Raw genomic sequence first — 57671 nt, forward strand, 5'->3', positions numbered from 1 at the left:
CGAGGGGGCCGATCTTTCGGCTCCCCTCCTCAAGGGCCGTGCAAGAGTCCGCGACGGCCCCGGAGACTTGAACGGCCTGCCTTGACAGATTCGACCCAGGGACGGGATATGAATCAGCAGGATCAGAGCCGGGGGGTTCCCCCCGTCGTCCATCGTCGTTTCACTCAACGCATTCCCGCGATTTCCGGAACCAACTGGGTTTCCGTCTACCGGGCGATGGTCACGGCCCGTCGAGTCGATGAGGCCGAGACCGACCTGACGGCTCGGGGTCTGGCCTTCTTTTCCTGCCCGTGTACTGGCCATGAAAGTCTGGCGGTTCTGGCACCTCTGCTGACCTCTGATGATTATTTGCATCTGCACTATCGCGATAAAGCACTGATTCTCGGTCGAGGGGTTCCTGCCTCGACCTTGCTGCATAACGTCATCGCCAGCGGGGCATCCCCTTCAGCGGGCCGGCAGATGACACCGTTTCTGGGTGATCCGGGCCTGCATTTGCTCTGCCAGAATGTCCCGGTCGGAAACCATGCCCTGCAATCCGTTGGCGTCGCCGCAGCGGTCAAGGACCGCGCCGGCCGGCCGATTGTCGTATGTTCGATGGGGGACGGCGCCTCTCAGCAAGGAGAGGTTCTGGAGGCGATCGCCGAGGCTGTTCGTCGATCGTTACCGGTGATGTTCCTGATTGAAGACAACGGGCTTTCCATCTCGACCCGAACCGAGGGCCGGACCTTTTTCTCTCTGCCAGATTGCTATGCCGATCCCGAGGTCTTCTACGGTTTGCCAATCCATCGGATCAACGGACGAGATCCGGTGGAACTGTCCATGAAACTCGATCCGATCGTCGAGACGATGAGGTCCGATGGCCTTCCTACCCTCGCGGTCATCTCGCTCGATCGGCTCTCCAGTCATACGAACGCGGACGATGACCGCGTCTACCGCACTGAGGACGAGAGAGACCGAGCAAAACGACTTGGCGATCCCCTGGCAATCCTGCGTCAACGGATGATTGAGTCGGACGTGCCGCCTGACGTTCTCGATCGGATCGACGCGGAGGTGGATCGTGAGATCCGAGACGCCGTTGACGAGGCCCTGCAAGCCGCAGACCCAACGCCGTCGTTTGTCGCCAAGGCCGAGTTGCCTCCGAGGTTGACTGATCCCGCCTCCGAGTACCGGGGTGGGGCGGATGGACCGCGTCTGACGATGATCGAGGCGATGCGGGAGGTCCTCCGTCACCGCCTTGAAACCGATCCACGCGTCACGCTCTGCGGCCAGGACATCGAAGATCCCAAGGGAGACGTGTTCGGGGTCACGCGAGGCTTGAGCACGGCCTTCCCGGGTCGGGTGATCAATGCGGCGCTGGCCGAATCGACCATTGTTGGGAACGCGATTGGTCGGGCGATGGTGGGCGAACGCCCGGTGGCCTTTCTGCAATTCGCAGACTTCTTGCCGGTGGCCTTCAACCAGATTCACTCGGAACTCGGTAGCCTTTGGTGGCGAAGCGCGGGCACCTTTTCATGCCCTGTGATTCTGATGGTTGCCTGCGGTGGGTATCGGCCTGGCCTCGGGCCGTTTCATGCTCAGACAATGGAGGCGTTGGCCGCACACGTGCCGGGTGTGGACGTGGTCATGCCTTCGAGCGCAGGGGATGCCGCGGGTCTACTGAATGCAGCCTTTGAATCCGATCGACCGACCATCGTGTTCTATCCGAAGATCGGTCTGAACGACCGCGATCGGACCACTTCGGCCGATGTCACGGCGCAACGGGTTCCGCTGGGTCGAGCTCGGTTCTGTCGAACCGGGGATGCCTTGACGTTGGTGACCTGGGGAGCAACCGTCCCACTTGCAGAAAAAGTTGCTGATACATTTCTGGATCAAACCGGGTTCAGCAGTGATGTGATCGACCTTCGGTCTCTCTCTCCCTGGGACCGCGACGCCGTGCGAGCATCGGCCCGACGTACGAGGCGCGTGATCGTGATCCACGAGGATAATCAGACCTGCGGGTTTGGTGCCGAAGTGGTCGCCGATGTGGCCGAGCATGCCGGGACAGCAGTTCAATTCAAACGAGTCACACGACCAGACACCTACATTCCTTGCAATTTCTCGGCCCAGCTTGACGTTCTTCCCTCGTATCGTCGCACTCTGGAAGCAGCGGCCGAGGTACTCGGCTTGGAACTCTGTTGGGAATCGGGTGAGACGCGTAGCAATACGACGGTGATCGAAGCTCGGGGGCCGAGCCCGGCGGATGAGGCGATCACCGTCCTGTCATGGAAGGTGAAGAACGGCGACGTTGTTTCCAGTGGGACGGTGATCGCGGAACTGGTTGCGGACAAGGCGGTGTTCGACTTCGTCGCTCCGAGTCGTGGCCGGATTCTCAAGCTGCATGCCTCGGAAGGTGAGCGCCTGCGGGTTGGGGCACCATTGCTCGAACTGGAACCCCTGGATCGGCAGACTCAGGCAGCCACCCGCCGATTGACTCGTGAAGAACACGGGCGCCCGATTCTTCGACAGTCGCGACAACCATCTCCAAAGCGAACCCGCGAAAAGCATTCTGACACATCTCTTCGTGTTGTTCTTCCCACGGTCGAGGTTGGCTCTCGGATCGTAACGAATGAGGAATTGCTGGAGCGGTTTCCTGGTCGATCGACCGACGACATTCAGAAACGGACGGGGATCTCCTCGCGGCATCGGCTCGCGGAGGGGGAAACGGTTCTCACGCTCGCGGTCTCAGCCGCGCAACGCGCACTTGACTCGGCGGGAATCTCGGCAAGCAATCTTGACCTGCTGATTTGTTGTACGGGCACACCCGGCGTGATGACTCCGTCTCTGGCGTGCCGGGTGCTTCACGGCCTCGGAGCATCTTCGGGAACGAGTCCCGAGCTGCCCGCCTTTGACCTGTCCGCGGCCTGCTCAGGGTATCTCTATGGGTTAGCCACCGCGTACGATTTCACGCGATCGCATCCTGATGGCCGCGTGCTACTGGTTACTGCCGAAGCACTTTCTCCCCTGGCTGACGAGAATGATTTTGACACGTCGATTCTTTTTGGAGACGCTGCAACCGCGACCCTGATCGGTGGTCCGGAGGCTAAGTTGCCGGAAGGCTCGATCCTCGGCAGACTGCATCGGCCAGTGCTTTCCGCTCGGGGAGAACCGGGAACCATTCTTCGGGTACCCTCTTTGGGAAATGGTCATATCGCGATGGATGGGCTCAAGGTGTATGCGGAAGCGGTGCGCAGGATGATCACGCTCCTTGAAGCCTGTTGTGCGCGAGAGGGATTGACCGTGGGAGACCTCGACCTGCTGGTCCCCCATCAGGCGAATGCCAGAATCATCCAGGACATTCGCATGCGATTGAAGCTCCCGACGGATCGAGTGCTCATCGAATTGGGAACCTTCGGAAATACGTCGTCTTCAAGCATTCCGCTGGCCATCGCAACCGCACAGGACCGAGCGAGAGCCGCCCGGACCATCGGTCTGACGGCGTTCGGAGGGGGATTTACCTTCGGCGCGGCCCTGATCCGATCAGGTGAATAACTCCCGGCCGAGTCGGGAGAGAGAGCCGGGAATGAATCGTCCCGCTTTGTGGACTCAGCCACGAGCGGGACAGTCGCTCAGACGAAGGGCATCCTGATTACGCTTGAACTAGATCCCAGTAGAAATCCATCGTCCAGCGAGCGACACTTTCCCAGCTAAAGAAGTGTTCAACACGTTCCCGGCTACGTATCCCCATGTGCTGAAGCTGTTCGGGATCGCTCAGTAATTGATCGATGGCCGAGGCGAGGTCCCTCGCAAACTGAGCGGGATCGTTGGGTTCGTGCGCCTGGTGGTCGTCAGCGCCTCCGCGCGGTTCGAAGGGAACCAGGAGCCCGGTCTTTTCCGGAACCACAACTTCCTTGATCCCGCCAACGGCCGAGGCAACGACCGGCGTTCCACAGGCCATTGCTTCAAGGTTGATGATTCCAAACGGCTCATAAACGGACGGACAAACAAATAACGCCGCCTGAGAATAGAGGGCGATAATGTCCTCTTTGGGCAAGACCTTGGGAATCCAGAGGATCGGGTTGCGTGCTTCCCGACGGGCACACTCCACATGCTCGGTCATTTCCCGACCGATTTCTTCGGTGTCAGGAGCCCCTGCGCAGAGTACGACCTGAACGTCGGACTGGATATGTTTGATTGCGTCGACGAGGTGGATGATTCCTTTTTGTCTCGTGATCCGACCCACAAAGAGGACGAACGGCCGGGAACGATCGATCTCGTAACGATCCAGGACCTCAGGATCATGAGTCGGCGTGTATTGATGCAGATCAATCCCGTTGTGGATCACTCGGATCTTGTCGCTGGAGACCCCGTAGAGTTCCTGAACGTCGTCTCGCATGGAATCGGAAACGGCGATCACGCCATCGGCATTCTGGTAGGCGGTGCGCTCGACCCAGGTGCTTGCATCGTAGGCCGTGCCAAGCTGTTCGCGTTTCCAGGGGCGATGGGGTTCGAGCGAGTGGGTCGTGAGGACGAGTTTCGCCCCGGCAAGTTGCTTGACCAGGCAGCCGGCCAGATGCGTGTACCAGGTATGGCAATGAACCACATCAACATCTTCCAAGAGACCAGCCATCATCAGGTTGCGGAGCATCGTCTCCTTGAATTTCTTGTGCCGGGGGTCATGGTAGGGAAGCTGATAGGTCGGCTCGATTCCTCGGACCGAGAAATTCGGCTCCTGAATCGACTGATCCCCGAAGCAGAGCACCTGGATGGAATGATGGCCGGGTTCGACCCGGTTCAGCGCACCGGTCAGATACTCGACATGCACTCCGGCTCCGCCGTAGATGTGGGGAGGATATTCGTTGGTCAGGATCGCGATACGCATGGAACACCCCTCGAACTCGGAACGCGACGATTCCGCCGCATCCCCTTGACGATACGCGGACCATGCGCAGGATGCCACGCCCCAGAAGGGTCGCGGGGGCATGGTCGCGCGGATCGGGGAATCGGAAGTTCTGCGGCAGGGCGTGTTCAGGGACGCGGAACCTGGCTCGGAGACTGGAGATAGCGGAGCAAGTCGGCAACTTCCTGCTCCTGGAGCGAGTCCAACAAACCCTCGGGCATGAGCGAGAGTTCGGAGGTCCGTTCCTCCTCGATCTCGTCTTTGGGGACGATGATCCGATCGGTCGGGGTCTGGATGGTGACGGTGCGGTCGGTCTGTTCGGCGATCAGACCGTTGATGATGCGACCGTCGGCGAGGGCGAAGATGGTCATCCGGTAGTCGGCGTCGAGCGTGGCGTTGGGGTCGACCAGGTTCTCCAGCAGGTAAGCCAGTTCGCCGCGCTGGGCTCCGGTGAGTTCGGGCCCCACCTTGCTTCCTTCGTCGAAGAGGATGTGGCATTGAGCACACGACTTCGAAAACAGGAGGCGTCCGCTGGCCGGATCGGCCGCGGCAAGGCGCTCGGGTGTCATGGTTGCTTGCAGGGCCTGAATGCGTCCCTGGGCCGCCTCGGAAATCGGGCGATACTCGGGCCAGAGGGCGGAGAGTCGATCGGTGATCTTCTGGTCATCGAGTGTCCGGAGTTGCCGAACGAGAAACACCGAGACGTCGCCACGATCAATCCGCCCAGCCTCCACCGCATCAAGCAGAAGCGTCGCCGACTGGGGGCGGGAGGCGAGGGAACTGATCGCCTCTTGTCTGGCTTCTCCCGGGAGTCGAGCGTACCGATCGAGCACCAGCTGGACGGCAGCGGGATCGTTCAGGGTGGAGAGCCCTCGTACCGCATCGCGGGCCAGGTCGCGATGGGAGAGGAATCCCCCGAGAAGCTCAAGCAAATTCTCGGCTCGGCTGCGGACCAGATTTTCGATGGCGTCTCGACGTGCCGAGAGGTCCGCCTCGGAATTCAAGGCGATCTCGCGGAGTTCTTCGAGAGCGCGACCATCACCGAAGACGACCGATAACGTGAGCACCAGGCGGCGAAGCTCGGGATCCTCGCTTCGTCCAGCTCCCTCGACGACGGCAATCCAGCCGGGAGGGGGCTCCACTCGACGAAGCCCCTGGAGCGCGTCGCTCACTCCTGAGAGGATTGCGAGCTGGACTGCTCGATCGTTCGATTCGGCCGCTCTCTGAAGGATAGGACCGACCAGACCTGGCTGATCACCGGCAGCAACCATCAGTCGTCTCGCAATGAAGCGAGAGAGCGATCCGAAGGGGTGATCCGCGGCCAGCTCGGCGGAACGATCCGGGTCTGAGGGAACCGCCGGCTCGATCCCGTACCAAAGCATCTGGGGAAGGACCGGATCGTCGGCGTATTCGGAACGATCGGCAATTGCCAGGGCAATGGGCCAGCGTCGATCGTTCGGCATCTTCTGCAAACTGGAGGCAAGGAAGGTGAGAACAAGGCCCGACTTCTCCCGATCGGCGAGTTGGGTGAGGGCCTCGATCGCGGCCTCGGACGGAGGGCCTGCATCGACCAGAAATCGAACGGCCCAGGTTCGAACGTGTTCGCTCGGGTCGTGAAGCAAGTCGATCAGCCAGCTTTCATCCGTGGCTCCGATGCCGAACAGCGTCCAGAGCGCTCGGAGGCGAAGAACCTCATCCTCTTGGTTCTGGAACAGGGAATGAAGCGCGTCACGGGCCTCGGACAGATCGGCACCCAGGACGGCCCGCTCCTGCAACAGTCGGCGAGCCTGCCGGGAGTACCAGACGTTCGGATGCCGAAGCAGCTCGACCAGGCCAAGGGCATCGAGGGAAGCCAGATCGGAGACCGAGGGAGGCGAGGGATCGCCGAAGGTGATCTTGTAAATCCGTCCCGAGGACCGATGAACCCCGTCGTTATCGTGGCACTCGCCGATATCGGACCAGTCTGCGACGAAGACGCCACCATCGGGCCCCGAAAGAAGCTCGATCCCCCGGAACCAGGGGTCAGGCCAGGCGATCGGGTCGGGGAGGTGTTTGGCGGTGTAGGTGGCTCCGGATCGTTCGGGTCGGTCACGGTTGATGCGTCGGCCGTGGAAGTTCAGGGCATACACGTCTCCTCGGTAGGCTTCGGGCCAGTTGTCTCCTTGATAGATCATCAAACCGACGTGGGCGTGGCCTCCACCGGCCTGATCGGTCGTCGCGGAAACCCCCTCGCGGATGTCGCTCCAGGCTTCCCGCGTGTCCCAGTGAACATGGTCGGCGGTCTGGCCGAGCAGGCCGTACAGGTGAGGGCGATCATGTTCGCCGTACATCCGTTGATAAAAGGCCCCCGGAATCACATGCCAGAGGTGGGGGATAACCGTGTTGATCAGAAAAAGCTGCCCATGTTCATCCCAGTCCATTCCCCAGGGGTTGGTTGTTCCCCGAGCGACCACTTCGAAGACATGTCGAGTCGGATGAAAACGCCAGACGGCGCAATTGAGCCGCACTCGATCCGCTTCAGGCGTGCCAGGTCGCCCGACCAGCGAGGTCGCCTGGATACCGTGCCTCCCATACAGCCAGCCATCGGGCCCCCAGCGCAAACCATTGACGAGGTTATGGCGAATCGCATCGGCCTCCCATCCATCGAGCATCACCACGGGGGGACCATCGGGGCGATCGTCGCCATCACGATCAGGGAGAAATAGAAGGTAGGGAGCGCACAGCACCCAGACACCACCAAACCCGACCTCGACACTCGAAACCCGAACCCCCTCGTCCCAGAAGACCGACCGACGATCGAAGCGACCGTCGGAGTCGGTATCTTCCAGAATCAGAATGCGATCCCGCAGATTGGTGTCAAAGTTGAGTTGATGTTCGGCGTAGGTGTAATTCTCCGCGACCCAAAGTCGCCCTTTGGAATCGGTTGCCAGGGCGATCGGCTGCCGTACGTCGGGTTCCGAGGCAAACAGGGTGGCCTGAAAGCCTTCCGGGAGCGAGAGCGACTTGAGGGCCTCTGACGCGAGGGTCAAGCCACCCTGAGGATCCTGGCTGTCGTACGGCCGGGGGAATTCTTGCCCGCGGGCAATCGTCGCAAGCCCCAGGATCGCAAGAGCGATCGCGTGCTGACGCAAGTGGCACATGATCCGCAATGCCTCGGCAACCACCGAGGATCACGAATGACATGGTCGAGGAACGATCCGAACAGGACCGCAGATCGACCGAAAGCCAATCGAGGACCTCGGCTGGAGAGAGTTTGGAAGGAATTCGAGCCGCGAGGTTCGCGGCATCTCTCCGGTGTAACCGAAGCTCAGGGGGTGCTTCAAGTCGCAGCCCCTCGACTCGCCCATTCCTCCGAAGTGGGCCGGCCATCAACGATCGGGACGGCACGACCGTGCGTGACCAGCCCCCTCGCGGACACGATCACCGGCGGCAGGGTCGGCTTCGAGCATGGTCGAAAGATTCGGGACCAGTTGCTTCGCCTCGGACAGGGTCAGATCGGGAGCGCAGAGGCGATCCAGCATGGAACGCAAGGCCTCGATCCGATCCGCTGACTTTCCGGGACTTCCCATGACCATGCGACCTTGCGATCGACCTCCAAAACGAGCTTATCCATACAAAACGGGTGTGAGACCCGTGTGCGATTTCCAGAAGCATCGAAAACCAGATGCCAAATGACCTCACAGGGTTCAGAGTTTGACAGAACATGACAAGAAATTCAACCCCTTCTCGTTGTGATTTCTTGCCTTAGGTCGTATCACAGATTTTCCAACCATTGAGTTCCACGGTCGCGAAACAGACGATGCACCACCAGAGGACGAGTGAATTTCACCCGAATGCCTGTCAATCGTGCAATCCCTGGTGCGCATTCAGGCATGGTTTACACGCCGATTCAGGCAAACTTAAGACCAGTCGTCGAATCCGTTTCCCTTGACTGGCTTCAGATCGAAGGCTCCCCGAGCGAAGTAGGCTCGGACATCGTCGCGATTCAAGATGAAGATGACGAACATCGCGTAGATCAGGCGAACCCAGGCCCCGCCGTCGATGCCGGCCGTGAAGGCGAGATCCAGCAGGTCGATCACGACGGTCATCCAGGCCCAGGCCAGGTGGAGCGATCGACCCGAGCGTCGTCCTCTCCAGGTTTTCCAGGCAGCGAGAAAGAGCAGGATGCTGAGCAACGACTGCACCAGCAACATCAGGACGAACAGCACGACGACGAGCGATCCGAGAACCCCCACGACCGGACCCAGCAACCAACCGACCGCTCCGGCCAGAATCGCGATCACAGCGATCACGAGAATCCAGACGACGTTCAGAAACGAGAGAAGGAAGCTGAAGAAGGAAAGGGGACCGAGAATTCCCGGCCGGTGTGTGTGGGAGGAGGACATGACGGGGCGCCTCCGGGCTTTGCGGAAGATCGAATGGGGCGGATCAATCAAGGGCTCTCGGCCGTCGGCGATTCCTCGGTCAGACTGGCGGGAATTCCGGTGGTGATGTCGGGGTACTGAAGGGTCCAGTTCAATTCGGATTTGATCCGGCGGTTGGAGACGCGTTTGCTGGCATTGCCACGAATCGGGCCGTCGTCCGAGGGCTCAGTGAAGGTCGGAGGGGGCCCGCCGAGCGCCTCGGCCAGACATTCGTAAAACTCGCGACGGAGAATTGGACGATCGTCACTGACCAGATACCGCGGACCAGGCCTGGGATTTCGAAGTGCAAGAACGGCGGCCGAAGCGGCGTCGTCAATGTGAACCAGGTTCAGGTACGATTCGGGATCGGCGGCAATCGGCTGTCCCAATCGAAGGGCCTCGCGGCGCATCAGGCGCCCGGGACCATAAAGGCCGGAGTAGCGGAGGATCGTGACCGGGTACATCGAAACCTTGGCAAAGTCAGCGAGCAGGTGCTCGGCGTGCAGGCAGGCTCGCCCCGATTCGGTTTGCGGGTCGGCAGGGGTGTCCTCATCGACCCAGTCGCCACCAAGATCCCCGTAGACTCCGGTCGAGCTGGCATAAATCAAGCGTTTGGCCCGCGACGCAAGCCGACCGATCGTGTGTCGCAGCCCATCCACGTAGACTCGTTGGATGGGAACCTGGGAGGAACGATCATAGCCGACACAGTAGAAAGCACGTTCGACCGCCGGCAGATCATCGAGCGACTCGGGATTGAGCACATCGGCGAGGATCGGTTCCATCCCTTCCCTGGCCAGCAATTCCGCTCGGTTTCGGGAACGGGTGGTCGCAAACACGCGATGACCCGCCGCCATCATTCGACGAGCAACACGCATCCCCAGATAGCCACAACCGATGATCAGGGTACTCACGAATCATTGTCCTCATCGGGGTCGAACGCGGGATCGTCGAGCGGAGCAGGGGGAGATTCCGTTTCCGGACAGCCGGCGTCGAGAAACGCCTGGAGCAACACCTGAGCCGCGATCATATCACGCAGCGATCGCCGACGGCTTGCCTTCACCCCGGCGGATCGCAATAACTCCTCGGCCTCGACGGTGGAATAGCGTTCGTCCACGAACACAACAGGGGTTTGGGTCTGCTCCGAGAGCCAGTGTCCCCAACGTCTCGCCTGCTCGGCCGAGTCTCCCTCGGCTCCATGCCCCAGGAGTGGCAGGCCGACCACGAGCCGATCAATGTTGAATTCTTCGACCAGGGATCGAAAATAGGTCGCATCGAGTCGATCATTGCGTCGCTGATACACGTCGACCGGCGAGGCCACGCGCCGATCCGGGTCGCAGACAGCAATCCCGACGCGACGAAGTCCGTAATCAAGACCAAGAATCCGTTTCATTCCCAAGATATTACGCAACCCGTCACGATCAAGGAAACGGGTCTGCGCGACCCTGGGGATCGGGCGGGTTGTTTCTTCCTCCTCCGGGCGGTCGAACGATGCCTTTCGGTCGGCCACTCCCCGCTGAGCAAACGAGAATCGTCATGGAAAGCGTCGGAACATGGACGGATGAGGCGGATCGAAGCCCCAGCAGCGGCGTTTCGTCAGGAGTCGTCACCCTGGCCTGGGACGATTCGGTCGGGCCTCAGCCGCTCAGCTTCGGGACCGAAGCCGAGCCGATCGTCCTCGACTGGTTCGGAAGAGGAGACCCCGATCTCCTGGTCACTGCCAGGGTTGGGCCCCTGGGGAGGCAATCGCGAGTCTACCAACCGCGTTCTTCCTCCGGAGAGTTGCCTCCTCGATTTGACGAAGGAACCGAGCTGCCCGCGCTCGATGGGTTGCGACTTCCCTGTGCGATTCCGAACGGTCGGGAGAGCCGATTCGACCTGATCGCGCTCGGGAGCGAGGGACTCGTCTGGCTGAAGAACAGCGGAAGCCCCCATGAGCCTCGCTTTGGTGATCGCGTCGTCCTCGATTTGCCGACCGACCTTGGCCTCGGCGACGCTCGGATTGCCCAGATGCTCCCGATCGACTGGGACGGTGATGGGAACGTTGATCTCGTGCTTGGGATCGACGATCTCGACGGCTACTGGCCCGATCGGAACGTCCCGTCCACGCAGCAGGTTGGGCTAGACGAATCCGGCTCGCACCCCGGCTTCGACCAATCGGGACGCTGGCGCGGTCGCTCCCCGATTGGCAAGCTGTACTGGTGCCGGAATCTCGGGGAGTCTGATGGCACTCCTCGTTTTGCTCACCCCGAACTGATCGACCCGAATGGCCCACTCGCCGAGGTCGGGCCTCGGCCGGCCTGTGTACTGGTCGCCTGGGGGCGTTCCAGTGCCGTCGAGGTCGCAGCGCTCAACGCGGAAGGCACGCTCCGATTCTTCCGCAATTTCGGGGGGCAACTTCCTCCGGTTTTGATGGAGCCGAGGCCCCTGACGCTTGAGGATGGGCAACCGCTCCAGTTCCCGGAGGATCGCACGGTCGTCTCGGTGGCCGACATTGACCGTGATCGGCGTGACGAGTTGATCTTCGGGACCTCGTCGGGCCACGTCTTCGCGGTACATCCCGGCTCGAAACGCGACACAGGCAGAATCCTTGGCCCCGTGGTTCAGGAAGGGCAAACGCTTCGATTGCCGGGCGGCGCGGTGGTAACCGTTGGGGATCTCGACGGTGACGGAGGGTTGGATCTGGTCTCGGGCGATGCCTCCGGTCGATTGCACTGGCTGATGGACCTCGGCGGCCCGGGTGATCATCGCTACGGGCCTTTGGAACCGATCGAGGCCGGCGGTGTTCCCTTTCAGGTCGGTCCCGGGACCGATGGCCGCTTGCTTGGCCCAATCGAACCGGCCCTGGGGTCGTCCAGTCCCGTTCTCGTCGACTGGAAGAACAACGGAAGGCCCGACCTGATCGTCACCAGCCGGGGAGGCGACGTTCTCTTTCTTCGGAACAACGGCCATGCCACCCAGCCCCGGTTCGATGTGGCCGAGCCGATCCGTTGCGAACGTTGTCCGTTGATCTTGCCGTCTCGGGTCCAGCCCGCTGCCATCGACTGGTGCGGGACCGGATTGCCCGACCTGATCGCACCTGACTTCCAAGGCTTTCTCTCGGTCTGGAGACGGGTTGGAACCCTGGACGTGGCACCGCCGGAACCGCTGGTTGACCGCTTTGGACGCCTGATTCGGGTCGATGGCGCCTTTGGGCTGGGGGGCCGTTGCAGCCTCTGGGCCGGCCCCTGGACGGAATCCGGACGACCGGACCTGTTTCTCGGCCTTCCCCTTGATGCACGTTTTGTCGTCCCGGGAATCACGGGTATTTCTTACCAAACCCTCGATGAGGTCTCGAATCTGCTGGTCCTTGAGAACCAAGGGGACGGTGTCGTGATCCCTCGACCCGTCCATCTGGCCGATGGCCGTCCGTTGATCGTCGGCGACGATGGCATCAGTCCCAGCGGAGTCGACTGGTCCGGCCGAGGATCACTCGACCTGTTGATCGGGTCCAGTGGTGGGTCGGCGCAGGTCTTTCCCAGGGAGTTGCTTCGCTGGTGAGCGATTTCCTGGCGCAGAATGTCCTGCCGAGGAATTGACACGGAGGTGAATCACCATGCCTCGCCCCGACGACGATCGCGAGATCGCCGATGCCGCGTTTCTCTTTGACAACCCCGCAAAGTCCTCTGGATCGAAGGATCGGTCGGAGGACGATTCCGAGGCGCCCCGGACCGAGGGTCCGGAGCCCAATCTGGGAAGCTACGCGCTGGCTGACCACCCGTCCTCGGAGCGTGCCGCACGGCAACCGGCTTCGATTCCTCCCGGGGGGTCTCCGGGGATCGAACGATCCGACGCGGGAGTTCGCCGCCCTCAGGAACTCACCCCCTCGCCGGTCTTGCAACCCTGGACTCGTCTGGCAGAGTGGGGGCCGACCCTTGGTCGAATTGCCTTGGCCCTGCTGGCCCTGATGATTGTCGTCTACTCGACTTTCTCGGTCGAGCACCTGATGCGATCGCTGGCGGTGGTTGGGATTGGCCTCGGGGTCATCCTTCTTCTGAGCTACCCGATTGCAATTACCCTGGAACGACCGGTTCGGATGACCCCCGAGCACGCCTTGCGCGACTACTACGGAGCGCTGGCCCACCACTTGCCGCATCGTCGCAGAATGTGGCTTCTGCTCAGCTCGGCGGGGCGTTCGGCTCCGGAATTCGACTCGTATGCGAGCTTCCACGCCTACTGGAAGGACCAGGTTCGGAACCTGAAACGCAACAAGGCGGGCAGCTTCACTCCGTTGCATGTTCGAATCGACGAGTTCAAATCGGACAAGAGCGCGGGCCAGGACGCGGTCAAGGCCTCCTACCGGCTGTCCTTCTTCGTCAGAGGGCGAGAGGACGAGAGCCCGCTGTATACGAGCCAGGTCGAAACGACCCTGTCGCGCGGCCCGGATCGGATGTGGTATCTCGACGAGGGACGGCTGCCGCCTCGGTAAACTGATTTTTGCCTAGACGGGTCATTCGGGGGGCCGTCAGATCGTCATCCCGGCCCTCCACCATCGCCAGCGAAACGCCAGGTAGGTCATGGCATTCAGGAGCAGGACGATGATCGGGGTCACGGCGAGGAAGGCCACCCAGATGGGCACCCGAGTGTCGTCAACAAACGGCACGGCCACCGAGGTTGAGCCCAGGAACGACGGTGTGTAAGGCTTTCCGTCATCGGTCGAGGGAATGGGGATGCTGAACGACGCGGCGAAGGGACTGGTAATCGTCAGCGAGGAAAGCCGCTGCTCCGAAAGTTGTGTGTACCCCTGGAGGTACCAGACCAGCCCCACCGGGCCGATGAACAGGACGAGCAACATGAGGTAGGTCATGACCATCGCCACCGAGGTTCGACGGCTCAGGGCCGAGCAAAGCAGGCCGACCGAGGTGGTGGTCAGGCAGGTCGCCGCGATCAAGGACAGAAAGATGAAGAGGGTCCACCAGCGGTCGCGGAGTTCCGGGATTAAGATATAGGCAAGCAAGATTTGTTCGGTCAGCAAGAACGTCAAGACGGTCGAAACCCGCGCTGAGGCGAGCAGCTTCGCAATGACGATGGTTCCTGGCCGCAGCAGGGTCGTCAGGAGAAGCCCGAGCGTTTTCCGTTCTCGCTCCTGCGTGATGCTCCCCGACGAGAAGACCGGCCCGACGAGCATGTTGAACACCAGCACATAGCCGACGTAGAACCCCGTCAGTTCGGGCCTGAGAAAGAGCAAGTAGGCCATCAAGGGGATCGACAGGAACATGCTGACCTGAATCACCAGGCGAAGCATCAAGGTTCCCTGGCTGAAGATTTCGCTTCGCAGCTCCTTGTCAAGCACAGGGTTGGTGCCGTCGGGCATCAGGTCGGTGCGCTTGGCGGGAGCAAAGAGCATGTCGGGGAACATTTCCCGATCGATCACCACCCCGACGGCGTATTTCATCTCCTCCTCTTCATCGACGACCTCCTTCCCTTCGCTCCCCACGTCGGGCGGATAGAGCAAGCGCCGGTTGATGAGAAGACCGACGATCACCCAGATCGCAATGCACCAGGGAGGGAGCACGGCGATCGAAACCGCGTCTCGCAGCACGACGTTGTCGGTCTGCGTCACCGTCACGGTGATCAACGCCAGCGGGAGAATCACCAGATAGCTGACCACCAGGGCAGAACTGGTGCGTCCGAAGAAGCTGGAACACGCAACGCTGATCAATCCGAAGGTGCCAGCCGCCAGGATGAGGATGAGGTACGCCCGGGTGATCTCAGACAACAAGATCCCGCCCAGTAGGAAACAAAGAATCATCAAGGGAAGGCTTGAGATAATCAGCAAAATCAGATACATCGACGAACTGAGCAGTTTTCCCACCAGGATCGTCGAGGGTTCCAGGGGGCTGGCGAGCAGCATTTCGTACGTTTTTCGTTCCTTCTCTCCGGAGATGCTTCCCGAGGCAAAGGTCGGTGCCACCAGCGCCACGAGAAAGAACTGCCCGAGGAAAAAGAGATTGAACAAGCGTTGCGAAACCCCTGGCCCGACCTGATTGGTCGCTTCCGAGCCCGCCGGCCAGGCAAAATAGACCACGACCCCGAGGAAGGAAACATATGCCAGTTGCAACAGGAATGACCGCGACGAGCGAAGGTTGACGAGCAGCTCTCGGGTCAGAACGGGATTCTCTCGAAAGATCATGATCCGGTCGTCGGCCCCGGGGCCGCCTCAGTTGACGATGCCCTTGGTGACCGTCATGAAGACCTCGTCGAGCGTCATCTCGACTTCGGAGAAGGACTGGACGCCCACCCCGGCCGAGATCAGATGGTGGAGCAAGCGAGCCATCTCGGTCTCGCCGCCGTCGACCTCGGCGGTCAGGGTATGATCATAGCTGGTGATGTCGTGCACCTTCTCGTCAGCCCGCAAGATCGCCTCGGCATGGGAAAGATCGGGGTCGGTGACCCGAATTTCGAGGCGACGATGGGTGCGAAGCTGCCGCTGGATCTCCTGAACGCTCCCAGCCGCGAGAAGCTTGCCGCGCTCGATAATGCCGATTGAGGTGACGAAGTCGGCCAGCTCGGGCAAAATGTGGCTGGAGACGAGAATCGTCTTGCCCATCGACCGAAGTTCCGTCAAGAGGGCCTTCATCTCGGCTCGTGCACGGGGGTCGAGACCCGAGGCTGGTTCATCAAGGATCAAGACGGGAGGGTCGTGGACCAGAGTCTTGGCCAGGCAGAGGCGCTGCTTCATCCCCTTGGAGAGGCCGTTGACGTAGTCGTCGCGCTTGTGGGTCAGGTCGAGCAGCTCAAGGACCTCGGCGATGATCTTCTTCCGGGAGGTCCGGGGGATCATGTACGCCACGGCGAAGAAGTCGAGGAATTCCCAGACTTTCATGCCGTCATAGACTCCGAAGTCGTCGGGCATGAAGCCGATCACCTTGCGAACGGCCATCGGGTCTTCGGTCACCGAGTGCCCGGCGATGAACCCTTCACCGGAACTGGGGCGGAGCAGGGTGGCCAGGAATCGAATCGTCGTGCTCTTCCCCGCGCCGTTGGGGCCGATGAAGCCGAAAATCTCCCCCTCACCAATGGAGAAACTCAAATCATCGACGGCCACGAACTCGCCGTAGCGTTTGGTGAAATTCCGCACCTCGATCATGGCCGGTCTGACTCCGAGGGAGCTCGATTGAGTTGCATCTGGTCGGGACGAACGGAGGTGTACCAGGATTGGTCAGGAGATGGCGGAGGGCCGTAGCGAAGATGAGCCACCACGAGGGTCAGACCTCGATGGCGGTCGACGCTCGGCTCAAGGGTCTGGCCCGCCATCAGTGCCTCGGTCCAGGCAACCAGTCGAAGCGCTCCGGCATCCTCGGGACGGTCCCAGTTGTAGGCGCAAAGCTCGTCAAGAAATTCCTGCACGTCAATCCAATCGGGCCGCCCCTCGGCGGAATTGTCCGGGAGTTGCGGGACCTCGGAGAACGACGGAGCGTCCTCGGGAAGGAGGACCGTCTCTCCGGAGGGGATTGTTCCGATCGGCGTGTAGCGGTTCTGTCTGCCGCCGGCGCCTCCGACCTCGACGAGAACCGCATCGCGGAGATTCAGCTCCGTCGGGTTTCCGATCATCACCGTTCCCTCCGTGGAATCTTGCAAGAACAGGCCGGCGCGAAGATCGAGCATTTGCTCGGATCGCACCATGGCAAGACTGCGGGGTTCAACCCTGAAGTCGAGAAGTGCCGGCTCGGGTGAGGATTGCCAGGTTGAGGCGATCGTCTGCTCTCCTCGAATTCCCAGGTTGGCGTTCAGTGGTAGGGCTAGGGCAGACGGTTCCCCCGGATAGGAGAGCGAAAACGTTTCTCGGCCCGTGGAGTAGAGGACCGTGAAGCGACTCAGGTGAGCACGTGGATACCCTGGCTGGAGTTCCAGCACATGGACTTCATCGCAAGCTCGGTCGTAACCGGTATCGATGGCAGCGGCTCGCTCAACCGCCAGTGCAAAACCGAAGGCCAGCAAGGGGACGATGACCCAGGCCAGTTCCCGTCTCCTCAAAACATACCGGCAGAGGAGCCAATTCAAAGGGACCAAAGCCACCAGATAGGCCAGGATCACTCGCAGAACGAACGGAGCCCCGGGCACCTCAATGCCCGATGCGGTCACCAGCCCTTGCCTGGCGAGACTGGGTAATTTCGCCGTGTCGAGCCACGCCGCGACCGGATCGCCGGGAAGGGCCGCATCCATCGGATCATCGAGGCCAAGTCCTCCGGGAGTGAACGGTTCGGGGCGGGAAAAGGCCGATCTCCGGGGTCGGGTGGCCTCCGGTTCGAGGTCTCGACCGAGCAAGCGATACCAGCTCAGTTCGGGGCCAGGAAGCACGAACAGGGCGTTGGGATCGGCCGGATTCCAGCGGTCTTCCGGGCGTCGAAACACGACGCGACGGACAAACGTGTCATAGCCGTTCCAGCGCAGCAGGGGGGCTTCCTTGGGGTCGAATGCGAGGCAGAGAATGCGTCCTCGGCCCACTCGGCGTTCGATCCCGAAGCGGCGTCCCTGGTCGTCGGTTATCCACTTCACATCCTCGTGCAGAGGAGACAACCCAGAAAGGAAGAAGGGGCGATCGGGAGCGAGATCGATCGGTTCGCTCGGCCCATAGCGCGAGTTCGCCGTAACGCCTCGCACGGGAGGGCGCATCCCTGGCAGGGTCCAATCTCCCTGGGGATCGTCCAGTCGCTCGATTCTCCAGACCGGGGGGGGATAACCACGTGCCAGGGCTTGCAAATCCTCCTCGGACAGCGTTGTTGAGTCGGCCGAAGGTTCCGCCGGAAGGTAAGGGGAGAGAAAACTTTCGGAATCGGACAGCAAGGCGAGGGTGGACGTGGCCCCACCGGAGATGATGAGCTGCCCTCCCCAGTGCAACCAGTCGATCAAGGCCCGCTGCTGCCCGACATCCAGCTCGTTCGGATCGAACCCATCCCAGAGGACGTGGCTAATGGTGGTCCAGGTCAGGGGATGCGTCGGGAGATTGGGTTTGCCGGTCTCCTGGGGAATCACCAGCCGGTAGTAACTGCTTCGCTCGACCTGTTGTTGATCGCCGAGGTCCGTTGTCGCCGGAACAAGCGCCTGAAAGCGTTTCCAGATGTCGAAGGCCGCCGGGTCGTTGGAGAGGACGACGCAGAGCATCTGGTGCGGCATCATCGGCAGGAGTTGCGCCTGTGTCGAGTCATCCGGTCGAATCGCTCCGGGACGAACCAATTCGATGTCGAGTGTTCGGGACTCCTGAGGGAAGAATGCCGGCCAGCTTAATCGCATCGGCTCCCCTTCGGGCAATCGGGCCTCTCGCCGGAACGCGACCGAGCGGGGCATGTTGCGGAGAGGAATCTGAGCGGTTCTCAGCTGGCCCTGGTAATCGGCGAGGTTGGCCTGAAATTCCTGGGAGAGCGTGGCCCAGTGATTGGGTTTGAAGTAGGTCAGGACATCAAAGGGCGCCACCTGAGTGCGGTAGAACTCGAAGGGCGGGCGTTGATCCTTCCGGGCCGGATCGGCTCGGGTTTCAGGATCGGTCAGTTCTCGGAACCGCCGGACGGATTCGCTTTCGATCGGCTCAAGCTCGTCTTCAAGACCCAGGTCTTGCGCTCTGGCAACCGAGGAGGTCATCGCCAGAACCACAAGAAGGGCCAGAGCCATCATCCCTCGTCCGATTTGCGAGATCGTCGGAATCACGATCACATCCTTCCGAGGTGGTGGGGGCGGGATCGTCGGAATGGGAAGCGACGATCATGATGCCCCTTCACTGTACTCACGCGGCACACCATCTGAAAGAGGCCGAAGACCACCTTGAACCGAAGGAATTGAGAGAACCCTTCGAGTTCCGTGTCGGCTTCCCTGAGACGCCAAAGAATTCGGTCGAAAGACTATCGTCGGCCCCGATGCAGACGGTATCGTCGGGCTGATCCTGGTTCGCAGCATGATGGATCGTCGGCAGGACCGACCGACGCAAGCCGGGCGACCCGGCGTTCCCTTCCTGATTCACCCGAACTGCGCTGATTCCAGTTCTCGGAGCGGCGGCAACCGAGGAGACTTGACACGATGATCGACATCCACCGGAGAGGATTTCTGGAGCGTGCCGGAGTGGTTGCGGGGGCCATCGGGTTGGGAAGCAGCCCGTTCTCCCGCATCGCGGCGGCACCGATCGACGAGGCAGGAGATTCCCCGGCCGAGTTGGATCGACACCGCTACCCGATTGGCGTCTCCACCTACTCGTTCTGGCAGTTCCGGGGCGAACGGCTTGGCATCCTGGAGTGCGTCGACCGCGCCGCGGACATGGGATTCGACGGGGTCGAGATTCTGCTGGTTCAGATGCGAGACACCTCGAACGCGGCGTTGCAGGCGATCAAGAGTCGGGCTCATTCCCTCGGCCTCGCGTTGATGGGCTTTTCCACCCACCAGGGATTTGTCAGCCCCGACGCCGAATTCCGTCAGTCCGAGGTCACCAAAACGCTGGGGCAGATTGAACTGGCCTACCGCCTCGGCATCCCGACAATGCGGATCAACACCGGGCGCTGGGGCACCAGCGGCAGCTTCGATGAGCTGATGGCCAACAAGGGAATCGAACCGACCCTGCCCGGCTACACCGACGACCAGGCCTTCGAATGGGTCATCGCCGCGATCGAAGCACTCCTGCCAAAGGCCGCCGAGTGTGGTGTCGTCCTGGGCCTGGAAAATCACTGGGGACTCGGGCGAACGGCCGAGGGAGTCCTCCGCATCGTCGAGGCCATCGACTCGCCCTGGCTTCAAATGACCCTCGACACCGGCAACTTCCTGGAGCGTTCCTACGAGCAGATGGAAGCGATGACCTCCAGCAAAGTCCCGATTTCGCTCGTTCAGGCGAAGACCTATTTCGGCGGGGGTCGGTGGTACGAGCTTGACCTCGACTACGCCCGGATCGCCTCCATCCTTCGAAACTCCGGCTACCGAGGGTGGATCTCCCTCGAATTCGAAGGGAACGAGGATGCCGAGGTCGGGGTTCCTGAGAGCCTCGCCCTGCTGAGAAAGCACTTCTCCTGAGCCGATTGGCTCGGACAGCTTACAGGGTCTCGCCAAACCCCGCCTCACCAAGGCCCTCGACGAGGGCCTTGAGGCGGTCGAGCTGATCCTTGCGTGCCACAAGCGTCGCGCCGCCCGATTGCACGATCACGAGATCCTCGACCCCCAGCGTGGCGATGAGCCGTCCCTCGTCTGCCACCACAATACAGCCGGACGTTTCAACGGCGTTCACCGGGCCCTGGATCGTATTGCCTCGGTCATCGGGGGGAACCAGGGCCGTGAGGGCTCGCCAGTCGCCGACATCGTTCCAGCGGTAGGGAACTTCCAGGACCCGGACGTTCTCAGCGTGTTCCATAACCGCCTTGTCGATCGGGATTTTCTCCATCCCCGGATATTCACGATCGAGGACCTCTTGAAACGTCGGGGTCCCGAGGGTCGCGGCCACCCGACCGATTGCCTCGGCCAGGCCGGGGCGATGACGGGCCAGGGCGTCAAGCACAGCTTGGGCTCGCCAGACGAAGATCCCGGCATTCCAGACGAACCGACCGGTGCTGAGGAATTGCTCGGCCGTGGCGCGATCCGGTTTCTCGCGGAACCGCTCAACCCGGTAGAGGGGAATGCCTTCGGGGCGTCCGAGTTCCTCGGCCCGTTCGATGTAGCCGTAGCCGGTCTCCGGTCGATCGGGAGCGATGCCAAAGGTGACGAACGCGGTCGGATCGTCGTTCACGACCGAGGCCGCCGCCCGAACGGTTGCCTGAAAGGCGTCGGCCGGTTCGATGACGTGGTCGGCCGGCATGACGATCATGGTCGCCTCGGGATCCCGGCCGGCCACCAGCGAGGCGGCCAGCCCCACGCAGGCTGCGGTATCACGCGGGCAAGGTTCACCGACGACCTGATCGGCTGGCAGGTCCGGAAGCTGCTCGCGAGTCGCCGCCGCCTGATCGGCTCCGGTGATGATCCAGAGACGATCCGAAGGGACGAGCGGGAGAATCCGCTCGACGGTCTGCTGGATCATCGTGGCATCACCGTGAAGGCGCAGCAACTGCTTCGGACGATTGCGGCGGCTCTTGGGCCAGAAGCGGGTGCCACTACCACCGGCCATGATCACAGCATGAAGCACGAAACCGAACCTCCTGACCGACGTTTCGCCTGACGGCGTCGGGTCGGGCATTCCTCGTCAAGTGGGAACATGCGCACGCGCAGGACAGATCAGTATGACCAACACTCGGAGCCGATGCACTTAATGCTCGACTCCGATCAACCCTCTGAGCATCCTCTCGTCAGGGGCCAAGATGGAGCGGGCGATCGACGACCAGACCAGGCTCGATCTTCTGCTTCAGTTCGGCGGCATCGAGCGCAAACAAGGGACTGATCTCGATGCCAAATGGCACTGAGCCGTCTCCGCGGCGCAGGACTTTGGCTCCGGCCTGTTCCAGCCAGTCGCCGAACAGATCGCTGAGCCGCTGCCGGACGGTCGCGGGAGAGTCGGGCCCGGTGGCATTCTTCAAGGGCTCGAACTCGATCGCCCGCTCGGTCTCGACAATCGACCAGCGATCGGCCAGGGGGAGCGCGTCGAAGATAAACGTCTCGAATTTGACCGCGTTCGGCGCCTCAGGCTCGACGCGCTGACCGGATTCCGAAAGGTACGGCACCTTCTTCAAGGCCCGATGGACCGGGAGCTGGCCTCCCCCAGAAACAAGGCGTTCGAGGAACGCGCGATCGAAGCAGTGAATCGCGATGCTCCCGGCCCAGAGCTGGAGGCCGCCGTCGGGCTCTCGACGCTCGGCCAGCTCGGTCGGTAGGTCGGAGTATTCGATAACCTGGGCGTGACCGTCGACCTGAACGACCACGCCAACCTTTTCCTCGGGCCGTTGCTTCTCGACAACCTTGAAGGAAATGTCGGCCTCGGCCATGAGATGAAGCCCCAGGTAGGCCGGATCGCAAATCTGGACGAGTGGGTTATCGACCTGGAAGTAAAAGAGCGTCTGGACGCCTCGATCGCGCATTTCCTCCAGACAACTCGGCCGATCGGAATGGTTTCGAGCCGCCAGGGCGGTGATTGTTCCACCGTGGCCATCGGGGCTCAGCGCGAGGGAATCCATTTCGGCCAGCAAGAGCTTGCCGGTGGCGGCATCGACCGCAGGCAACTGCCCCTGAACGAAGAACCGCACGTGATCGAGCCCGAACTGATCGTGATTGGCGAAGAACTCGGTGGTCGCCTCGTGGTTCTCGGGGCTGGTCATGATGTAAAGCGGAATCGGCTTGCCGAAGCGTTTGGCCAGCGCCACCAGCTTTTCGGCGTGAAGCTGAAACAGACTGGCTCCCGAGACGGGGCCGATGGGGTAAGTGCCTTTCGGGGCATCAAACCCGAGCCGGGTTCCCTGGCCACCCGCAACGAGTACGGCCGCGACCTCTCCGGCCGCCAGCGCTGCCTCGCCTCGATCGGCCGCTCGGCGGCGGATCACGCGCTCGGAATCGGTCTGAGGAACCCGTCGAACATCGACTGGTTCGACCTGTTGCGGGTCGATCGCCAGGGTTTCATCCTTTGAGGCGTTGCGCACCAGGCGATCAATCAGAAGGGCCAATCGCGGCAGGTCGAGCCGCTGCAGTTGGCCGATCAGACGATTCCGACCCTCGGGATCGAGTTCATCCCAGAATCGAAGCACATGATCCTGACCGAATGAGGCCAGGAGGTCGACCATCGCTGGGTCGGCGGGCATCGGAAGTCGGCTCCTCATCACACCAAGGGGAGGCGGCCAGCTCGGCCACGAGCAGGATTCTGGCTCCGGCGCCACCAATCGGCCAGGGCTACGCCTCGAAGCCCCCTCAAAAGGGGATCGCGAGGCCATCGTAGGCCAACCGGACCCCGGGGGGCAAGCGTTCCTCGGCCGCCCCATGATCATACGAATGAGAGAGATGAGTTAAATAGGCTTGCCGGGGACGAAACCGTTCGATGACGGCCAGCGCCTCGTCGAGCGAAAAGTGAGTCGGATGCGGTTCGGGCCGGAGGGCGTCAAGGATCAGGGTGTCGAGCCCCTCCAGCTTCGGGGCGCTCTCCTCGGGAATCTCGGAAACATCCGTGCAATAGGCGAGCCCGCCGATCCGAAAGCCGAGGACCCGAAATCGGCCGTGATGCAGGCGGATCGGAACGACCTGCTCGCCGAGCGCCCAGAACGGTTCGTCGGACCCGATCCGGGAGAACTCGACTTGCGGGACGCCCCCACGGGGAATCCGCAAGGCCCGTTCGTCAAACGCATAGGAGAAGGCCCGGCGGATGGCCTCCTCGACCTCTTGCTCACAGTAGATCGGGACCGGGCCACCGATCATCTTTGGAAACAATCGAGCGTCATCGAGGCCGAACAGGTGATCGGCGTGGGCATGAGTGTAGAGGATCGCGTGGGCTCGGTGGATTCCCTCTCTCAGCAATTGCAGGCGAAGCTCCGGGGGAGTATCAATCAAGAGATCGCCTGCCGGCAGACGCAGCAGGACGCTTGGTCGAGTCCGGACGTTCCGGGGATCGTCCGACCGACAGACCGGGCAATCGCATCCGAGCACCGGAACTCCAGTCGATGTGCCGCTGCCGAGGACAATCAACCGGCGAGAGGCTCCGGCTGCCTCCTGCGATACGGAATCCTCCACGAGACTGCGACGCTCCTCTTTGGGTGCGGGCGGTTCGGTCCGATAACCAATAGGCATGCCCGATTCTACCGCCAGAACCCTTGCGCCGCGAGTCCGGCGTTCTGTCACGTCCTATAGTGATGGAGAGACCTGGTCAAGCCTCGCTTGACCAGGATTCAGCATTTCAATAAAATCTTTTCATCATTGAAGTTAGAGCGGCACACCCTTTTCCGCGGGAGGCGGTCAACAGTCATGGAGGCGACGGTTCTTCTTAGCGATTTGTGGGACAAAACCACCAACGCCCTGAATGCCTTCAGCGAAGGAGTTTCCCACGGCCTGGTCCGGGTTTTTGGAAACTCCAACGAGCGTCAGATTCGACGCCTGCAACCGATCGTCTCCCAGATTAACGACTTGGAGCCAACCGTCGAGCGTCTTTCCGACGACGCGTTGAAGCAGAAGTCGACCGAATTCCGGAAGCGGCTTGCCTCGGGAGCGACACTCGACGACCTGCTGCCTGAAGCCTTCGCTGTTTGCCGCGAAGGGGGACGGCGGTTCCTCAAAATGCGTCATTACGACGTACAGCTCCTCGGCGGCATGGTCCTGCACGAGGGCAAAATCGCCGAGATGGTCACCGGCGAGGGGAAAACCCTCGTGGCCACCCTGGCGGCGTACCTCAATGCCCTGGAGGGCAAAGGGGTGCATGTCATCACGGTCAACGATTACCTCGCCCGCCGAGACGCCGAGTGGATGAGCCCACTGTACAACGGCCTCGGATTGACGGTCGGGGCGATCCAGTCGCAGATGGACCCTCGCCAAAGACAGAAGATCTACGGCTGCGACATCACCTACGGTACGAACAATGAGTTCGGTTTCGATTACCTGCGCGACAACATGAAACCGTCTCGGGAGTCGCAGGCCCAGGGGCCGCTGCACTACGCGATCATCGACGAGGTGGACTCGATCCTCATCGACGAAGCCCGAACCCCCTTGATCATCTCCGGCCCGGCCTTCGACGATGTGAAGAAGTACGCCGAAGCCGACCGAATCGCCCGGCAGCTTCGCGAGGGGGAACACTTCGAGGTCAAGGAAAAGGAACGCACCGCCCACCTGAACGAGGACGGGATCCGAGAGGCCGAACGTCTGGCCGGGGTCGAAAGCTTCTTCACTCCCGGAAACATGGAGTGGCCCCACCTGATCGACAACGCTCTCAAAGCGCACCACCTCTACAAGCGCGACCGAGAGTACGTCGTCAGCGACAAGGGCGAGATCATCATCGTTGACGAGTTCACCGGCCGCTTGATGGTCGGCCGACAGTGGTCCGACGGCCTGCACCAGGCGGTCGAGGCCAAGGAACGGGTCAAGATCAAGGAAGAGAATCAGACCCTCGCCACGATCACGCTCCAGAACTTCTTCAAACTCTACACCAAGCTCTCGGGCATGACCGGCACGGCCATGACCGAAGCGAACGAGTTTTGGAAGGTCTACAAGCTCGACGTTGTGGCCATCCCGACCAACCGGGGTCTGCAGCGTGTCAACGAGCCCGACGTGATCTTCCGGACCGAGAAGGAGAAGTTCCAGGCCATCATCGATGAGATTCGAGAGGTCCACCCGACCGGCCGCCCGATCCTTGTCGGCACGACCTCGATCGAGAAGTCGGAGTTGCTCGCTGAGATGCTCAAGCGTTACGGCATCTCCCACAAGGTGCTCAACGCCAAGTACCACGAGCAGGAGGCCGAGATCGTCGCCCAGGCCGGCCGCAAGGGTCGGGTCACGATTGCGACCAACATGGCCGGTCGAGGCACCGACATTATTCTCGGTGGTAATCCCGAGTTCATGGCCTGGGCCGACCTGAGCCGCCTGAAAGACGAGGACGGACGCCCGCTTTACCCAACTCGGCTCGAAGTTCCGCCAGAGGTCTGGAAGCAAACCGTTGATCAGTACGAACCGGAGATGAAGGCCGAGGGGCGCGAGGTCGCCGAACTGGGCGGCCTGCACATCATCGGCACCGAGCGCCACGAATCGCGACGAATTGACAACCAGCTCCGCGGCCGATCCGGTCGCCAGGGAGATCCGGGCAGCTCTCGCTTCTTCCTCTCGCTCCAGGACGACCTGATGCGGAAGTTCGCCGGAGAATGGGTCTCCGGTGTCCTCGAACGGCTCGGCATGCAAGAGGGAGAGGCGATCGAGAGCAGGCTCGTCTCCCGACGAATCGAAGGAGCCCAGAAGAAGGTCGAGGAACGGAACTTCGACGCCCGCAAGAACCTTCTCGAATACGACGAGGTCATGGACACCCAGCGCAAGGGGGTCTACTCGTTCCGTCAGCGATTGCTCGATGGCGCCCCGACGAAGGACGAGATCCTGACGATGATCGATCGTCAGATCGACGCCGCGGTCGCCCAGTTCCTCGACCCCGACTATGGCCTGGCCAGCTTTGCCGCCTGGGTCGGCCAGCGGTTGGGCGTCGAATTCGAGGCCCGAGACTTCCGGGGCGACCCGTTCGAGGAGGCCGTTGAGCGGGCCCGAGACCGCGCTGAGGGTCAGGCCGCCGACGCCATCGATGAGGCGATCGAGGAGAATCTTCCCTCCGAGGCCGAATCGTCCGAATGGAACTGGCTGGCTCTGACGAGCTGGGCCAATGCTCGTTACAGCTTGAATCTGAAGGATCGCGACTTGCGGCGGTTCGCTCGAACGGTGGACGGCGAAGCCGAGATCGACCGCATTGGCCTGGCCGATTTCATTCGAGAACAGGCTGTCGAAACGATCCGCAACACCGACCTGGAGCCGGCCCGCGAGTTCGTGAGCCGAGACTGGGGCATCCGGTCGCTGGCCGGATGGGTGCATCGCAAGTTCGGCCTCACGACCGATCCGGCCGAGTGGTCCGGCAAATCGGCCGAGGAAGTTGCCTCTGATCTGAAGCATCAGGGACGCGAGCTGTACGCTCGAAAGGAAGCGGAATTCCCGGTTCGGGTCGGGATGAGCCGATTCCTTGTCGAACCAAAACCGGGCCAACCGGCCAAGTACGACCGGGAAGGTCTGGCCGCCTGGGCGTCGGAACGGTTCGGCACTCCGGTTGACGTCGAAGCACTGAAACCCTTGCTCCGTCCCGAGATGGAAACACTGCTCGTCCAGGTTGCCCACGATCATTACACCGGGGCACACCTCTACGATGAGCTCCAGACGAAGCTCGATGCCGCCTTTGAAGACAACGGCGACACCGACCCGGCCGCCCTGGCCGAACTGTCGAACTGGGCCCGGCAGGAGCTTGGAGTCGAAACCACCGTCGAGGAACTGACCGAGCTTGGTCCTCAAGGGGCTCGCTCGAAGCTCATCGGTGCCCTCGACGCTCGCCATCGGCCCGAGATGCGCGAGATGGAGAAAGTCCTCCTGCTCCAGATTCTCGATCAGAGCTGGATGGAACACCTCCGGACCATGGACCACCTCCGCAGCTCGGTCGGCCTCCGAGGCTACGCTCAGGTCGATCCGAAGGTTGAGTACAAGCGCGAAGGCAAGCGTATCTACGACGAGATGTGGCAAAGCGTCTCGGATAAGATCACCGACCTGGTCTTCCGCATGGAACAGGTCGATCCGGACTTCCTCTCCTATCTCGGAGCCCGCTGGCAACTCGATCGAGCTCGATCGATCAAGGAAGACGCCCCCTCGACCACCTCGGGCGGAGAACCCGTTGGGGCCGTCTCCGCCGATGGGCGAACCATGAGGGCCCAGCAAGAGGCGGCCATCGCCGCCAGCCAGCGACAAGGGGAGACTACCAAGGTCGAACCCGTTCGCAAGGTCGGCAAAAAGGTTGGCCGGAATGACCCCTGCCCATGCGGGTCAGGTAAAAAATTCAAGGCATGCTGCATGAAAAAAGGGGGGGATGGCGCCCCTTTCTGACCGATCTTTCTCCAGTCCGGTGATCGTTCCTTGACGGCTCACCGGACTCTAACCTCCTGTGAGATCAAGAATTCGGTTCGCTCACGCGAGAGCGAATCCGATCGAGACACGTCACAAGATTTGCGACCAAGTCCGACTGGCATCCTGCTTGCTTGAAGAATTCGACGAATCGGTCACGCGGGAATTCAGGGATGTTCCCGCGTCCGGGTCTGTTTCGACCGCGATGAGTTGATCGCCCGGTTCGGGCGAGGCGGGTCAGGAAAGGATGCCTCGATGCCCTATCTGCTTGATGCGGCTTACTTCGTCTTGCTCACGATCTGTTCGCCGGTCTTGCTGCTCCGAGCCTGGCGCACCGGGAAGTACCGAGACGGTCACGCCCAGAAGCTTTGGGGACGCGTTCCGAGAAGGCTGGGCAACGCTCCTTGCCTCTGGTTCCATGCCGTGAGCGTCGGAGAAGTGCTCCTGCTCCGTCCCCTGATCGCCGATCTGCACCGTCGGCGACCGGAATGGGAGGTGGTGATCTCGACCACCACCTCGACCGGCCTTGAGGTCGCTCGCCGGACTTTTCCTGATCTGGTGACCTTCTACGCCCCTCTGGATTTCTCCTGGGCAGTGAGTCGGGCACTCAGCCGCGTCCGGCCGTCGGCCCTCGTGCTGGTCGAAACGGAACTCTGGCCCAACCTGATCCGAGCGGCCTCGAACCAGGGAACACGCGTTGCCGTCATCAACGGCCGGATCAGTCGTCGAAGTCATCCCCGCTACCGTCGGTTCCGAGCCTTGCTCGCCCCAACCCTTCGTCGGCTCGACGTCGTCGGCGCCCAATCGGAGGAGTCGGCCGCGCGATTCCGCGACATCGGAATGCTCGCGGATCGAGTCACGGTTACCGGCTCCATTAAGTACGACGGGCTGGAAGCCAACCGAGACGCGCCCAAGGTTCGTTCGCTTCGGCGATCGCTCGGCCTGGAGGGCGCGGCCGGGCCGATTTTCGTGGCCGGAAGCACCATGGAAGGTGAGGAAGCCGTTGCACTTCACGCCTATCAGACAGTCCGGGTCGATCATCCGGAGCTAAGGCTGGTGATCGTCCCTCGGCATCCGGAACGGGGGGCTGACCTCGCTCGCTGGATCGAGAGCCAGGGGCATTCGGTCTGGCGACGGAGTGTCGAACACGAGCCGCCGCCGGCGCCGAGCCCGGGAGACCTGCCCCCGGTTCTCCTCATCGACACCGTCGGCGAGTTGTCGAGCCTCTGGGGGATGGCCGACCTGGCATTTGTCGGCGGCAGCCTTTTTCCGGGCCGGGGAGGGCAAAACATGATGGAACCCTCGGCCTTTGGCGCTTCGGTGCTGTTTGGTCCCCACACGAGTAACTTTCGCGAAGCGGTCGAAGGATTACTTGATCGCCAGGCGGCCCGGGTCGTCCGCGATGCCGACGAACTCACCGAGGCGCTTCGATCCGATCTGGCGGCCCCAGAATCGGCCCAGGCTCGGGGTCAAGGCGCCCGCGGCTTCGTGCTTGCCCAGCGGGGAGCGACCGGGAGAACCCTGGCGCTGCTGGATCGTCTCGTCGGTCGTCCCCAACAGAACACTCACCTGCATGGGCCTCTGCTGCGCATGGGGTCCGAATCGGCCTCCTCGGCCGCATGATTCACTGGAAAACGCCTTGATCGCCAGCGAAGCTTCCGTCAGACTGGCGTCGCGTCGGGGGAATTGCGCACTCGAACCCAGCCGCATCTCTACTCGCGGCTCGGAATCGGATCTCTCAATCGGATTCACCCGATGAGGGGTGATCTCCCAGCGAATTCCAGGGCAACAGCGGTTGTTCGACTCCCGACTGACCGTATCCCTTACGGATTCTTATCCGAAGCATTCAGGAGTATGCCATGAGCAGCGGCGAAGGAGCGGGACCGGAAAAAGAAGGCCAAGCTGCACCGCAAGGCCAGGCCCAGGGCGCGACCACCGAAGTGTTTGTCGACGATACGAACACGGTGCCGTCGTATTCCAATTTCTGCCGGGTCACGGCGACTCCGGAAGAAGTCATCCTCGACTTCGGCCTCAACCCTCAGCCGTTCGCCACGGGCCGTCAGGACGTCAAAGCCAACCAGCGGCTGGTCATGAACTTTTACACCGCCAAGCGGCTCCTGACCGCCCTTGGCATGACCATTCAGCGGCATGAAGGAACCTTCGGCTCGATTGAGCTGGACGTTCGACGCCGCGCCGGGGCCTTCCAGGCTCAGACCCGACCCCAGGGCGGCGGAACCGGGCCTCAAGGGGTTGTCGGCTCTCCTGGCCCCAGCTCCGAGTAATTGCTCATTCCCCGACTCTGGGGAACGTTGCTCAAATCAAGCAAGCCCTTGCCTCGCCGGGCCGTCCGAGATCGGGCGGTTCCGGCGTTTTTCATGCGCCGAGCTTGGCACCTTGAAGCCCCTCCACCCAGACACACTCTCCGGCGAACCATCCCGGATCCGACCGGAAATCAAATCCCACTTCGGCTCCTTGATTCGGGTTGACTCATGCGGACCCCATCGATCGTCCGATCAAAACGATGAGTCTGAATGAGCGGCCTGCGCCCGCGAATCGCGCCGGTTGCTGGAGCCGCCGGTGCCGGTACGAGAATTTGCTGAGATGCGGGCACCCTCGACGCCGATACCGAGGGGCGCCGGGCGTTTCGGCCTCGGTCCAGGATGGTCGAGTCAGCCCTAAGGAGAGAACCGAATGTCCCAGCCAAACCGCTCGCGGGCGCGGGCCCAGAAGCCGCGGAGTCGTCAACGCTTTCAGATCGAGTCGATCCAGCAGCTCGAAACGAAGCAGCTCCTTGCGCCCTATCTTCCGACCGCGACACGCATCGCGGTCTTCGACCCCTTCGACGAGCAGGCGGATAACGTCAACCGCGGTGTGATCACGGTCGAAGCGGGTGACACTTCGGCCTTCAGTGCAGCCCCCTATGTTTCGGTCTCGCAGCTCACCCCGAGCGCGACGTTCGACAATAACATTGTTCGAATCGAGGCGGGGCCTGGTGGCGACTTCGGCAAGGTCGTTTACGCGATCACTCGCGGAAACAACGATGCAGGCCCGCCGATCGAGACGGGCGGTCGACCGGGTGTGATCTACCGCATTGACCCTGCCACGGGCAATGCCAACGTGTTCTTCGACTTGAACACGGTGCTGAACCAGATCTCACCGGGCACGACGGCTGAGAATTCGGCCGGAATCGAGACGGGCCTGGTCAACTGGTATGACATCACCTTCGACGCCGAGGGGAGTTTCGACGGACTGCCGTCGATGTTCGTTGCCTCGGTTGATCGCACGGATCCGTTGAAGAACGCGATCTACCGGATTGGTCCCGACGGGACCTTCATGGGCCTCTACCTCGTGTTCGCCGAGGGCCAGGACACCGGAAATCTGGTCCGACGCCCGAGCGCGGTGCATGTGCCCCCGGCTCAGCAGCAGGACTTCCTGCGGGGGATGTTCGCCGGATCGGGCACCAACGCTCCGGGCTTCACCGCCTTGTTCTTCGACGCCAATCAGATGCAAGGGGCACAGGTCATCTCCGGCCCGCTGCCCCAAGGCGTGACCAATACGCGTCTGACCTTCGGCCCCGAAGTTGGCCTCACGTCTGCCAATAACGACTACGTTTCGCGCGTCTACTCGGCCTTCACCGACTTCGGAACGCCCGGCATCCCCGGCTTCAGCGACCCCGATCCGGGGGTCAGCGGAATCCAGGGGAATAACGGTGAGTTGCTGATTCGCAACAACACCGGCCCAGGTAACGAAGTCATTGTGGCGAATGCCGGAATTCAGGGTCTTGTTCTGGGGCCTTTCCCGGAAGATCTCGTGACCCTCGCCACGACTCAGGCCGACGCAACCAACCCTTCGGGCATTGACCGCATTTCGGCCGTCGGGACCCCGTTCCGTCGCTTCCAGGATATCGCCTTCGACGAGTTCGGCTTCTTCTCCTATGGGACAACCGTTGAAGGGGGAGGGGCCGGCGCCTTGCCTGTCATCGGCGACCCGACCTTCGCCGGCAGCATGTTCGTCGCCGACCTGGCGTCTGGCCTCGCGGTGGGCGTCGACATTCCCGCCGTGGACGGTGCCCTGGAAGGAACGCTCGTCCTCCCGGTTCAAGGGGGCGGCACCGGCGGGATCGTGGTCGATCCCGTGAATCCGTCTCAGTTGACGGTTGATGTGCCAGGTAGCAACGTTGGTGGCCGAGTCGTCCGCGTTCTTCCCGACGGCACCGTGACTCCCTTCGCCGAAGGGTTCAACACGTCCGGCGTCCGGGGATCGGGAAGCTTCGTCGAATCGAGCCTGAGCATCACCTTCTCGGCCGACGGCACGACACTCTACGTGGCGGACAACGACGGCATCTGGCAATTCAAGTCCACCCTGAGCCTGGCCCACTCCACCGCGGGTGAGCTGGTCGGCCTGGGTGACCTGCGAACGCTCGGCGTGCCTTTCCAGGGTGAAGGGACCGCGGTCGCCGTGGTCGACACCGGCATCGACGCCCAGACCCCTCAGCTTCGTGGCCGGGTCGCGCCGGGCCGGAACATCTTCACCGGAGCCGCGGGGAACGACGACCTGGGAGCGGGCAACGGTCACGGAACGCTCGTCGCGGGCGTGATCTCTCAGTTCGTACCGCAGGCCACGCTGCAGCCGGTTAACGTCTTCAGCCCGCTTGCCTCGGGCACGACGAACCAGGCCTTCTACGACGCGATCCGGTTCGTGGCCGACACGCCCTTCGTCAACGACCCGGTTCGCCCGGGACAGGTTAACCGGGTGGTGGCGTCGAACTTCGGCTTCGGCACGACCTCGACCTTCGACACCGAAGGGACGGCCTTCCGTCAGAACAAGCAACTCGTCATCGCCCTGAAGAACCAGATGCAGCGCTTGCTGCACCGAGGGATCACGCCGATTGCGGCGTCTGGTCAGTTCGGTGATCCGAACACCCCGGAAATCGGCAACATCAACGGCGAGCCGATTCCGGCGATCCTCAACGAGGTCATCTCGGTCACCGGATCGTATCCGTTCCCGTTCCGGCTCGGACCGACGTCGCCCCCAACCGATCCTGCCCCCGGACCGCTGGGACGGCTCTTGCCGCCCGCCGCGTTGTCCCCCGACTTCACCACCCTGCCGGCCATTGCCGCCAACGATCTGACGATCTTCCAGGATCGCCTGCTCTCGGCTGCAAACCGAACGCATACGACCGACTTCGCCGCCCCGGCCATCGGGGTGCCGACCTACCGTCGAACGTTCGTGGGAGACGGCAATAGCCACCTCGTCTTCGACGAAACGGGTACCTCGCTCTCCTCGGGCATGGTCACCGGATCGTACTCGCTGCTTGCCTCGGCACTCGACTACTACAGCAAGCTCGCGGCCAATGGTTCGACGGTCAGCGCCTACCTGACCTCTCCGGTGGGTTCGTCGGCCCTGGATTTCGGTCCTGGAATGATCCGGAACCTGGAAGCCTACGCCAACCCGCACGGGATCAATTCGATCTTGCAGTGGACCGCCGTTCCGGCCGAAGACGCGGACATCCCCGGCGATGAGGTGGTTGACCAGTTGCAGCCCTTCTCGCTCGGAACCCCTGCATTCTACCGGGAATTCTCCCGAGTGGATGTCGGTAACGCCGTGGCAGCGATCGAGGGCTCCATCGCCCTGCCGTACCTGTTCAACACGGGCTCGATCGAACTGATCGACTCCAACAACAATGGGTTCATCACTGCCCAGGAGATCGAGAACTTCGTCACCAAGGCCAACACCATCGGCATGCCCGAAGCGGGTGCCATGGCTCGGTTGCTCGGTGGCACGGCCCGACCGCCTGGAGAAGACCCGGTCAATGGACCACGGAACTTCATCACCTCTGGGGTCTTTACCGATGAAATCGCTCCGCTCGGCCTGACCAGTCAGCTGGAACAGCCTGGAGAGCCGAACGTCTATCAGCGCCGGTTTAATTTCTTCGATTACTCGGCGGACGGGAAGCTCGACGGAGTGGTTTCGGTTCAGCAGTTCGAAATGCTGGCTCACACCCTGCTCCCGGCTCCAGACAGCTTCGTGATCACCGATCGCCAGCGCGGCTCGGCCGGTGGTTATCTGATCGACGGAACTCCGGTTCGGAACTGGACGGACCTGCAACGACTGCTGCCGACCTACGCGTTCGTGCCTCAGCAGATCACGCAGCGATTCCGGAACTTCACCCCCAACCGCTTCGGGATTAACCGGGGAGTGGGTGTGAATGATCCGGGCGCCGGCCCGTTCTATGCACTCTTCCAGACTGAACCGGGCCAGCGACCGGCACAGTCACCCGGTCGGACTCGCCCCGAACCGGTTCAACCACCGACCAATCCTCGCCCGGCTCAGGACGATGTGGCCAACCCGGTCACACCTCCCGTGGCAACCCCGACGACTCCCGAACCCCGGCCTCCGTTCACGGCCTCGGAGATCAACATCGGATCGTTCTACGATCGCTACCTCAACGTGGCCCAGCGGACCATCCGGACTCCCGGATCGCTCACCACGGCCGCCTCGACCACCGAGGGGGAGAATGAGTCTTCGGCCTCTGTCCAACGCGATCCAAGAGCCTTCGATCTGATCCTCGGCCAGTTCGGCGAACAAACTGACAACCCGAGGGTCCGGTCTGCCCTCTCCCGGCTTCGACCTGACCAAGGCTGATGAGCAGCAGTTAATCGTCTCATCAGCAACTCCAGCCTCGCGAGCCGGTCGGCCCTTGCAAGAGGGTCGTCCGGCTCGTTCTACGTGACCAGCCGACTGATTTCGGACTGACTTCTTGACCAGACCTCCCGCCGAGTCGTCTCATAGAGCCGACCGCCGACTGCCGGACTCGTCTCCTGCTCCGAGGTCCGGACTCCGTGTGTCCGAAGACCACATCTGCCGAACAGTCGAACCCAGGCCGGAATGATTGATGAACCCCACCGACGATCCCTCGAACACCGAAGTTGCGACGTGGGCCGCTCGCGTCAAGCAGGAAATCGACAAGGTCTTCGTCGGCCAGCAACCGCTGGTTCGAGGGGTCCTGATCGCCTTGCTCGCTCAGGGGCATGTCCTGATTGAAAGTGTGCCTGGCCTCGGAAAAACCTTGCTCGTCAGAGTCCTTGGGAGAGTGCTCGGGTGTCGATTCAACCGAATTCAGTTCACTCCGGACCTGATGCCTTCGGATATTACTGGGACTTCCATCTACGAGGAACATACCGGCGCCTTCCGATTCCGACCTGGCCCTGTTTTCACCCAATTACTCCTGGCCGATGAGATCAACCGCTCTCCAGCCAAGACTCACGCGGCCCTGCTGGAAATCATGCAGGAAGCGCGGGTCACGGTCGATGGTCAGGCCCATCTGCTGGAGCCTCCCTTCCTGGTCATGGCCACGCAGAACCCGATCGAATCGGAGGGTACGTATAACCTTCCCGAAGCTCAGCTCGATCGCTTTCTTTTCAAACTCGTGGCCGATTATCCTTCCTCGCGAGAAGAAGCCGACATCCTTCGTCTTCATACCGAGGGCCGTAGCCCCGACTCGATCCTCACCGAGCAAGTGGCGACTGTCACCTCTCCGGCTGAAGTCCTCGACATGCAACGGCGCTGCGGCGACATCCTCGCCGACGATCGACTGATCGAATACATCACGGCCATTGTGCGACGGACCCGAGAATGGCCGGCTTTCTCCATCGGGGCCTCTCCGCGAGCCGGCGTGGCAATGCTTCGGGGGGCTCGAGCCTCAGCGGCCCTTGAAGGCCGCGATTACGTCGTGCCGGATGATGTCGTCGATGTTGTCCTCCCGGCGCTTCGACACCGGGTCATTCTGACCCCCGAGGCCGAGATCGAGGGACGACGCGTTGATGATTTGCTGGGCGAGCTGCTGCGATCGGTCGAAGTTCCAAGACAATAACACTCACCCGTTTCACGAACCATTCTCGGGTGGGACAAACGCCCAGGCATGGCTCCCATCGACCTTGGGACCCATCAATTCCGATCCGATCCCCCCATCAAGGTCGCCACACGGGCCTTGGCATCGCCCCACTCGTCCTTGACCGATTGCCCCAGGTATCCGTGCGCCATTTGGTCGATGAACGATTCAAACGCAGGGGTGCAGAGTTCTTCAGCCGAGTGTGCCATGATGACCACTTCTCGAAACCCGGCACCGGCAAATCCGGCCGAGACCCGAGGGGCATCACAGAGGACGGGAGTTTTCAGGGACTCGAACGGTTCGAGCCCGAGCTCCTCCTGAATTCGGTTCAGGTTCTGAGACTGCCTCACCGGCACACGGAAGCGAAGCGTGACCACCCATTCCTGACCCGTACTCGCTTCAAAGAACGGCGGAGTCATCCGTGGCGCATTGGGTAAGCAAACGCGCACGAGGGTGCGTTTCGACCAGTCCGGTTCATCGAAGGAACGTAGCTGCTTGAGCCGATCGACGATGAAATCGAGAATCCGGCCATCCCAACGAGCCGGCTTCCCGGTGCGGGTCAAGCGATCCTGAGTATGCCAGCGCCGGCCATCGCTTTCCCAGGGAGGGGCGATTGCCTCAACCTCCCCGATCGATTCCGCCACCCGACGCGCGTCAGCCAGCTCCTTCCGAGCCTCGGCGACGGGATCGTAGACCTTCCGAGGAGTGAGCGGCCCCGCTTCCAGCACTGGCTTGAGCACCTTGCCGGTCAAAGTGATGGGATTGGCGACGATCACCTCAGGAGGCCCAACGGCGACGACCGAACCTCCTTGTTCTCCCGCTTCCGGGCCAAGGTCGATGACCCAGTCCGCGGTCTTGATCACATCAAGATGATGTTCGATGATCACCACCGTATTTCCAAGATCCGCAAGGCGATGAATGACATCGAGCAGTTTTCGAACATCGTCGGAATGTAAGCCGGTCGTCGGTTCATCAAGAACATAGAGCGTCCGGCCGGTTTGTGGTCGGGCGAGTTCGGCGGCAAGCTTGATTCGCTGTGCCTCCCCTCCAGAAAGGGTAGGTGCCGACTGGCCCAGCGCGACGTATCCCAGCCCCACATCATGCAATGTTTGTAAGACACGGCGAATCTTGGGGACCGCGGCAAACAGATCAAGCGCCGCATCAACCTTCATGGTCAGAACATCGGAGATCGACTTGCCTCGATAGGTGACGGCCAGGGTTTCACCGGTAAATCGGGCACCTCCGCAAGACTCGCAAGGCACCCAGACATCGGGCAGGAAGTGCATCTCGATCCGGGTTTGTCCTGCTCCTTCGCAGGCTTCACAGCGACCGCCCGGAACGTTGAAACTGAAGCGGCCGGGGCCGTATCCGCGAATTTTCGACTCTGGCAGCTTCGCAAACAGTTCCCGGATCAGGTCAAAGACTCCAGTGTACGTTGCGGGAGTCGAGTTCGGAGTGCCTCCAATCGGCGTCTGATCCACGCCGATCATCTTGTCGATAAGCTCGATTCCCTCAATTGCGTCGTGCAAGCCAGGCACCACTTGCGATCGGTGAAGGTGCTGAGCACACGCCTTCATCAGAATATCTTCGACCAGAGAGCTTTTCCCGGAGCCACTGACCCCCGTGACCGCCGTAACAACACCGATCGGGAACGCAACGTCGATTCCCTTCAAGTTGTGGTGTCTCGCATTGCGAATCACCAGGGCCGCTCCCTCCGGGTTGCGTCGATTCGACGGAACCGGAATCGAGGCGCGACCGCTCAGATAGCGCCCCGTCAACGACTTCGAGATGTTGCGAACCTTGCTCGGCGGCCCCTGCGCGGTGATCCGACCGCCGAGGTCGCCGGAACCGGGTCCGAAATCGAGCAGATGGTCGGACGCCTCAATCACTTCACGATCGTGCTCAACGAGCACCAGCGTGTTGCCGAGATTCCTGAGATGCTGAAGTGCTTGCAAGAGTCGAGCATTGTCTCGCGGATGCAGACCGATCGTCGGCTCATCGAGCACATACAAAACGCCGGTCAGGCCACTACCGATCTGGCTGGCCAGACGAATCCGTTGGCTTTCCCCTCCGGAAAGAGTCGGGGTTGATCGAGCGAGCGACAGATAATCCAGCCCAACATCGACCAGAAATTTCAATCGATCGCGGATTTCCCGAATCAGGTCGCCCGCAATGTGCCGCTCATCTGCGGAAAGCTTAAGCTTTTGAAAAAATGAGAGCGCACGGCTGAGCGGCCAGTTGCTCATCTGATCGATCGTAAACTCCTTGAACCGAACCGCGGCCGCGTCGTCTCTCAGCCGTCCCCCCATGCACGTCGAGCAGGAGGTTTCGGCCACCATTCCGCGGAGCTTTGCCCGATAGAGGTAGGAGAGCCGCCCCGCCTCCTCCAGCGCAGGGAAAAGGCCCTTGTACTGGAAGCGAAAACCTCCGGCATCTTCCAGTGGCGGCACGTCGAACCAGGTCGCATCCGTACCAAAGAGAATCATTCGGCGATGACGGGCTTCGAGATCCTCAAAGGGAGTTTCGAGATCGATTCCCAACCGATCGGCCAGTCCGGCGATCATCCGGGCGAACATCGGGTTTTCGTCGAACGAGGGCCAGACTGCCACAGCCCCTCCGCGAAGACTCTTACGACCATCGGGAATCAGGGCCGCCGGATCGGCACCAAGTTGGACTCCCAGGCCTTCACACGAGGGGCACCAGCCAAGCGAGCTATTGAACGAGAAATGATGAGGCGACAATTCCTCAAAGCTTCGTCCGCAGCCATCACAGGAGCGATGTTGACTGAAGCGACGGATGGGCCAGTTCGCCTCGTCAATCTCCTCCGAGACCTTGGCGACGTGGATCACCCCCCGCCCCAAATCCAGGGCTGCCTCGACCGCGTCGGCCAGTCGAGAGCGGGTCGAACGTCGGATGATTGCCCGATCGATCACAACCTCGATCGAATGCGATTCGCGACGGTTAAGCTGGGGAGGGGATTCGAGGTTGTGGGAGACGCCATCGACTCGAACCCGCACAAACCCGGAACCGCGCAGGTCGTTCCAGAGCGTTTCATAATCCTCCCCCTCATTCCGATCGAGGGGGGCCATGATGTAAACGCGAGTTCCTTCAGGATGATGGAGAATCTTCTCGACGATCTCGTCAGAGGTCTGCGTGCCCACCGGAATTCCACACGCTGGGCAATACATATGCCCAAGTCTTGCGAACAAAATGCGCAGGTAATCGTGGATTTCCGTTACAGTCCCCACGGTTGATCGGGGACTTTTGCTGGTGGTTTTCTGTTCGATGCTGATCGCGGGAGATAGCCCTGTAATCCGCTCGACCTTGGGTTTCTGCAACGGTGCGAGGAATTGCCGAGCGTAGCTGGAGAGGCTTTCGACATAGCGTCGCTGACCTTCGGCATACAGGGTGTCCATGGCCAGCGAGGTTTTTCCCGAGCCGCTCGGCCCACTGCAGACCGTCATCTGATTCCGCGGAAGGCGAACGTTGACCCCCTTCAGGTTATGTTGCGAGGCCCCCTCGATCGTAATCGCACTGAGTTCGCGGGTTGGTCGACCCTTGACGGATCGCTTTGGTGATTTTCCCCTGGTGGACGGAGAGGAACGCCTCGAATCGGGCCAGAGAACCCGGGCGAGTGCTTTTCCGGTATGACTGTCGCGGACCTTGGCGACCTCCTCGGGCGTTCCTTCCGCAACAATCCGCCCTCCACCGGCCCCGCCTTCGGGGCCAAGGTCGAGAATCCAGTCGGCGGTCTTGATCACGTCGAGATTGTGCTCGATCACTACCACGGTGTTTCCTTGCTCGACGAACCCGTGGAGCACGTCGAGCAGGCGCCGGATGTCTTCAAAATGGAGGCCGGTCGTGGGTTCATCGAGGACATAGAGCGTCTTGCCGGTCCCCTTGCGTACCAGTTCGCGGGCCAGTTTAATTCGCTGGGCTTCGCCGCCGGAGAGGGTTGGCGAGGGTTGGCCAAGTTTTAAATAGTCGAGGCCGACATCGTGCAAGGTCTTGAGCATCACCCCAATTTTTGGAACGTTCGCAAAGTGCTCAAGTGCCTCTTGAACATCCATCTCGAGGACATCGCTGATGCTCTTGCCTTTGAACCGGCAGTGAAGCGTTTCGCGGTTGAATCGCTTCCCTTCGCAGACAGGGCAGGTGACCCAGACATCGGCCAGGAAATCCATCTCGAGCTTGTTCGACCCGTTCCCCTGGCAGGCTTCGCAACGACCTCCAGGGACGTTGAAACTGAACCTTCCGGGCTTGTAGCCTCGGGTCTTCGAGTCGGGGAGCTTCGTGTAAAGATCTCGGATTTCGTCGAAGAGCTTGATGTAGGTTGCCGGATTCGATCGAGGGGTTCGACCAATCGGCGACTGGTCGATATCAATGAGCTTATCGAGCTGTTCAACTCCTTCGATTCGATCGTGCAGACCCGGATCGGTTTTTGCTCCGTTCAGATCGCGTGAAAGCGTCTCCCGGAGAATCTCACCAATCAACGAACTCTTTCCCGACCCCGACACGCCCGTCACACAAACAAACCGGCCCAGGGGGATTGAGACATCGATGGACTTCAGGTTGTTTTGTCGCGCCCCAACGATCCGCACCACATTCTCTGAGAGGCCCCGTCGCTGGGTTGGCACCGCGATCGACTTCCGGCCCGAGAGGTACTGCCCGGTCAGACTGTTGGGATGTTTGGAAATTGTTGCCAGATCGCCCTGGGCAATAACCTCTCCCCCTTTGATGCCGGGGCCGGGACCGAAGTCAATTATCGAGTCGGCCGCGCGCATCGTGTCTTCATCGTGCTCGACGACGACAACTGTATTCCCGATGTCTCGAAGCCGTTGGAGCGTGGCGATCAGGCGATCATTGTCTCGCGGATGCAGCCCAATTGAGGGTTCGTCGAGAATGTAAAGCACCCCGACCAGCCCGGCCCCGACCTGACTGGCCAGCCGAATTCGCTGAGCCTCTCCCCCGGACAGGGTCGGAGCCGAGCGATCGAGCGTTAGGTAATCCAGACCGACATCCGTCAGGAACCGCAATCGCCCTCGAATTTCCTTGAGCAATTCCTCGGCAATCGTCAGTGATCGTGCATCCAGTGGCTCGGGCTCGTCGGAGCGTTCGGCCTTCCCCGTCCCACTGAGACGCTCGAACCAGCGTGAGAGGGTTCCTAGGTCGAGGGCTTCCAGTTCGGGCAAGGAGCGATCGCCGACCCGGACAGAGCGCGCTCGCGAGTTGAGGCGGGCTCCGTTGCATTCGGGGCAGGTCATGCTCCTCATGTACGGCTCGAGCCCTGCTCGGTGCGGACCTCCCTTGGAATGCTGGTACTTTTCCAGGAGTTCGTTGGCGATGCCTTTCCAGGTTCCCGGGTGAGCCCATTGGCGGCTCCGACTCTTCCATCGGTAAACGATGACCCGATCGCCGGTACCGTACAGCCAGGCGTTCTGGTACTCGGGAGCCAGCTCTTCCCAGGGGGAACGAAGCATCGTTCCCTTCTTCGGTCCACCCTCGTCGGCTTCGAGGTTCGAGGCGAACCCCTCGAAGAGGTGCCGCTTCCACTTGCCGAGTTTCTTGACCGGCCCAAGCGGAGCAATGGCCCCCTCCCAGACCGACAGGGTCGGGTCGGGCACGAGCAGGTCAGCGGCAAAGTCGTGGCGAATGCCGAGCCCATCACACGAGGAACACATCCCCTGCGGACTGTTGAAGCTGAACAGTTGCGGACTTGGCGCATCAAAGCCGATCCCGCACGGCACACAGGCGTACCGGGAGGAGAGGACCAGATCCGGCTGATCCTCGATCGCCACGATTACCGTCTCGCCACCAAGCTTCAAGGCAGACTCGACCGCCTCGGCCAGTCGCGATCGGACCGAAGGCCCAAGCTTGATCCGATCGATCACGACCTCGATCTCGTGCTTCACTTGACGATCAAGGGCCGGAGGATCGCTGAGAGCGATAATCCGGCCATCGACCCGAGCCCGAACATAACCCGCGCGAGAAAGATCGGTGAAGAGATCGCGATGTTCCCCTTTCTGCCCTCGGATGATGGGAGCCAGCAGGGTAATGGGCGTTCCGCTCGGTTGATCGAGAATTTGAGCAACAATCTGTTCCCGGGTCTGAGCCGAGACCAGCTGCCCACACGCCGGACAATGCTGCCGGCCAACCCTCGCGAACAGGACGCGTAAATGGTCGTGGATCTCGGTGATCGTTCCAACCGTGCTGCGCGGGTTTCGTCCTCCGGTCTTCTGCTGGATGGCAATCGAAGGGCTCAGCCCGTCAATCCGATCCACATCGGGCTTTGGCAATTGTCCGAGAAATTGCCGGGCGTAGCTCGATAGGCTCTCAACATAGCGCCGCTGCCCCTCAGCATACAGCGTGTCAAACGCCATCGAACTCTTGCCCGATCCCGACACTCCGGTGAAGCAAATCAAAGCACCACGAGGCAACTGCAAGGAAACGTCCCGCAGATTGTGTTCTCGGGCGCCCCGGATCACGATGTCGGAGCTGGCCATCCCTGCAGGTTCCTTCCGGAGTATCCGATCCCTGGTGCAGCTTTCGCAGACCTTGCAATGGAAGTGAGTTTAGCGGTCGTGAGAACGCCTGTCCAGGGACCAGCTCGTCGAAAAACCAACACCCGACCCCTCTCCGCGTTGCATGCAATCACCAGGAGTCGAATTGTTTCGACACCGTCCGGCTCTCTTGGAAAGAGCGATCTAGGGTTCTTTGGCCGGAGAGATGGTTCAGGGGGGCTGGTCCTGGCGGTGCAACCCTCGACGTACCATTTCGATCGACTCCCCACTTTCAGACTCGACAATCGATGGAATTGATGAAAATCCTTGTGGCAGAAGATGATCCGGTGAGCGCAACCCTGATTGTCGGTGCGCTGCGGCGGCTTGGTCACGAGATCGAGGTCGTCCCCAATGGACTGGAGGCGGAGATGCGTCTGGTTGCGGATCGATCGATTCGGTTGGTGATCTCTGACTGGATGATGCCGGGGATTGACGGGTTAGGGCTCTGTCAACGACTCCGGAGCCGTTCGGGATCGCTCTACACATATTTTATCCTCATCACCGCGCGCTCGGGACTCGAAGCTCGGATGGCGGGCTATCGGGCTGGGGTCGACGACTTCCTGAGCAAACCCTTGAACCTTGACGAGTTGGTGGCTCGGGTCGAGATTGCCCGTCGCATTCTGGAGATGCAGGAAGAATTGGTTCGCCGCTCGGACGAACTCGAAACGCTCAAACAGGAACTGGAACTCCGCAACGAGCGGCTGGCAGACATGGCGATCACCGACGCCTTGACCGGCCTCCGAAACCGCCGACACTTTCATCGGCTGTTTGAGTCAAGTTTCACCCTCAGTCACCAATCGTCCCAACCGCTGACTGTCATCCTCCTCGATGTCGACCGATTCAAGCAGTACAACGACTCTTATGGACACCCGGCCGGCGATGAGGTCCTGATCGGAGTCGCAGACGTGCTGCGGGCGAATGTTCGAGATCGCGATCTCATTGCGCGTTATGGAGGCGAGGAGTTCGTGGTGCTGTTACCTCGGGTGAGTGCTCCGGAAGGCATTGCCCTGGCCGAGCGGCTGAGACGATCCATTGCCGATCGGGTCTGGCGATCCGCTCCGATTACGGCGAGCTTCGGAGTCGGGACGTCGGGACCATCGACCGCAACCCCGGACATGCTGCTTGATCACGCCGACCAGGCACTCTATCGCTCCAAGCAACGGGGGCGAAATTGTGTCACGCATTTCCGGGAACTCACGCCTCGCCATGATCAGTCGTCGATTGTGCAGAACACCTCAATTCGCGCTCCCTTGCCCATGAAGTTGCCTGCCACGGGCACGCATTGAACCTCCGAGCGAGCGGCCGTCCCATCGCGCGGTCATCGCCTCTCCGGGAAGAAATTCGTTCGGGGAACCCCCTCGCCCCGTGCCGGCCCGTTGCCCGGCGGGCCGGGCTCGACTAAGTTCGAGCGTCGCCACCGGCCTTGAGGCGAGCGGGGCCGGTGAGTTTCCTCCCGCTGTCTCGTGGGCAACGCAGAATCTGCTCGCCTCTCCCGGAGCCGATCCATGACGCTAATTGATCGCAAGACAAGGCCCGAGTCGTGGGCCTTTGCCGCCGTCCTGATGGTTCTGGCCTTCGTGGTCATGCCAACGGCAGAAGCCCAGGAGGCGGCATCCGCCCCGTACGACTCCCTGGGAACCATCGAGGTCAAGCACGATCGCTTCCGGGAACTGATTCCCACGGATTCCCGGCTGGAAATCCTCGCGTCGGGCTTCGAGTGGACCGAGGGGCCGGTCTGGTGGCCCGAGCAAGAAACCGTCCTGTTTTCCGATATCCCGCGCAACACTGTCTTTGCCTGGACCAAGAAGGGCGAGTTGAAGCCCTTTCTGAAGCCGAGCGGGTACACCGGTTCCGACCAATTCACGGGTCAGGAGCCGGGCTCGAACGGATTGCTCTTTGACTCCAACGGCCGACTCATTCTCTGTCAGCACGGGGATCGCCGCGTTGCTCGACTGAAGGACGACCGGACCTTCGAGACGCTCGCCTCCACGTATCAGGGGAAACGCTTGAATAGCCCGAACGACGCCGTCTTCAAATCCGACGGCTCGCTCTACTTCACCGATCCTCCGTACGGCCTGCCGAAAAATGTCGATGATCCGGCCAAAGAACTTCCCTTCCAGGGGGTTTACCGTCTCTCGCCCGACGGAACCCTGACCCTCTTGACCGATCAGATGACCCGTCCCAACGGCATTGCATTCTCACCCGATGAATCCATCCTCTACGTGGCCAACTCCGACCCGGAAAAGGCGATCTGGATGGCCTTTCCCCTGAAGGATGACGGCACCCTGGGAGAGGGGAAGGTGTTTGCCGATGCCACCGATCAGGTCGGCAAGGAAAAAGGCCTCCCCGACGGGATGACCGTCGACCGAGACGGAAACCTGTTCGCGACCGGACCCGGCGGCGTCTTGATCTTCGCTCCCGACGGCACCCATCTCGGCACGCTCAAGACCGGCGAGGCCACCGCCAACTGCACCTTCGGAGGTGAAGACGGATCCGTGCTTTACGTCACGGCCGACATGCACTTCTGCCGCATCCCCACCACGACGAAGGGTCTTGGTTTCAACGATTGAGCCACCTCAATCGCACCGAGGGATCAGCCGAAAAGGTGATCCCTCGGTCAGACGGACTCGCCCGATTCCGGCGTGGAATCCTTGTTCTCCGACACGTCGCGGATGGGTCCCGGCGTATCGGAGGGCCTGAACTGCGCCATTGCGTCCAAACATTCGCTCAACAGGGGTTCCATCTCCTCCAAAAGCCGATGGAACCGTTGGCGGGCAAGAGACACCGGAGCCTGCAATGACTCGGGGACGGTCGAGACTTCGAGTTCAAGCGAGTCCTCGTCCCGGACAACCGTCCATCCGAGGCTCCGAAGCCATTGAAGCACCACGGTGTTCTCCGGCAAGACGAACGCCTTGAGCCGCTTGATCCCCAGCATCCTCGCTCGAAGGACGAGGAGCGCCAGTAAAACCGTTCCCAGCCCATGCCGTTGCGCGGCGTCGATCACGGTGATCGCGACCTCGGCCGACTGCGGATCGGTTTCATCCCGGATCATCCGGCCGCTTCCAAGTCCGTCGAAGGGTGGGTCGGGCAGATCGAGCGCGCACCAGGCCACGTGATCGACCTGATCCACCTGGATCAGTTGGCGAATCTCCGCCTCGCTGAGTTGATCGCGCTGGCGGAAGAAGCGAAACACACGAGATTGATCGGACAGTTGTTCAAATCCCGCTTCGAGCCGATGACGATCTTCCGGAAGGACCGGAGAGAGAAAGACTCTCCGTCCATCCCGAAGCCGGAACTCGAACCCGGGGCGGTTGTGAGTGTGCTGCTCCGAACGCCCTTCGTATGACTTATGCGGCCCAAAGAGCCGGCCCTCCGACGACCGCCCCCAGGAAACGGCAGGAACGCGAGGGAATCTCATCTCTCTCCCCTGCCTTCGATCGGCGCAACGGGTCTTGATGGACTTCGAATCGGCCCCGATGCGCCTCGTGATCGTCACCAAACGCGGCCAACACGTCGATCACTGCGAGGCGTGCGGACGAAGGTGCGTGTTGGCAAACTCCATGAAGACCTCCCAGTCCCGATCGGTCACATCGTGGCCTCCAGGGCGGATATGATATCCGACCGTGCTCGAAATCAGATTGTTGAGGCCAGGCATCTCCCGAGTTGCCATGCCATCAGTCCCAAGCAATTCATAGACCGGAGCGGCATGCTTGGCGGAGAGAAATTCGCCCCGAGGATCGGCCCAAAGATCCTCCTCGGCCGAGCAAACCAGAACAGGCCGGGGAGCAATCAACGCGATCAGCATATGTTGGTCCACTGGCAACTCATCCTCATTCCCGTTGAATTGCTTGAACCGATCCGTGAACCAGTGAGGAAACGAGGTGTTGATCCGCTCAACGGTTTCGCCAAACCGACGGCGGCTCAGAGCCGCACCACCGCATCCCGAGTCGTTCGAGATGACCAGCGCAAACCGCTCGTCCTGAGCCCCGCTCCAGAGCGAGGTTTTTCCCAGTCGCGAGTGGCCCATCACGATCACCCGGGAATCGTCGACATGATCATCGGTTTCCAGGTAGTCGAGCGCACGGCTCAGGCCCCAGGCCCAGGCACCAATCGATCCCCATTCGCCGGAGCCCGGTTCAGTCTGCCCTTCGGCATACGCCAGGGGGTGGACCCCGTCGCTCCACTGATCCTTCACATCGGCATCAATGTCGTAATACCAGATCGTCGCCAGGCCGTAGCCATTCGAAACAATCGTATCGACCGGCCATCTCCCCCGCCGCTCTCCCCGGACGGACTCATCCCCCCCCTCCGGCAATCGAATCGCAGGGTCAGGGAACACCGTGTGATTTCCTCGGAAATTCAAGCCCAGGAAGGTCGGGACCGGCCCCTCGACATCGGCCGGGGTGTAAAGAAGGAGGTCCATGTGAGGGCCATCGTCGTCCTCGGTGAAAAAAATGCGCACTTGCTTGCGCCTGGCGAGTCCGTCGATGGCATCGTCGGCCGAGTCGAAGACCTCCCATCGCATCCCTTCGGGTCGACCGATCGGAGTCTTGCCGTAAACGTAATCCTCAAAGAGACGGAGGATTTCGGGACGCCTTGACTGGCGCCACTCGTCGGGAGTCGTGACCTTCGAGCCGTCCTCTGACAGCAAAGGATCGGGCAACGAATAGTTAGGAACCTTGGATTCGTCGTAGTTGAACCCTTGAGGCTGGGCCATTGACTCAGTCGCGATCAGGAGCAGGCCCAGCGTCAGCGACGCGGTCCAGCGGAGCAGGGCAGGGGCGTTCATCCCAGAGGTTCCTCAATCTCAGGAAGCGGTCGATCTGGATGCAAAAAGGCCCACGACCGGCCGAAGCCAACCGCGGGCCTCTTGAGCATGACCTGGAAAGCTCAGGCGAGCAAGGCTTGAACCGGCCTGTGATCCTCAACACCCGTTAATCGCATGTCGAGGCCCTGGAACTTGTAGGTCAGACGCTTATGGTCGATCCCCAGGCATTGCAGGATCGTGGCGTTCATCTCGTGGATGTGGACAGGGTCCTGGACGACGTTGTAGCTGAAGTCGTCCGTCTCACCATGCACGATGCCCGGCTTAATTCCGCCACCTGCCATCCAGATCGTGAAACAGCGCGGGTGATGGTCTCGACCGTAATTCTCTCGGGTCAGGCCGCCCTGACAGTAGATCGTGCGACCGAACTCGCCTCCCCAAATGACCAGCGTGTCGTCCAGCAACCCTCGTTGCTTGAGATCCTGAACCAGGGCCCAGCAGGGCTGGTCGATGTCCTGGCACTGCTTCGGCAGGTCGCCGGCCACGTTGCCATGCTGGTCCCAGCCGCGATGGAACAACTGGACGAAGCGCACATCACGCTCGGCAAGGCGTCGAGCCATCAGAGCGCAGTAGGCGAAGGTTCCGGGCTTCTGTACATCCGGGCCGTACATATCAAGAATATGCTTGGGCTCGTCGGCCAGGTTCATCAGGTCGGGAACCGAGGACTGCATCCGGAACGCCATCTCGTACTGGGCGATGCGGGCCTGCGTCTCGGGGTCGGCGAACTGGTCGTAGTGCTTCTGGTTCAGGGTCGCCAGCGAGTCGAGCATCCGTCGCCGCTTGGTCGAACTCACTCCGGGAGGGTCCGACAGGAACAGCACGGCGTCACCATCGGTGCGCAACCGAACCCCCTGGTGCTTGCTCGGCAGGAAGCCGGAACCCCAGAGCCGGTTGTAGAGTGCCTGAGCATCTTTGCGCCCGGTCCAGGTCGGGGTCATGACCACAAACGATGGCAGGTTCTCGTTCATGGAACCGAGGCCGTAGCCCAGCCAAGAGCCCATACTCGCTCGGCCGGGCAACTGGTGGCCGGTGCAGATGTAGGTGATCGCCGGGTCGTGGTTGATCGCCTCGGTGTTGATGGATTTGACGATGGCCAGATCGTCGACCATCTTCGCCGTGTGCGGTAAGAGTTCGCTGACCCAGGCACCCGAATTGCCGTGCTGCTTGAACTCGTACCGAGACGGAGCGATCGGGAAACGAGTCTGACCACTGGTCATGGTCGTCAGACGCTGCCCCTGGCGGATCGACTCGGGCAAATCCTTGTCGAACCACTCGTTCATGGTCGGCTTGTAGTCGAACAAGTCGAGCTGCGAGGGACCGCCGGACATGAACAAGTAGATGGCCCGCTTCGCCTTCGGGGCGAAGTGAGGCAGGCCGGGTAGACCTCCAGACGAAAGGGCCGGACGGTCTTGATCGGCCCCGGTCGCCTGAGCGGCTCGATCGGGCAAGAGCGAGGCAAGGGCCGCCGTGCCCAGGCCCACGGCCCCCCGCCCGAAGAAGTGCCGCCGCGTCATCGTCTGGATGCGTTCGAGGATCGGGTCCATGCTCGCGTTCCTCTCGATTTCGGGTCGGTGGTTTGGTGCGGTGAAAATTTGTTAAGGTCGGGGCGGGGGTTAGCCCTTCACGATCACTTCGTCCAGATTGAGCAAGGTGTTCGCGATGATGGTCCAGGCGGCCAGTTCGGCCGGGTCGAACGCCGGGTCGGGTTGCGTTTCACCCACGGTGATCAGCGCCCGGGCCTCTTCAACCTCGGATTGATAGGAGGCGAGCAACTCGTCAAAGGTCCCATTCAGCTCGTTGATCTCGTCTGCTTCGGGACGGCGAGCGGTGGCCAGGCGGAACATGTGGGTGAGCCGCTCCTCGACCGACGGGCCCGCCTCACGAAGCGTCCGCTCGGCCAGACTTCGGGCGGCCTCGACGTATTGCGGATCGTTCAGCAAGAGCAACGCTTGCAACGGGGTGTTGGTCCGCTCTCGACGCACCGTGCAGGACTCCCGAGACGGAGCATCGAAGGTCGTCATCTGCGGCGGCGGAGCCGTTCGTTTCCAGAAGGTGTAAAGACTGCGCCGGTGAACTTTTTCTCGTCCAGAGTCGGGCTGGAACTTCGCCGTGTTGCTGCTCGTGTAGCCAACCGCTTCCCAGAGACCGGACGGTTGTGGAGGCTTCACGCCCGGGCCGCCAATCTGTTCCACGAGCAGGTCCGACACCGCGAGGGCCTGGTCGCGAAGCGTTTCGGCATCGAGCCGGAACCGAGGTCCGCGGGCAAGCAACACGTTCTTCGGATCGCGCGTGTTCAGCTCGGGGGTGGTTCGAGACGTCTGGCGATACGTGGCCGAGGTGACCAGCCGCTTCATGAACGTCTTGATGTCCCATCCGTCATCCTGGAACTGAACCGCGAGCCAGTCGAGCAGTTCCTCATGGCTGGGCGGATCTCCTTGAGAACCGAAGTCCTCGGATGTCTTCACCAGCCCGGTGCCGAAGACCTGCTGCCAGAGCCGGTTCACGGCCACCCGGGCGGTTAGGGGGTTGGAGCGATCAACAAGCCAGAGGGCCAGGCCCATGCGGTCGAGCGGCGCCCCTTCGGGCAAGTCGGGCAGGAATTCAGGAGTCGCGCGACCGACCTGTTCCCCTCGCTCCTCGTACTCGCCTCGGTTCAGGATAAACGCCGGCTTCGGTTCGGCCATCTCCTTCCAGACCAGGGTGGTCGGAATCGCTTCCTCGAGGGTCTTGCTCGCCGATTCGGCCGAGGCCAACTCGTCGAGCAAGGGACTCAAGGTTGAGCGAGCCGGAGCGTAGGCGAATCGAACGAAGTGGTCACGGAGTTGCCGGGTCTCGTCCTCCGAGCGATCAGCCGGTGCCTTCTCGACAATGGCCCGAATCGGACCTGGGAGGCCAGCCTTGTCACCGAGAATCTTCTGGTCACGGACCCAGCCCGCGAGACTCGTGTAGGTTTTCCCAGGCTGCGGGGTCCATGTCCGCAACCCGGCGGCATCCCACCGGACCGTGCCACCATGCTGGGTAAAGGCCATGCCCGTAATCGTCGTTCCGGGTGCGATGCCGACCTCAGCGGCTGAGACTTCCAGACGAACCCATTCGCCCGTCGTCGGCAACGGTCCCTTGGAAAGGCGTTCGGTGGTGCCATCGGCCCCGTAGTCGATCAGGTTCTCTCCCCAGTAGGCCCGATGTTTCCACGATCCGGTGTTCCACTGAAGCATGATCTCCTTCGGAGGATTGACCGGATCCAGGAAGACGTGAGCAAACAGGGTGTCACCTTCACCCACGAGCAGACCTTGCGTTGCCTCGGTAAAGAAGTGCTGACTCTGTCCCTCGGAGGTTCGCAGATGGGCCTTCTCACCCGAGAAAACGGGGTGATTCGGTTCGGAAACGAACGACCAGTCAGCCTCGGCCGAGGGCTTGGCCCCGGTTGGCAGGGCATCGTCGATCCAGACGAAGTCATCACGACGCACGTACTCACCCTGGTCATCGTCGCTTGCCGGATCGTAGCCGATGGCGGCGACGGCCTCGGAAATGCGGCTCTTGATCGCCGCGATCTGCTCGTCCAGCCGGGCTCGTTCGGCTTCCTGCTCGGGGGAAGGGACCTGAATGACCGGCGGGTGGGCCTTGGCGTTGCCGTCGAGCGGTTTGCCGTCGATCGAGTTGAAGAAGGCGAATAGCGAGTAGTAATCCTTGGCCGAGATCGGGTCGAATTTGTGGTCGTGGCAGCGAGCACAGGCAACCGTCAGGCCGAGGAAGACCGTCCCGGTCGCATCCACGCGTTCGACGACGTTCCGGACGTAGACTTCTTCCTCAATCGATCCCCCTTCGCTCGTGGTCACGTGGGCCCGATTGAATCCGGTGGCGATGAGTTGGTCGCGTGTCGGGTCCGGCAGAAGGTCGCCGGCAAGCTGTTCGATGACGAATTGATCGTAGGGGAGGTTTCGATTGAAGGCGTTGACGACCCAGTCGCGATACGGCCACATCTCTCGGTAGTTGTCGAGGTGCAGGCCGTGCGTGTCTCCATACCGCGCCGCGTCGAGCCAGAAGCGGGCCATGTGCTCGCCGTATTGAGGCGATTGCAAGAGTTGGTCCACAAGCTGCTCGTAACGGTCCTCGCGATCATCGGCCAGATAGGCGTCCACCTCGGCCGGAGTCGGGGGCAACCCCGTGAGATCGAGATAAACCCGCCTGACCAGGGCCTCAGGATTCGCTTCGGGAGACGGTTCCAGGTTTTCCTGGATCAATCGTTCCAGAATGAATCGGTCGATCGGGTTCCGGACCCAGGAATTATCGTCGAGGACCGGCGGCTCGGGCTTGGTCGGCGGAACAAACGACCAGTGTTCTTCCCACTCGGCCCCTTGCTCGATCCAGGTCCGGATCAGCTCGATTTGCTCGGCGGTCAGTGCCTCGTGCGACTCTGGAGGCATCCGATCGAGTTCGTCTTCACTCGTGATCCGGTAAACCAGTTCACTCGCTTCAACGTCGCCGGGAACGATCACCGCATATCCACCCCGATCGGCAAGGGCCTCGTCCCTCAGATCGAGCCGGAGATCGGCCTTTCGGGTGGCCGAATCCGGTCCGTGGCATGCGAAGCAGGCATCCGACAACAATGGCCGGATCTGCTTGCCAAAATCGATCCGAGGTTCGGGTTTCGCGTCGTCGGCGGCCAGTGAGGGCACCGCGGCGAATACCGCCCAGCAGGCGGCCAGAACGAGGGATCGCGTCGTCGCGAGGGTCGGCGGTCTCATCGATTCGGCTCCCGAGTCGGCTCGGTGGTTGAAAGGCGGGGTTCGTTCGGTGGAATCTTCGGCCAGGAGGGCAGGGTGAAGATCGCTTCGCTCGCACTGCGGAGCGAGGGATCGAGGGCAGCATATTCCGTTCAAATTTCCCTCGGATTCGATCGAATCTCAAGGGTTTGAGCGTGCTACTGAAACCCTCTGGGGTACGAGGATCGAGCAAAGGCCGAGGACTGGTTTGAATCCGATGGCGTCACGAGTGAACGGCTCATGCAAGGTGCGAATGATGGACGATTTCCAGTGGCTCAATTACGGATACTACGCCAAAACGTCTCGCATCGTTCGACGATTTCGGCGCATGTTAAACAGGGACATTATAAGAGTGAAACCCTGGCCTGCCAGTCACCAGTGCAGGCCGGGGTCGGACGATTCTTTGGAAACGATCCTGCACGCAGACACCGTGCCCGATCAGAACGCTGGCGGAGACTGGACCACGAAGGTCCGACTCATCAGCTTCCGAAGCAAGGAGATCTCTCCGCTGTGTCGGGCTTCGTCGTGCAGGCCATGAACAATGCCGTACCGAACCGTTCGGTTCGGGTTGCCAGGCTCACTGGCGCCGAGTTGTTCGGGGGTCAGCTCCGAAATGACGCCTCGAAGCCGTTCGTGCTGTGCCTTCAGGGCCGCGACGACCTCTTCGAGGGGCGGCCAGTTTTCGGGGGAGATGTGTGCCGGGTTGCTCTCCCAGCTAAACATCTTGAACCAACCCTCGGGAATCTGGGGCTCCCGACCAAGGCCCTTCAGGGTCAGGAACTCGGTGACCACATAGGAGTGGCCGGCGTGCCAGAGGCACGAGTTCTGAAGGCCGGGCGGGGCCCAGCGGGCGTGGGTGTCGTCGAGATTTTGCAATTCCTTGAGCGTCTTGCCGCGTACGTCGTCGAGCAAGTCCAGTAGCGTTTCGTCGGCCATTCGTACGTTCTCCGCCCGCGACTACGGCGAGCGATCATCACAGTGGAGGGACAAGGGGAGAGAGACTCACGCCTCTGAATTATTCCGTAGAATCCATCATCGTCGCAACCGCTTTCCTGAAGACTCGATCGGCCGGGCCAGTCGATCCGGTTCCGTCAAGCTGATCGTTGCTTCGCCAGGCGACGATTGCCGACGATCGGTCAGACCGCCATTGGACCTTCGTGTTGCCAGGTCAATCGGCTTGCCCCGAACTCCGAACGGAACTCCTTATGCATGCACGCTCTACCGCCGTCTTCGCGGTCGCTCGGTTCGCTCCTTACGCCGTTCGACGAGTGCCCCGCAGGGGAATCGGTCCAGCCGAAGTACTGGTCGTGCTCGTCGTCGTCGCCATTCTCGCCCTGTTGCTCATGCTCGGACTGGCAAGGAGCCGTGAGGTTGCTCGATCCGCCACCTGCTCTCGGAATCTGCAGCAAATCGGTCTTGCGATGCAGCTTTATGAACAGGTGACTCAGCGCGTGCCCTACGTCGCTCCACTGGAGGATCGGAACAACGCTTCTCAAGGACCTCTCGCGGCGATCCTGCAACAGCTTGGCAGAACGGAAGTGACCGGGCTCGACATTCAACCCGATTCGGAACCTGCCCCACCGCTCTCAGAACCGATCTCGGAGCGTTACCTTCCGGATTTTGTCTGCCCGTCCGACCCGATCGCCACGTCTCGAGTCTTTCCCGCACCGGTCAACTATCGAGCGAACACGGGGGATCAGCCTGAGGGTCGTGGTGGCCCGTTCATGCCAGGGGGTTCGATCGGATTCAACGAGGTCGAGGCTGGTGATGGTGCGTCCTATACCGCGGCCTTCGCCGAACGGCTCGTCGGGACCGCGGGGACCTCAACCGAGACGAGCCGGGATTACCAGCTCGTCCCCGGTCCCGTTCCTCGGGAAGGCTGTCCTGAGGTTCCCGGCGAGCCGCTCCAGACCGACGCCGGTCGGTCCTGGCTGGAACTCGGTTGGAGATCAACGCTGTATTCGCACGCACTCGTTCCCCAGAACCCTCGATCATGCATCGACGAGCAAGGCCGAACCGCCCTGATGGGCGCATCAAGCGGACACGTGGAAGGGGTTCGCGTGCTTCTGATGGATGGGAGCGTTCGGGTCTATTCTCGGTCGATCAATCCTGAGGTCTGGGCCTCGCTCGGAACCTATCTCAGTGATGTTTCCCAAGAAGAAACGCCGGAATCTTCTTCACTTCCCGACGAACCAACCGAGCCCTGACGTCGTCATCCCGATCGTGCGTGTCGGGCATGAAGCATCACATCCTGAAGGATCATCACAAGCATTACCGCGAAGGCCAGCACCGTGAGCGGAGCCCCTGGGCCGAGGGTCGCCTTCGGCCCTCCCGAGAACAGGAAGACCATCGTGCCCGCGTGAGCGATTCCATAGAGCGAAAAGGCAATCGGCAAGACCGCCGGAATGCGGCCGATCCCGACCGCCCGGAGCCACGAGCACCAGCAGACAATCCCCGCGGCGAAAACGACCATCCAGTTCGGCAACCAGAACGGGCCCACGATCAATCGGCCCGCCCATCCCGTCGTTTCGAACTCGCCGATCCCGCCACCGAGCGTCCCGGGAACGGCCATCGTATGCCCTCCCCAGTTCAAGCCCGCCGCGCCGATGACCCCAATCGTGGCGAGGGTCACGACCACCGCCGTCAAGAATCGAGAGGAAATGCGGGGCATGAGCCATTCCGATTGCGAAAAAAACAGACGCGCCGTCGCTTGCGCCGCCTGAATACGACCAGGACACGATTTTCCCTGCAGATCGTTCGAGAGGGCTCATCGTAACACCCGAGGGCCTCCCGGTCTGCCGGTCGGGAGCTGACATGGCCGATCCCCGTGGGTTGCGATACAGTGCCCTCAATGCTTCGCGATGGGATCGCCCCTGCACCCGCCGAGGAAAAGGAAGGACCAAGGATGCCCGCCAAACCTCGTTCGCAATCGAAATGGGTCCCGAGGATGTTCGGCGCCCACATGAGCATTGCCGGAGGACACGACCGAGCCGTGCGGGCCGCCGCGGCCCTGGGTATGGATTGCGTTCAGATCTTCACCAAGAGCAACAACCAGTGGAAGGCCAAACCCTTAACCGATGACCAGGTCGCCGCCTTCCGCCAGAGCCTTTCGGAAACCGGCGTGGGCTCTCCCGTGGCCCACAATTCCTACCTGATCAACCTGGCCAGTCCGGACGATGAACTCTGGCACAAGTCCATTGATGCCATGGTGATCGAGCTCGAGCGGGCCGAGGCGCTCGGCATCCGCCATCTTGTCAGCCATCCCGGCGCCCACGTCGGCAGTGGCGAGGAGGCGGGACTCACCCGGATCGCCGCGGGCCTCGACGAAATCCACCGACGCACGACCGGATTTCAGGCTCGCATCGCGCTGGAAACGACGGCGGGGCAAGGGAGTTGCCTCGGGCATCGGTTCGAGCACCTGAGCGCCATTCTCGACCAGGTCCATGAGGCTGATCGCCTGGAAATCTGTGTCGACACCTGCCACATCTTCGCCGCGGGCTATCGGCTGGGCACCCGAGACGAGTACAATGAAACCATCGGGGAGCTGGATCGGATTATCGGTCTGAAACGAGTCCGCGTCTGGCACCTCAACGACAGCGTCAAGGCGTGCGGAAGCCGCGTCGATCGCCACGCCGGCATCGGTCGTGGTGAGCTTGGCCTGGAACCATTCGCCCACATCGTGGCCGACCCGCGATTCGCCACGCTGCCGATGATTCTGGAAACGCCCAAAGGAACCGAGGGCGGCGAGGATCTCGACGCGATCAACCTTCGAGTGCTCCGAGACCTGGAGACTCGGGCCAGACTCGACGCGGCCGATGCCTCCCGAACCGCTCGGGCCTCCTGACCTTGGCGAGGAAGGCACGTCCGAGATGTCCGAGCCAACGCGATCTGAAACCATTCCCATCCCCTACGCCACCCCCGAGGGGGTTCCCGACGGCCTCTCGCTCGATTCCTCCCTGTTCATCAACCGCGAGCTGAGCTGGCTCGACTTCAACGAGCGCGTGCTTGAAGAAGCCCAAGACCCCTCGGTCCCCTTGCTGGAACGACTCCGGTTCCTGGCCATTACGGCCTCAAACCTCGACGAGTTCTTCGAGGTCCGCGTCGCCGGGCTTCAGGCACAAATCTACGAACAACTCGAACCGCAAGACCCCCCGCCCGACGGCCTCAGCGCCCTGACCCAACTCCTCGAAATCGGCCGTCGATCCCGCGATTTCGTCGCCCGACAATACGAAACCTGGATCGACGATCTGCTACCCAAGCTGGCGTCGGCCGGCATCGTGGTCGTCAGTCCCGACGCCTTGACCGAGGACGAAAACACCTTTCTCGACACCTACTTCGAAACCGAGGTCTACCCGGTTCTCACCCCGCTGGCGATCGACCCCGCCCATCCCTTCCCCCACCTGCACAACAAAAGCCTCAACCTGATTCTTCGCCTGGAGCGCCAGGAGCGGAACCGCAAGCGAACCGACTCTCAAGCCCCTCGGCAGCTCTATGCGGTCCTTCAGGTTCCGTCGGTCCTCAGCCGACTGGTCCGTCTTCCCTCCGACGAGGTCGGCCAACATCGCCTGGTCTTGCTCGAAGACGTGATCGGCCCCCGACTCGATTCCCTCTTCGGCGGCTTCCGCGTGGTCGCTCATGCCGCCTTCCGGGTCACCCGAAACAGTGACCTGAGCATTCAGGAAAGCGACGTCAAATCCAGCTTGCTCTCAATCATTCAAGAGAATCTCCGCAAGCGGATGTGGGGTGATGCCGTCCGCATGGAGATTTCCGATCGGGCCGACGAGACGTTCGTCTCACTCCTCCAGAATGCTCCGGCGCTCGACCTCGACGACCGCGACGTTTACCGCGTTCCCGGCCCGGTCGCCCTCTCGGCCCTGGCCTCGCTCTGCAAGATCGAGGGCTACCGAGAGTTCAAGGAACCCCCCTGGGAGCCTCGACTTCCATCGGCCCTGGCCTCGAACGCCAACATCTTCGAGGCGATCCGGGATCGAGATATCCTGGTCCATCACCCCTTCGAGTCGTTCGACGCCGTCGTTCAATTCGTGGAACAGGCGGCCGTCGATCCTCAGGTCCTCGCCATCAAGCAAACCCTCTACCGAACGGCGGAGGACAACCCGATCATCGACGCCCTCGCCCGGGCCGCGGGCAACGGCAAACAGGTCACGGTGCTGGTCGAGATCCAGGCCCGGCTCGATGAGGAAAACAACATCGTCAAGGCCCGGATGCTCCAAAAGGCCGGCGTCCATGTCGTCTACGGTATGGTCGGTCTCAAGACGCACTGCAAGGCTGCGCTCGTCGTCCGCAGAGAGCCCGATGGCATCCGCCGGTACATTCACCTTGGCACCGGGAACTACAACCCGACCACCGCGAGGCTTTACACCGACCTCGGGCTTTTTACCTGCCGCCCCGATTTCGGCGACGACTCCTCGGCCCTGTTCAACCTCCTGACCGGTTACTCCCAGGGCCACGACTGGCAGAAACTGGTGGTTGCGCCGTATCACCTCGTCGACCGAGTCCTGGAGATGATCGACCGCGAGCGTCGGCACGCCGAGGCCGGCAAGCCGGCCCGGATCATTGCCAAGATGAACTCACTCGTCGATCCCCGCACCATTGCCTCGCTCTATGCCGCCTCACAGGCGGGGGTTCAGGTCGATCTTATCATTCGAGGGATCTGCTGCCTTCGCCCCGGAGTTCCCGGCATTTCCGAGAACATCCGGGTCGTGAGCATCATCGACAAGTTCCTCGAACACTCTCGAATCGCCTACTTCCAGAACGGCAACGATCCCGAGGTATACCTCTCCTCGGCCGACTGGATGCCGCGC

At 61.6% G+C, this 57671-nt stretch carries 33 protein-coding genes (1 of these 33 only partly in view); 14 read left to right on the forward strand and 19 right to left on the reverse strand.

What is annotated here, in order from left to right:
• Window positions 1–108 precede the first annotated feature (108 nt).
• A complete protein-coding gene (locus GA615_RS07855) occupies window positions 109–3528 on the forward strand; it encodes a beta-ketoacyl-ACP synthase 3 (protein ID WP_152050729.1) in 3420 nt (1139 codons plus the stop codon).
• 97 nt (window positions 3529–3625) lie between these two features.
• On the opposite strand, the gene glgA is transcribed toward GA615_RS07855, so the two are convergent.
• The 6 genes from glgA to ruvX form a co-directional block, all read right to left on the reverse strand.
• A complete protein-coding gene (glgA, locus tag GA615_RS07860; protein ID WP_152050730.1) occupies window positions 3626–4858 on the reverse strand; it encodes a glycogen synthase in 1233 nt (410 codons plus the stop codon).
• A gap of 146 nt (window positions 4859–5004) precedes the next feature.
• On the reverse strand, window positions 5005–8016 hold the full coding sequence (locus GA615_RS07865; RefSeq protein ID WP_152050731.1) for a PVC-type heme-binding CxxCH protein: 3012 nt from the start codon (window positions 8014–8016) through the stop codon (window positions 5005–5007).
• Between the two features lie 228 nt (window positions 8017–8244).
• Window positions 8245–8397 (reverse strand): hypothetical protein, encoded by a 153-nt coding sequence (locus GA615_RS27395; protein ID WP_161602226.1) that lies wholly within the window; start codon window positions 8395–8397, stop codon window positions 8245–8247.
• Between the two features lie 378 nt (window positions 8398–8775).
• Window positions 8776–9261, reverse strand: a complete 486-nt coding sequence (locus GA615_RS07870) for a hypothetical protein (protein WP_152050732.1) — start codon at window positions 9259–9261, stop codon at window positions 8776–8778.
• A 47-nt stretch (window positions 9262–9308) separates the two neighbouring features.
• Window positions 9309–10190 (reverse strand): SDR family oxidoreductase, encoded by an 882-nt coding sequence (locus GA615_RS07875; protein WP_152050733.1) that lies wholly within the window; start codon window positions 10188–10190, stop codon window positions 9309–9311.
• The gene (gene ruvX / locus GA615_RS07880) at window positions 10187–10669 is read right to left on the reverse strand and encodes a Holliday junction resolvase RuvX (RefSeq protein WP_152050734.1); all 483 of its coding nucleotides are present in this window, start codon (window positions 10667–10669) and stop codon (window positions 10187–10189) included. The genes GA615_RS07875 and ruvX overlap by 4 nt, the downstream gene beginning before the upstream one ends.
• Window positions 10670–10812: 143 nt before the next feature.
• Here ruvX and GA615_RS07885 point away from each other — a divergent pair, with 143 nt between their 5' ends.
• The gene (locus GA615_RS07885; protein ID WP_152050735.1) at window positions 10813–12816 is read left to right on the forward strand and encodes a hypothetical protein; all 2004 of its coding nucleotides are present in this window, start codon (window positions 10813–10815) and stop codon (window positions 12814–12816) included.
• A gap of 55 nt (window positions 12817–12871) precedes the next feature.
• On the forward strand, window positions 12872–13744 hold the full coding sequence (locus GA615_RS07890) for a hypothetical protein (RefSeq protein WP_152050736.1): 873 nt from the start codon (window positions 12872–12874) through the stop codon (window positions 13742–13744).
• Between the two features lie 36 nt (window positions 13745–13780).
• Here GA615_RS07890 and GA615_RS07895 read toward each other — a convergent pair whose 3' ends face one another.
• From GA615_RS07895 to GA615_RS07905, 3 genes are read right to left on the reverse strand one after another with little or no spacing between them, the layout of a single operon-like run.
• Window positions 13781–15448 (reverse strand): ABC transporter permease, encoded by a 1668-nt coding sequence (locus GA615_RS07895; RefSeq protein WP_152050737.1) that lies wholly within the window; start codon window positions 15446–15448, stop codon window positions 13781–13783.
• Window positions 15449–15475: 27 nt separating this feature from the next.
• Window positions 15476–16405 (reverse strand): ABC transporter ATP-binding protein, encoded by a 930-nt coding sequence (locus tag GA615_RS07900; RefSeq protein ID WP_152050738.1) that lies wholly within the window; start codon window positions 16403–16405, stop codon window positions 15476–15478.
• Complete coding sequence (locus tag GA615_RS07905) at window positions 16402–18960, reverse strand: hypothetical protein (protein WP_152050739.1); 2559 nt, start codon at window positions 18958–18960, stop codon at window positions 16402–16404. Before GA615_RS07905 ends, GA615_RS07900 begins: the two co-directional genes overlap by 4 nt.
• 366 nt (window positions 18961–19326) lie before the next feature.
• On the opposite strand from GA615_RS07905, the gene GA615_RS07910 reads away from it, so the two are divergent.
• Complete coding sequence (locus GA615_RS07910; protein ID WP_152050740.1) at window positions 19327–20304, forward strand: sugar phosphate isomerase/epimerase family protein; 978 nt, start codon at window positions 19327–19329, stop codon at window positions 20302–20304.
• Window positions 20305–20323: 19 nt separating this feature from the next.
• Here the strand turns inward: GA615_RS07910 and GA615_RS07915 are convergent, their stop codons facing one another.
• From GA615_RS07915 to GA615_RS07925, 3 genes are all read right to left on the reverse strand, one after another.
• The gene (locus tag GA615_RS07915) at window positions 20324–21403 is read right to left on the reverse strand and encodes a mannose-1-phosphate guanylyltransferase (RefSeq protein ID WP_152050741.1); all 1080 of its coding nucleotides are present in this window, start codon (window positions 21401–21403) and stop codon (window positions 20324–20326) included.
• Between the two features lie 160 nt (window positions 21404–21563).
• Window positions 21564–23003, reverse strand: coding sequence for a UTP--glucose-1-phosphate uridylyltransferase (locus GA615_RS07920; RefSeq protein WP_152050742.1), 1440 nt, complete (start codon window positions 23001–23003; stop codon window positions 21564–21566).
• A gap of 106 nt (window positions 23004–23109) precedes the next feature.
• Complete coding sequence (locus GA615_RS07925; RefSeq protein WP_235905215.1) at window positions 23110–23838, reverse strand: MBL fold metallo-hydrolase; 729 nt, start codon at window positions 23836–23838, stop codon at window positions 23110–23112.
• Window positions 23839–24153: 315 nt separating this feature from the next.
• On the opposite strand from GA615_RS07925, the gene secA reads away from it, so the two are divergent.
• The 5 genes from secA to GA615_RS07950 all read left to right on the forward strand — a co-directional run bounded on the left by secA (window position 24154) and on the right by GA615_RS07950 (window position 35683).
• Complete coding sequence (gene secA / locus GA615_RS07930; RefSeq protein WP_152050744.1) at window positions 24154–27792, forward strand: preprotein translocase subunit SecA; 3639 nt, start codon at window positions 24154–24156, stop codon at window positions 27790–27792.
• A 273-nt stretch (window positions 27793–28065) separates the two neighbouring features.
• Window positions 28066–29433 (forward strand): 3-deoxy-D-manno-octulosonic acid transferase, encoded by a 1368-nt coding sequence (locus GA615_RS07935; protein WP_152050745.1) that lies wholly within the window; start codon window positions 28066–28068, stop codon window positions 29431–29433.
• 236 nt (window positions 29434–29669) lie between these two features.
• The gene (locus tag GA615_RS07940; RefSeq protein ID WP_152050746.1) at window positions 29670–30092 is read left to right on the forward strand and encodes a DUF3467 domain-containing protein; all 423 of its coding nucleotides are present in this window, start codon (window positions 29670–29672) and stop codon (window positions 30090–30092) included.
• Between the two features lie 409 nt (window positions 30093–30501).
• Window positions 30502–34455 carry a S8 family serine peptidase gene (locus GA615_RS07945; protein WP_152050747.1) on the forward strand — a complete coding sequence of 1318 codons (3954 nt, stop codon included), beginning with the start codon at window positions 30502–30504 and terminating at the stop codon, window positions 34453–34455.
• A 250-nt stretch (window positions 34456–34705) separates the two neighbouring features.
• Window positions 34706–35683 (forward strand): AAA family ATPase, encoded by a 978-nt coding sequence (locus GA615_RS07950; protein ID WP_152050748.1) that lies wholly within the window; start codon window positions 34706–34708, stop codon window positions 35681–35683.
• 74 nt (window positions 35684–35757) lie between these two features.
• On the opposite strand, the gene uvrA is transcribed toward GA615_RS07950, so the two are convergent.
• Window positions 35758–42204, reverse strand: coding sequence for an excinuclease ABC subunit UvrA (uvrA, locus tag GA615_RS07955; protein WP_152050749.1), 6447 nt, complete (start codon window positions 42202–42204; stop codon window positions 35758–35760).
• A 314-nt stretch (window positions 42205–42518) separates the two neighbouring features.
• Between uvrA and GA615_RS07960 the strand changes: the two genes are divergently transcribed.
• Both GA615_RS07960 and GA615_RS07965 read left to right on the forward strand, forming a co-directional pair.
• The gene (locus tag GA615_RS07960; protein WP_152050750.1) at window positions 42519–43547 is read left to right on the forward strand and encodes a GGDEF domain-containing response regulator; all 1029 of its coding nucleotides are present in this window, start codon (window positions 42519–42521) and stop codon (window positions 43545–43547) included.
• A gap of 219 nt (window positions 43548–43766) precedes the next feature.
• Window positions 43767–44831: an SMP-30/gluconolactonase/LRE family protein gene (locus GA615_RS07965; protein WP_152050751.1), complete on the forward strand. Its 1065-nt coding sequence runs from the start codon at window positions 43767–43769 to the stop codon at window positions 44829–44831.
• A gap of 47 nt (window positions 44832–44878) precedes the next feature.
• Here GA615_RS07965 and GA615_RS07970 read toward each other — a convergent pair whose 3' ends face one another.
• The 5 genes from GA615_RS07970 to GA615_RS07990 all read right to left on the reverse strand — a co-directional run bounded on the left by GA615_RS07970 (window position 44879) and on the right by GA615_RS07990 (window position 52785).
• On the reverse strand, window positions 44879–45679 hold the full coding sequence (locus tag GA615_RS07970) for a GNAT family N-acetyltransferase (protein ID WP_152050752.1): 801 nt from the start codon (window positions 45677–45679) through the stop codon (window positions 44879–44881).
• Window positions 45680–45778: 99 nt separating this feature from the next.
• The gene (locus GA615_RS07975) at window positions 45779–47050 is read right to left on the reverse strand and encodes a glucuronyl esterase domain-containing protein (RefSeq protein WP_152050753.1); all 1272 of its coding nucleotides are present in this window, start codon (window positions 47048–47050) and stop codon (window positions 45779–45781) included.
• A gap of 101 nt (window positions 47051–47151) precedes the next feature.
• Entirely contained in the window at window positions 47152–48630 is a 1479-nt protein-coding gene (locus GA615_RS07980; RefSeq protein ID WP_152050754.1) for a DUF1501 domain-containing protein, read from the reverse strand.
• 69 nt (window positions 48631–48699) lie between these two features.
• On the reverse strand, window positions 48700–51831 hold the full coding sequence (locus GA615_RS07985) for a PSD1 and planctomycete cytochrome C domain-containing protein (protein WP_152050755.1): 3132 nt from the start codon (window positions 51829–51831) through the stop codon (window positions 48700–48702).
• Window positions 51832–52287: 456 nt separating this feature from the next.
• Window positions 52288–52785: a DinB family protein gene (locus GA615_RS07990; RefSeq protein WP_152050756.1), complete on the reverse strand. Its 498-nt coding sequence runs from the start codon at window positions 52783–52785 to the stop codon at window positions 52288–52290.
• A 269-nt stretch (window positions 52786–53054) separates the two neighbouring features.
• Between GA615_RS07990 and GA615_RS07995 the strand changes: the two genes are divergently transcribed.
• Window positions 53055–54056, forward strand: coding sequence for a DUF1559 family PulG-like putative transporter (locus GA615_RS07995; RefSeq protein ID WP_152050757.1), 1002 nt, complete (start codon window positions 53055–53057; stop codon window positions 54054–54056).
• Between the two features lie 5 nt (window positions 54057–54061).
• Here the strand turns inward: GA615_RS07995 and GA615_RS08000 are convergent, their stop codons facing one another.
• Entirely contained in the window at window positions 54062–54520 is a 459-nt protein-coding gene (locus tag GA615_RS08000; protein WP_152050758.1) for a hypothetical protein, read from the reverse strand.
• Window positions 54521–54796: 276 nt separating this feature from the next.
• Here GA615_RS08000 and GA615_RS08005 point away from each other — a divergent pair, with 276 nt between their 5' ends.
• Window positions 54797–55693, forward strand: a complete 897-nt coding sequence (locus GA615_RS08005) for a deoxyribonuclease IV (protein WP_261343929.1) — start codon at window positions 54797–54799, stop codon at window positions 55691–55693.
• Window positions 55694–55718: 25 nt separating this feature from the next.
• Window positions 55719–57671: the 5' portion of a polyphosphate kinase 1 gene (gene ppk1, locus GA615_RS08010; RefSeq protein ID WP_152050760.1), read on the forward strand. It continues 273 nt past the right edge of the window; only the first 1953 of its 2226 coding nucleotides appear in the window; it begins with the start codon at window positions 55719–55721; its stop codon lies beyond the right edge, outside the window.

Origin of the sequence: Tautonia marina (genome assembly GCF_009177065.1) — a bacterium.
Taxonomy (GTDB): Bacteria; Planctomycetota; Planctomycetia; order Isosphaerales; family Isosphaeraceae; genus Tautonia; species Tautonia marina.

What these genes read in the sequence shown, in the direction of transcription:
- GA615_RS07920 (WP_152050742.1), bottom strand. Translation starts at nt 23,003, where the DNA reads ATGCCCGCCGACCCAGCGATGGTCGACCTCCTGGCCTCATTCGGTCAG.
- GA615_RS07975 (WP_152050753.1), bottom strand. Translation starts at nt 47,050, where the DNA reads ATGAACGCCCCTGCCCTGCTCCGCTGGACCGCGTCGCTGACGCTGGGC.
- GA615_RS07950 (WP_152050748.1), top strand. Translation starts at nt 34,706, where the DNA reads ATGAACCCCACCGACGATCCCTCGAACACCGAAGTTGCGACGTGGGCC.
- GA615_RS08000 (WP_152050758.1), bottom strand. Translation starts at nt 54,520, where the DNA reads ATGCCCCGCATTTCCTCTCGATTCTTGACGGCGGTGGTCGTGACCCTC.
- GA615_RS07855 (WP_152050729.1), top strand. Translation starts at nt 109, where the DNA reads ATGAATCAGCAGGATCAGAGCCGGGGGGTTCCCCCCGTCGTCCATCGT.
- GA615_RS07935 (WP_152050745.1), top strand. Translation starts at nt 28,066, where the DNA reads ATGCCCTATCTGCTTGATGCGGCTTACTTCGTCTTGCTCACGATCTGT.
- GA615_RS07895 (WP_152050737.1), bottom strand. Translation starts at nt 15,448, where the DNA reads ATGATCTTTCGAGAGAATCCCGTTCTGACCCGAGAGCTGCTCGTCAAC.
- GA615_RS07960 (WP_152050750.1), top strand. Translation starts at nt 42,519, where the DNA reads ATGAAAATCCTTGTGGCAGAAGATGATCCGGTGAGCGCAACCCTGATT.
- secA (WP_152050744.1), top strand. Translation starts at nt 24,154, where the DNA reads ATGGAGGCGACGGTTCTTCTTAGCGATTTGTGGGACAAAACCACCAAC.
- uvrA (WP_152050749.1), bottom strand. Translation starts at nt 42,204, where the DNA reads ATGGCCAGCTCCGACATCGTGATCCGGGGCGCCCGAGAACACAATCTG.
- GA615_RS07995 (WP_152050757.1), top strand. Translation starts at nt 53,055, where the DNA reads ATGCATGCACGCTCTACCGCCGTCTTCGCGGTCGCTCGGTTCGCTCCT.
- GA615_RS07945 (WP_152050747.1), top strand. Translation starts at nt 30,502, where the DNA reads ATGTCCCAGCCAAACCGCTCGCGGGCGCGGGCCCAGAAGCCGCGGAGT.
- GA615_RS27395 (WP_161602226.1), bottom strand. Translation starts at nt 8,397, where the DNA reads ATGCTGGATCGCCTCTGCGCTCCCGATCTGACCCTGTCCGAGGCGAAG.
- GA615_RS07980 (WP_152050754.1), bottom strand. Translation starts at nt 48,630, where the DNA reads ATGGACCCGATCCTCGAACGCATCCAGACGATGACGCGGCGGCACTTC.
- GA615_RS07885 (WP_152050735.1), top strand. Translation starts at nt 10,813, where the DNA reads ATGGAAAGCGTCGGAACATGGACGGATGAGGCGGATCGAAGCCCCAGC.
- GA615_RS07970 (WP_152050752.1), bottom strand. Translation starts at nt 45,679, where the DNA reads ATGAGATTCCCTCGCGTTCCTGCCGTTTCCTGGGGGCGGTCGTCGGAG.
- GA615_RS07985 (WP_152050755.1), bottom strand. Translation starts at nt 51,831, where the DNA reads ATGAGACCGCCGACCCTCGCGACGACGCGATCCCTCGTTCTGGCCGCC.
- GA615_RS07900 (WP_152050738.1), bottom strand. Translation starts at nt 16,405, where the DNA reads ATGATCGAGGTGCGGAATTTCACCAAACGCTACGGCGAGTTCGTGGCC.
- ruvX (WP_152050734.1), bottom strand. Translation starts at nt 10,669, where the DNA reads ATGAAACGGATTCTTGGTCTTGATTACGGACTTCGTCGCGTCGGGATT.
- GA615_RS07940 (WP_152050746.1), top strand. Translation starts at nt 29,670, where the DNA reads ATGAGCAGCGGCGAAGGAGCGGGACCGGAAAAAGAAGGCCAAGCTGCA.
- glgA (WP_152050730.1), bottom strand. Translation starts at nt 4,858, where the DNA reads ATGCGTATCGCGATCCTGACCAACGAATATCCTCCCCACATCTACGGC.
- GA615_RS07910 (WP_152050740.1), top strand. Translation starts at nt 19,327, where the DNA reads ATGATCGACATCCACCGGAGAGGATTTCTGGAGCGTGCCGGAGTGGTT.
- GA615_RS07990 (WP_152050756.1), bottom strand. Translation starts at nt 52,785, where the DNA reads ATGGCCGACGAAACGCTACTGGACTTGCTCGACGACGTACGCGGCAAG.
- GA615_RS08005 (WP_261343929.1), top strand. Translation starts at nt 54,797, where the DNA reads ATGTTCGGCGCCCACATGAGCATTGCCGGAGGACACGACCGAGCCGTG.
- GA615_RS07890 (WP_152050736.1), top strand. Translation starts at nt 12,872, where the DNA reads ATGCCTCGCCCCGACGACGATCGCGAGATCGCCGATGCCGCGTTTCTC.
- GA615_RS07965 (WP_152050751.1), top strand. Translation starts at nt 43,767, where the DNA reads ATGACGCTAATTGATCGCAAGACAAGGCCCGAGTCGTGGGCCTTTGCC.
- GA615_RS07865 (WP_152050731.1), bottom strand. Translation starts at nt 8,016, where the DNA reads ATGTGCCACTTGCGTCAGCACGCGATCGCTCTTGCGATCCTGGGGCTT.
- GA615_RS07870 (WP_152050732.1), bottom strand. Translation starts at nt 9,261, where the DNA reads ATGTCCTCCTCCCACACACACCGGCCGGGAATTCTCGGTCCCCTTTCC.